Below are 48,137 nucleotides of genomic sequence, written 5' to 3' on the forward strand. Positions count from 1 at the left end.
TCCGTATTTCTCATTTCTGGAACGGTAATTTTATTTATCGGTCCGTATTTCTCATTTCTGGACCGGTAATTTTATTTATCGGTCCGTATTTCTCATTTCTGGAACGGTAATTTTATTTATCGGTCCGTATTTCTCATTTCTGGAACGGTAATTTTATTTATCGGTCCGTATTTCTCATTTCTGGACCGGTAATTTTATTTATCGGTCCGTATTTTCCGTTTCTGGACCCCTAATTTTATTTATCGGTCCGTATTTCCCGTTTCTGGACCGGTAATTTTATTTATCGGTCCATATTTTCTTATATAGAACAAAAAGAAGGCAACAGCCTCTGCTGTTGCCCTCTATCCTCTTTATGAATTCACTTGTTCTTCTGCTTCTATCCAAGGATTGTTTTTAATTAGTTTTGTAATTTGCTCTGTAAACAATTTAACACGTAATTTAATGTCATCTACATCAATATAATATGTGCCATCTTCTGTTTTACCGAAGTCAGCATCTTGTGTTGAAATTTGGACAGGAACTGCAATTCCTAATAAGTTTCTCATAATAATTCTCAAATGTGATAATGGCTCTGTACTTCTCATCCCACCACTATTACATATTAAGCCTACTGGTTTCATTTTAAATTGATCCATTGTTAAATGGTCTAAAGCATTTTTTAAAATACCAGAATATGAACCGTGGTAATTTGGCGTACCAATTATAATCGCATCTGCTTCTTCAGCTTTTTCGCGTAATTCATTTACATTAACTTTAATTCGTTCATCGTTTAAATGTTGACCTGATACGTCTAAGAACGGTATTGGTTTGTCATATAAATCAAACAAAGTTACCTCTGCACCTTGGTCTTCTAAGTTCCCACGAACAAATTGTGCAAGGGCGTGTGTATGTGAATATTGCTTAGCGCTACCTACAATAAGTAATACTTTCACTGTTGTCACCTCAAAATTTTAATGATATTAATTACGTATCATTATAGCATACTGAGAAACTAAGAATTTAATTTTCATTAAAAATCATTCTTATGGACGATGTATATTAACGGTCATAATTTTTCAATGCATGAATAATCGCTTTTCCTACACCACTATGCTCATTAGTATCCGTAACGTAATCAGCTAATTCTTTCACTTCAGGTGCTCCGTTTTCCATTGCAACAGCATACCCGGCTTTTTCTAACATTGAAACATCATTTAAGTTATCACCAATTGCCATCACATCTGACATTGGAATGTTTAATTGATTTGCTATTGCTTCTAATGCAATTCCCTTTTGCGCATCAGAATGTGTGATTTCAATATTCCCTCTTGAAGATGATGAAACTGCTAAACTTTGTGATTCTGAAATTTCAGCTTTAGCTCTATCAATTTTAGATAAATCACTCGCAAATGCTAAAATTTTCAATATGATTTCCCCTGGTCGACTTTCAATTTCATCGTAACTATCTACTGTTTTTAATGTTCCGTTATCAATTCTACTTTGAATATTGGCACGAATTTTTTTGACATCAGCTTTTTGACCAGCTTTTTCTGCTATATCAACATAAATTTCCAAGTCTTTTTCAGGATCTTCAGTATAAATACCAAAGTTCGTATAAACTTGATAATAAATATCTTCTTTGTTCAAAATTCCCGTAATTTTATTGATTAAAGGTCGTGTTAATTTAGAAGTATGGACGATATTAAATTCTTCATCTCTTACTTCTGCTCCATTTAAACAAATGTATGGTAATGATAAATCTGTTTTTTCAATTGGGCTATGTGCCTCGTAAAATGCTCTTCCAGTAGCAATAACTACCGAGATACCTTTTGATTGTGCAAATTTTATTGCTTCATAATTTTCATTTGAAACTTCATGTGCTGCATTCAACAAAGTGCCGTCCATATCTGTTGCGATTAACTTTATCATGAAAGTAACCTCTTTTCTTTATATTCAACATAAATTTTAACAAATAAAAGTAATAATCTCTATAAATCTGTATTATTCTGCTTAATTTGTTTTTTTAGGCTTCTTTTTTCTCTAAAAAACGTTCGTAACATCTCACCGCATTCTTGCTCAAGTATCCCTCTTTCAACTGTAGCACGGTGATTAAACCGAGTATCTTCTATTAAATTCATTAAGCTACCACTACAGCCGCCTTTAGGATCTGTTGCACCATAAACGACATGCGGTATTCTACTCATCACAATCGCGCCCGAACACATGACACAGGGCTCTAAAGTAGCATATAAAGTAGTTTCTTCTAGTCTCCACGATTTCAGATACTTGGCTGCCTCTTGTATTGCAATCATTTCAGCATGTGCAATTGGATCTTGATCATGCTCTCTTAAGTTATGACCTCTTCCAATCACTTCTCCTTTATATACAACAATTGCACCAATTGGTACTTCATCCATTTCCCAAGCTTTTTTTGCTTCTTCAATTGCAAGTTTCATATAATTTTCATGCACGCTATATTTCACTCCGTTTAATTTATGATAGAATAAGTATGTCTATTTTAACATCTAGGGAGATATATATGAAAAAAACCTTTATTGCAATCGAAGGACCTATTGGAGTCGGGAAAAGCTCCTTAACTAAAAAGCTTGCTAAAGCTTTAAATTATACCGAAGAATTTGAAATTGTTGACGAAAATCCTTTCTTAAGTGATTTTTATGATGATATTTCTAAATGGAGTTTTCAAACGGAGATGTTCTTCTTATGTCATCGTTACAAACAGCTAACAGATTTAAAGAATATTAAAGGAATCGTAAGTGATTATCATATTTTTAAAAATAAGATTTTTGCAAAAAACACTTTAAACGATAGTGAATTTGATAAATTCAGTCGAATTTATGATATTTTAACTGAAGATATTCGTATGCCTGATCAAATTATCTTTCTCGATGCCTCATTAGAAGTCCTACAACAACGTATTGCCCATCGTAATAGATCATATGAATCACAAATAGAAAATAATTACTTAGCACAACTAAAAAGTGATTATAATCAATTCTACGAAGAAGTGAAAAGTGAAATCGATGCTATTCAAATTGATACTTCTCATTTAGATTTCGTAAATAACACCGCAGATTATCAACAAATTTTAAAATTATTACAACCTTTGATTGGAGAGATTACACATGACAAATAAAGTCATACCAAGTGATGCTATTATCACAATTGCTGGTACTGTTGGTGTTGGAAAATCATCTTTAACACAAGCACTTAGCGAACGTTTAAACTTTAAGACTTCTTTTGAAAAAGTCGACAATAACCCATATTTAGAAAAATTTTATCATGATTTCGAACGATGGAGTTTCCACCTACAAATATACTTTTTAGCGGAACGTTTTAAAGAACAAAAAAGAATGTTTGAATATGGCGGAGGATTTATACAAGACCGCTCAATCTATGAAGATGTTGATATTTTCGCAAAAATGCATGAAGAACAAGGAACAATGACAAAAGAAGACTATGCAACTTATAGAGATCTATTTGAAGCAATGGTTATGACACCATACTTCCCTAAACCTGATGCATTAATTTATTTAGAATGCGACTACGAAGACGTTATACAACGCATCAAAAATAGAGGTCGCCAAATGGAAATCGAAACAGACGAAGCATACTGGAAAAAACTTTTCGCACGTTATGATAATTGGGTTAACAATTTCACAGAATGCCCTGTAGTACGTGTAAATATAAATGATTATGACTTATACGAAGATCCAGAATCAATCAATCACATTATCGACAAGATTGCACATGTTATAGAAACACACCGTTCAATCGATACACGAGTAAAATAAAAAAATGCTCTAAACCATTAATTATTTCAAATGGTTTGGAGCATTTTTTAAATTATATTATTTATTCCATTCCGCTTCTTTTTCATAAAACTCGTTAATATCTTTATAAATATAATCTGCACCTGTTAAATCTGCCTCATCTCCTGTACCACTAAGTACGCCAACAACTACTTTGAAATGAGCATTTTTGCCCATTTGTATATCAGTGGGTGTATCTCCTATTATTGCGATTTCATCAGGTGCTACGTCCCATTTTTCATAAAATTTTTCTACCATTTTAGGGTTTGGCTTTTGATAGCCATTTATAGATGCTGTAATTTTTTCATCAATCAAATGTTCTACTTTTGCGTCTTTAATAAATCGTTCTGTACCGTCTATATCATCACTTGTGATGATGCCAATATTATATTTTTTGTCTTTAAAAGCTGTTAAAGTTTCTATTAATCCTTCAATGACGATAGTCTCAGGTTTATATTCACTTATTAAGTCTTTGCTTATTTTTACCGTCCATTTTTCAATTTCTTTTTTATCTATAGTTGGTGCGTATTCAGAGAAGACATCTATAATATCTGACAATGTACCTGAAGCAAGTATGCCACTAGATAAAAATCTATCATTTACGTATCCTAGTTTTTCTTGTAAGGCTTGCTTATTATCAACTTGGTACTGTTCTACAAATCGATCTATCATAACTAATGAAATCTCTGACCATGTTTCATCAAATTTGAGTAATGTACCATCTTTATCGAACAATAACCATTTAATCATTATTTGTACTCCTTTAAAAAGAGCGGCACTACATTTAGTAGGCCGCTCTTTATTGTTTTTCAATTATACTATTTCGATATGACTTTCTTGTCCTACTACAACTCTCCAACCATTTTTATCTTCTTTTTTACCAGTTTGAATTGCTGTATATTCATCAAATAACGCTTGAGTAATTGGACCAATCTCATTATTATTGATTGTAATTTCTGCCTCTTCGTATTTTAAGAATCCTACTGGAGAAATAACTGCTGCAGTTCCTGTACCGAAAATTTCTGTTAAACGACCATCGTGATGTGCATTAATAATATCATCAATAGATAATCGTTTTTCTTCAGTTTCATAGCCCATTTCTTGAGCAAGTTCGAGTACAGTTTTACGCGTAATACCTGGTAAAATACTGCCGTTTAATTCCGGTGTTACTACTTTTCCATCAATAACGAAGAAAATATTCATGCTTCCTACTTCTTCGATATATTTTTGTTCTACACCATCTAACCACAATACTTGATCGAAACCTAATTCATTAGCACGTGTTTGTGCAATTAAACTAGCCGCATAGTTACCACCACATTTAGCAAAGCCAACGCCGCCTCTTACTGCACGTACAAATTCATCTTCTACATAAATGCTAGTAGGTTTCATTTGTTCATCACCATAATAAGCGCCTACTGGAGAAAGAATCACTAAAAATTCATAGTCTGTTGAAGAACGCACACCTAAGTAAGGTTCAGTAGCATATACAAATGGTCTAACATATAAAGATTGTCCTTCACCACTTGGGATCCATTCACGTTCTAAATCTATAAGTTGTAATAGACCATCTAATACTTTTTCTTCATCGATTTGAGGCATTTCAAGTCTTTTTAAAGATAAATTAATTCTCTTGAAATTTTGGTCTGGTCTGAATAGTGCAACATCATCACCATCTTTATAAGCTTTCATACCTTCAAATACTGTTTGTCCGTAATGAAGTCCTTGTGCACTTGGTGACAAAGTAATCGGCCCATATGGAATTATTTTAGGCTCTGACCAGCCTTCACCTTGTTTATATGACATAGACAGCATATAATCAGTAAAGATTTCACCAAAGACTAAATTTTGAAAGTCCGGTTTCTCTTTAAGCTGCTCACGCTTTTCTACGTAAAATGTTTCTGACATAATGATTCCCCCTAGGCTAATTAATAATTAATGTTAACAAGTATATCAGTCATAGAGGTGTTATTCAATGAATTTTTGGAAAATTTAAAAAATATACACATTAAAGTTAACTTTTGGCTAAGTTATCTTTTTCTTCAATTGCTTTAAGCATTAATTCAGTCATACTATCTAAATTATAACTTGGAGAAAATCCCCATTCTTCTTTAGCACAAGATGAATCGATAGCGTTTGGCCAACTCTCGGCAATTGCTTGACGATCTGGATCAACATCATATCCTAGTTCAAAGTTAGGCATTTTCTTTTGAATAGCTGTTTTAATTGTTTCTGGATCAACGCTCATTGCACTCACATTATATGCATTACGGTTAATCAATCGTTCACTGTCTGCTTCCATTAACTGAATGATTGCATCGATGGCATCGTCCATGAACATCATATCCATATACGTATCTTTCGCAATATAACTGTCGTATTTGCCTTCACGAATTGCTTTGAAGTAAATTTCAACTGCGTAATCTGTAGTACCTCCACCTGGTTCTTTTATATAAGAAATTAAACCAGGAAATCTCATACTTCTCGTATCAACACCAAATTTAGTGTAGTAATAATCACATAACAATTCACCCGCTACTTTATTAACACCATACATTGAAGTTGGTCTTTGAATTGTAACTTGAGGTGTCATATCTTTAGGTGTATTTGGACCAAACGCACCGATTGAACTTGGTGTAAAGAACTGCATATCAAATTCTCGAGCTACTTCAAGAGCATTTACTAGTCCACCCATATTCAGATTCCATGCGAATAATGGATTTTTTTCAGCAGTAGCTGAAAGAAGTGCTGCCATATGCATTAAAGTATCCGCTTCAAAATTCTTAACTAATGAATGGAATCTATCTTGATCGGTTACATCTAAAATTTCAAATGGACCATTATTTATTTCACTTTCACTTTCTGGTTGTCTTATATCTGTTGCTAAAACATTTTCATTACCATATTTCTTTCTTAATTTCATAACTAATTCTGTCCCGATTTGCCCTAGCGCCCCAGTGATCATGATTTTTTTCATTATAAAATCCTCCTGTATTGTTGAAACGTTCATTTGTACTCTTGAGAAAAACAAAAAACGCTTTCTTTAATGATATTTTACTATATTTCATCCAATTTGTATACTTCAGAAGTACATAGCAAGAATAAATAAGTTACTTAATACAAAAACCAATTGTATAAGAGATACTTAGGGACATTATTCTCAATACTGCCAATTAGCTAACACTTAACAACATACTCATTTCATAAATATGAGAAAAAGCAGTAGAAATTCAATTGATACAATGAATTTCTACTGCTTTTTTATAGTTATTCTATTTATAATAATCCTAATTCTTTACCAATTTTTTCATATGATTCAATTGCATCATCTAGTTGTTCTTTAGTATGTGCAGCTGTTGGCATATTTCTAACACGACCTGTACCTCTAGGAACTGTTGGGAATACGATTGCTTTTGCATATACACCTTCATCCATAAGTCGTTTACTAAATGTTTGTGCTTTTTTCTCTTCACCGATAATGACCGGTGTGATTGGTGTTTCAGAATGACCTATATCGAAACCTTTTGCTTTTAAGCCTTCTTTTAAATAATTAGCATTATCCCATAATTTATCATGTAATTCTGTTGAGGCCATTAATTTTTTAACGGATTCTGTAATTGCTTTAGTATCTCCAGGAGCTAAAGATGTTGAGAATAAAAATGGTCTTGAAGCGACTTTTAACCAATCAATTAAATCTTTAGTACCTGCCACATAACCGCCTACTACACCAATCGCTTTAGAAAGTGTACCAATTTGGAAATCAATTTTATCTTGTAAACCAAAATGCTTAACAGTTCCAGCACCTTTACCCATTACACCTGAACCATGTGCGTCATCAACATAAGTGATTAAACCAAATTCTTCAGCTATTTCAACGATTTCAGGTAATAAAGCTACGTCCCCATCCATTGAGAACACACCATCAGTGATGTACATGACTTTATTATATTGACCTGATTCAACCGCTTCTTTCGCTTTTGCTCTTAAGTCTTCCATGTCTGAGTGATTTACTCGAATGATTTTTGCTTTTGATAAACGACAACCATCAATAATTGAAGCATGATTTAATTCATCAGATAATATTGCATCATTTTTATTCATGACTGCTGAAATAGCTGCCATGTTACAGTTAAATCCTGATTGATAAGCAATAGCGCTTTCCGTACCTTTAAATTGTGCTAATGTTTCTTCTAACTCTCTATGCAAATCTAATGTTCCATTTATAGTACGTACTGCACCAGCACCTACACCATGTGAATCTATTGCATCTTTAGCTGCTTTTTTCAAGTCTTCGTCTGTAGCTAATCCAAGATAGTTATTTGATGATAAGTTGATATAATTTTTACCGCCAATTGTTATTTCAGCGCCATTTGCACCTTCAACGATATCAATTTCATTATACAAACCATTGTCTTTCAATTCATTTAAATTTGTTGTTAAGAATATATCTAATGTTTGTACCATATACACTTTCTCCTTTAGCACTTTTTATTTATCATAACACATCAAAATCAAAGAATTAAGCGTTATCATAGTAAATTGAATTGTTTAAATTTTCTATAAACTTTGCTACAATAGTCATACTATATTTTGATGGAATTGAAAGAAGGTTTATTAATGATAAATTGGAAAGAAAAAGTAGCAAATAAATTTGATCGTTTAGTCGAAATTAGACGATATATGCATAAGAACCCAGAACTTTCATTTCATGAGGAAAAAACTCATGATTTTCTTTTATCTGAATTAAAAAAGCTAGATAAATTGACGATTAGAGAGCGCGTTGGAGAGCGTGGAATTGTTGCAAAGCTAGAAGGTAATCAACCTGGTCAAACAATCGCATTCCGTGCTGATTTCGATGCTTTACCTATTCAAGACGAAAAAGACGTTCCATATAAATCTACTGTCGACGGTGTTATGCATGCTTGTGGACATGACGGTCATACAGCGACACTTTTAACATTTTGCGAATTACTTCATGAACATCAACATTTACTTAAAGGGAATGTTGTTTTTATTTTTCAATACGCTGAGGAGTTAAGTCCTGGTGGTGCAAGTCCTATGATAAATGATGGGGCGTTAGAAGGCGTTGATAAAGTGTACGGAAATCATTTTTGGAGCGGTCATGAAACATCTTCAATTAAGACAAAGCCTGCTGATATGATGGCTTCACCGGACTATTTTGATATTACGATTCAAGGTAAAGGTGGACACGGTGCTAAACCACATACATCGATTGATCCGATTGTAATTGTTGCTGAATACATTTCTAGTTTACAAAAAATTATATCTCGACATATTGATCCTATAGATAGAGGTGTCATAACAGTTGGTAAGATAGATGCAGGAAGTGCTTTTAATGTTATAAGTGATACAGCTACCATCGAAGGTACAGTTAGAACTTTCAAACCTGAAGTAAAAGACACGATTGAAGAAGAGCTAGAACGATTATTAAAAGGCATTTGTATTGCCAATAATGCTACTTATGAATTCAATTATCGCAGAGGATACCCTACTGTTGTTAACCATGAAGAACAATATAACGTTGTAAAAGAAGCAGCTGAGTCATTACATTTAACATACGAAGATATACCGCCAATGATGATTGGTGAAGACTTCTCATATTACCTTCTCAATCGCCCTGGCTGTTTCTTCTTAACTGGTAGTGGTACTGAGGATAAAGCTTCAACAGCACCTCATCATCATCCTATGTTTGATTTAGATGAAGATGCAATGAAAACAACAACTGAAATGTTCATAAAAGTCCTTGAGATTGAAGGTGTTCTATAAGATGAAAAATATATTACTACAAAAAGTTGATCATTATTATGATGAAATGATAGAAATTAGAAGACACTTACATATGAATCCTGAATTATCTTTTGAAGAAGTTAAAACGCCTGCCTATATCGCTAATTATTTAAGAAATCTAGGTATAGATGTTAGAGAAGGTGTTGGTGGACGAGGTGTAGTAGGCACACTTAATAAAGAGAAAGACGGTCCAACATTAGCTATAAGAGCCGACTTTGACGCTTTACCTATACAAGATGAAAAAGAAGTACCTTACAAATCAACAGTTGATGGCGTTATGCATGCTTGTGGACATGATGCACATACGGCTGTTCTCTTAATGACTGCAAAAATATTATCCGAGCATAAAGATGAAATAAATGGTCGTGTAGTGTTTATTCATCAACACGCTGAAGAAGTGGATCCTGGTGGTGCTATACAAATGATCGCTGACGGCTGTTTAACGGGTGTTGACGCTATCATTGGACAACATGTATCAAGTAGTTTAGATGTCGGTAAAATAGGCTACAAATACGGTACAACGACAGGTATCCCTGATGATTTTTGGATTACTTTAAAAGGACGAGGTGGACATGCAGCTCACCCAGATCAACTTATTGATCCACTAGCTGCAGGTATTCAATTATGTAATGATTTACAGTATATTGTTTCACGTAAAACAAGTGCATTATCACCTGCTGTATTATCCATAACGATGTTTAATGCTGGAGAAACCAACAACGTCATACCTGATACTTGTAAAATTGGAGGTACGATCAGAACATTCGACTCAGATACTCAAATAAGTGTAATTGAAGGATTTAAAAAAGTACTAGAAGGTATCGCTACTTCTACTGATGTCACTTACGATTTAAAATACAGTAAAGGTTACCCACCTGTTATAAATACTGAAAAAGAAACAGACCTAATATTAGAAGCTACTAAAGAAATAGCTAGTGTTCAAGAATTAGTTGAATTAGAAGCAAGTTTAGGTGGAGAAGACTTTTCTTATTATCAGCAACGTGTACCTGGTGCATTTTTCTATACAGGAACAAGAAATGAACATTTCAAAGCGGATTATCCACATCATCATCCGAAATTTGATATAGATGAGCAAGGACTAATCAACGCTGTTCGAATATTCTTATTAACTACATTTAAGTTTATGGAAAGGAATTATAATAATGAATTTAACGACTGAAGTTAATCAATATATGGATGAATTAATAGATATCAGAAGACATTTGCATCAAAATCCAGAACTATCTTTCCAAGAAGAAAATACAAAAAAATATATAGCTGATTACCTTGAGAATTTAGGTATAGAAGTTAAAAAAGATGTCGGTGGTAACGGGCTCCTAGGTTATATTAAAGGCGGTAATGCCGGACCTACGATTGCTTTAAGAGCTGACTTTGATGCTTTGCCAATTCAAGATGAGAAAGATGTACCTTATAAATCTACAGTGGATGGTGTTATGCATGCATGTGGTCATGATGCTCACACAGCAAGCTTATTAATTACAGCTAAAATCCTAAAACAACACGAAGCTGAAATTTATGGCAATGTCGTATTAATCCATCAACATGCCGAAGAATCACTTCCAGGAGGAGCAAAATCCATGGTAGCAGCTGGCGCACTTGATGGTGTAGATTATGTTTTTGGTACACATACAGCAAGTCATATAGAAGCAAATAAAGTTGGCTTTTGTTCAGGACCAGCATATGCAGCAGCTGATTCATTTGAAATAGATATTCAAGGTTCAGGTGGCCACGGAGCAATGCCTCAATTAGCTAAAGACCCTATCGTTGCTGCATCTTCACTTATCGTTCAAGCACAAAGCATTGTCTCTAGAACGATAGATCCATTAGAATCTGCTGTGGTAACATTTGGTACATTTAAAGGTGGTAATGCATTCAATGTTATAGCTGATACAGTACAACTTACTGGTACAATCAGAACATACTTACCTACTGTGAAAGATCAAATTAAAGAACGTTTAAACGGCATTTTAAACGGTATTGAATCAAGTTATGGCGTGAAGTGCCATTTGACTTATCATGATGGTTATCCTCCAGTTGTTAATCACGAAAAAGAAACAGAATGGGCTAAAAGTCTTGCATCAGAAATTGATACAATTGAAGAAGCATTCGATTTCCCACCTTCACTTGGAGGAGAAGATGTAGGTTATTTCTTACAACATGTACCTGGCACTTATTTCTTTACAGGTGTCGGAAACGAAGCACTTAAAGCTAATTATCCACATCACCATCCAAAATTCGATTTGGATGAGCAATCACTACAAAACAGTGTGAAGCTATTTTTATCAATAATTGAACATAGTTCGGACTTAGTAAAATAAATATTAAAAAACCTCCCAAACCGAAAGTTAATACTAACGGATTGGGAGGTTTATTTTGAGAAAGAGCATGATAGCTCTTTCTATTTTATTAGTTTAATCAATCGTGTTCAATATCGAAAATTAAGCTTCGATGATTGTAACAACGCCTGATCCAACTGTACGTCCACCTTCACGAATTGAGAAACGAGTACCGTCTTCAATAGCGATTGGTGAAATTAATTCAACGTCCATTTCAACGTTGTCGCCAGGCATAACCATTTCAATGCCTTCTGGTAAGTTTACTACACCAGTTACGTCAGTTGTACGGAAATAGAATTGTGGGCGGTAGTTAGTGAAGAATGGAGTATGACGTCCACCTTCTTCTTTTGATAATACATAAACTTCCGCTTTGAATTTAGTGTGAGGAGTGATTGAACCTGGTTTAGCTAATACTTGACCACGGTTAACGTCTTCACGAGCAACACCACGTAATAATGCACCGATGTTATCTCCAGCTTCAGCGAAGTCTAATAATTTACGGAACATTTCAACACCAGTTACAGTTGTTTTAGAAGATTCTTCAGTTAAACCGATGATTTCAATCTCTTCACCAACTTTGATTTGACCACGTTCAACACGGCCTGTAGCAACAGTACCACGACCAGTGATTGAGAATACGTCCTCAACTGGCATCATGAATGGTTTGTCAGAATCACGTTCTGGAGTTGGAATGAAAGTATCTACAGCTTCCATTAATTCCATGATTTTGTCTTCATAAGCTTCGTCGCCTTCTAAAGCTTTTAATGCTGAACCAGCGATTACAGGAACATCGTCGCCAGGGAAGTCATATTCAGATAATAAGTCACGAACTTCCATTTCAACTAATTCTAATAATTCTTCATCGTCAACCATGTCAACTTTGTTTAAGAATACTACTAATGCAGGAACACCTACGTTACGTGATAAAAGAATGTGTTCACGAGTTTGAGGCATTGGGCCGTCAGCAGCAGATACTACTAAGATACCGCCGTCCATTTGAGCAGCACCAGTGATCATGTTTTTAACATAGTCAGCGTGTCCTGGGCAGTCAACGTGAGCATAGTGACGTTTTTCAGTTTCATATTCGATGTGTGAAGTATTAATTGTAATACCACGTTCTTTTTCTTCTGGAGCGTTATCGATTTGGTCGTAAGAACGAGCTTCTCCGTCACCAGAACGTTTTGATAATACAGTTGCGATTGCAGCTGTTAAAGTAGTTTTACCATGGTCAACGTGACCGATAGTACCAATATTGGCATGTGTTTTTGAGCGATCAAATTTTTCTTTAGCCATTATGAAATCTCTCCTATTCATATTAAAATTATTTTTTATTTAAGCCTCATGATGGTTACTCACCATCATGAGGATACATATATTTACTTTATAAATCATTTTGATGAAAAAATCAATTTATTAAAGCGAATTTATTATTCACCTTTGTTTTTCTTGATAATTTCTTCTGAAATTGATTTAGGAACTTCTTCGTAGTGATCAAATACCATAGTATAAGTACCACGACCTTGAGTGTTAGAACGTAAGTTTGTAGCGTAACCGAACATTTCTGAAAGTGGAACAAATGCACGAACAACTTGAGCGTTACCGCGTGCTTCCATACCTTCAACACGTCCACGACGACTTGTTACGTCACCCATAATGTCACCCATGTACTCTTCAGGCATAACGATTTCAACTTTCATCATTGGCTCTAAGATTACTGGATCACATTTTTTAGCTGCTTCTCTAAGTGCTAATGATGCTGCTACTTTGAAGGCCATTTCTGATGAATCGACATCATGGTATGAACCGTCATAAAGTTTAGCTTTAACATCAACTAATGGATAACCAGCTAATACACCGTTTTCCATAGCATCTTTAAGACCAGCTTCAACTGATGGAATGTATTCACGAGGAACTACACCACCGACAACAGCGTTTTCGAATTCGAAACCGCCACCTTGTTCGTTAGGTGTGAATTCGATATGAACATCACCATATTGTCCACGTCCACCTGATTGACGAGAGAATTTACCTTGTACTTGAGCAGGTGTTTTGAACGTTTCACGGTAAGATACCATTGGCGCACCAACAGTACACTCAACTTTGAATTCACGTTTCATACGGTCTACTAAGATATCAAGATGTAATTCACCCATACCACCGATGATAACTTGTCCAGTTTCATGGTCAGTGTGTGCATGGAATGTTGGGTCTTCTTCTTGTAATTTAACTAACGCGTTAGTCATTTTATCTTGGTCAGCTTTAGATTTAGGTTCAACTGACAAGTGGATAACTGGTTCTGGGAATTCCATTGATTCTAAGATAATGTTATCCTTTTCATCACATAAAGTATCACCAGTTGCAGTATCTTTAAGACCTACAGCACCAGCAATGTCACCAGAATATACAGTAGAAATCTCTTCACGAGAGTTAGCGTGCATTTGTAGGATACGACCTACACGTTCACGTTTACCTTTAGTAGAGTTTCTTACGTATGAACCTGATTCCATTGTACCTGAATAAACACGGAAGAATGTTAATTTACCTACGAATGGGTCAGTCATTACTTTGAACGCTAATGCAGCAAAAGGTGCTGAGTCATCAGGTTTAGCAATTACTTCTTCTTCGTCATCGTCAGCTCTATGTCCAACAATTGGTTTAACATCTAATGGAGATGGTAGGTAATCAATAACTGAGTTCAACATTAATTGAACACCTTTGTTTTTGAATGCAGTACCACAAAGTACTGGGTAGAATTCAACGTCACAAGTAGCTTTACGGATAGCCGCTTTAAGCTCTTCGATTGAAATTTCTTCTCCACCTAAATATTTTTCCATTAATTCGTCATTTGATTCAGCTACAGCTTCAATTAAAGCTTCACGAGCTTCTTCAGCTTGTTGCTTATGAGATTCAGGAATTTCAACTTCTTCAATTTCAGTACCTAAATCGTTATTGTATTGGAAACATTTCATTTCTACTAAATCAATAATAGCGCTGAAATCATCTTCCGCACCGATTGGTAATTGAATTGGGTGAGCATTTGCTTGCAAACGATCATGTAATGTACCAACTGAATATTCAAAGTTCGCACCCATTTTATCCATTTTATTAATGAATACAATACGTGGTACTCCGTAAGTTGTAGCTTGACGCCAAACTGTTTCAGTTTGAGGTTCAACACCTGATTGTGCATCAAGTACAGTTACTGCACCATCAAGTACACGTAATGAACGTTCAACTTCAACAGTGAAGTCTACGTGTCCTGGTGTATCGATGATGTTTACACGGTGACCATCCCATTGTGCAGTAGTCGCAGCAGAAGTGATTGTAATACCACGCTCTTGCTCTTGTTCCATCCAGTCCATTTGTGAAGCACCTTCATGTGTTTCACCAATTTTATGGATACGGCCTGTGTAATAAAGAATACGTTCAGTAGTCGTTGTTTTACCAGCATCGATGTGTGCCATGATACCGATATTACGAGTGTTTTTCAAAGAAAAATCTCTTGCCATAGTATTCTTACTCCTTCCAAAATATTGGATATTTGGTTGTTGTTCGTATAGATACTTTGATACCCTAAGTGTTTAAAAAACTAGAGATGACCTTAAAAAAGGAATCTTTATGATTTTAACGCTTAGGGTCCTAAGTTCTATCTTACCAACGGTAATGAGCAAATGCTTTGTTAGCTTCTGCCATTTTGTGAGTATCTTCACGTTTCTTAACTGCGCCACCAGTATTGTTGGCAGCATCTAAGATTTCATTAGCTAAACGCTCTTCCATAGTTTTTTCACCACGAAGACGAGCATAGTTAACTAACCAACGTAAACCTAAAGTTGTACGACGCTCTGGACGTACTTCAACAGGTACTTGATAGTTTGAACCACCTACACGGCGAGCTTTAACTTCAAGTACAGGCATGATGTTGCTGATAGCTTCATCGAATACTTCGATTGCATCTTTACCTGAACGTTCTTGAACAAGTTCAAATGCTGAATAAAGAATTCTTTGAGCAGTACCACGTTTACCATCAAGCATGATTTTGTTGATTAATTTTGTTACTAATTTTGAGTTGTGAATTGGATCTGGTAATACATCTCTTTTTGCAACTGGACCTTTACGAGGCATAATCGTAATCCTCCTTCCTTATTATAAAGTTTATTTGATTTATCGTCATTTAAAAAACTGTTATTTACAGAAATTTAACGTTAGATTATTTTTTTGCAGCTTTTGGTTTTTTAGCACCATAAAGTGAACGGCTTTGCATACGACCGTCAACACCAGAAGTATCTAAAGCACCACGTACGATATGATAACGCACACCAGGTAAGTCTTTTACACGTCCACCACGAATAAGTACAACACTGTGTTCTTGTAAGTTATGGCCGATACCAGGGATATACGCGTTAACTTCGATGTTGTTTGATAAACGAACACGAGCATATTTACGTAAAGCTGAGTTAGGTTTTTTAGGTGTCATAGTTCCCACACGCGTACAAACACCACGTTTTTGTGGAGAGTATACAGTAGTCATTTTTTTCTTCATGCTATTGTAACCTCTGTTTAACGCTGGTGAGTTTGATTTTTGTGATTTACTAGTACGAGGTTTACGTACTAATTGGTTAATAGTAGGCATCTTTAATGTCCTCCTCTCTTCATTTCTTAATTCCACACATCCAGGTGGTTCATTTTAAGGCAAATAAAAATAGTAAGCACAGCTTACAAATTTATTTAAGCAATGCAACAACTGTCGCATTAACTTCTATTCCATAGTGCGATCCAAGTTCTTGTCTACTAGGACTATAACTTAACGGAACGCCTGTCTCAAATGCTAAAGTTAACACCCTAGACAAAATATGAATATTGACATCTTGAGCAATAATTACTTTACGTACCTCATGCTTCAATAATGCTTTAGTGGTTTGTTTTAAACCAATGACATAACTGTCTTGATTTAAGCTTAAGGCTTTTTCATTAGACATTTGATATCCTCCAAAGCGTCTGCTTTCATCAACCTTAACAATAATAACATCGTACAGTTTTAAAGTCAATATATTTCATGCCGTTTTTATAATAAAATATAAGCTGTTCTAGACACCTAGAACAGCCTATATATATTAGTCAGTAACGACTGGTTCTTCAGGTGAAACTTTCTTTTCAACTTTTTCAAAGTCAACACCAGTATATCTTCTCATACCTGTACCAGCAGGAATTAATTTACCGATGATAACATTTTCTTTAAGTCCAAGTAAGTTATCACGCTTACCTTTAATAGCAGCATCTGTAAGAACTCTTGTTGTTTCTTGGAATGAAGCTGCAGATAAGAAACTTTCTGTTTCTAGAGATGCTTTAGTAATACCAAGTAATACAGGTTTTGCAGTTGCTGGACGCTTACGCGTAGCAAATACTTCTCTGTTAGCATCAGTAAATGTATGAATATCAACTAATGCACCTGGTAATAATTTAGTATCCCCTGCTTCAATAATTCTAACTTTACGAAGCATTTGTCTAACCATAACTTCAACGTGTTTATCTGAAATTTCAACACCTTGCATACGGTAAACTTTTTGAACTTCTTTAAGTAGATATTTTTGAGTAGCATTTAAGCCTGCAACTGCTAATAATCCTTTAGGCTCAATTGAACCTTCAGTCATTACTTCACCACGTTCAACGTATTGTCCTTCTTCAACTTTAAGTCGAGAAGTACCAGGAGCGTTATAAGTACGGATTTCATTTTCGCCTTTAACTTTAATTTCTTGTTGACGATCTTTAACGATTGTTATTTCAGTTACTTCACCGTTAATTTCAGAAATTACCGCTTGACCTTTAGGATTACGCGCTTCAAATAACTCTTGAATACGAGGTAAACCTTGAGTAATATCGGCTCCTGCAACACCTCCGGTATGGAATGTACGCATTGTAAGCTGAGTACCTGGTTCACCGATTGATTGTGCAGCAATTGTACCAACTGCTTCACCAACTTCAACTTGTTCACCAGTTGCTAAGTTCTTACCATAACATTTTTCACATACACCATGACGTGTGTTACAAGTAAATGCTGAACGGATATGCATTTCAGTAATACCAGCATCAACGATTATTTTAGCAATTTCTGCTGTAATAAGTTCGTTCACTTTAATAATTACTTCGTCCGTTTCAGGATGACGTAACGTTTCTTTAGAGTAACGACCTTCTATACGTTCAATAAATGGTTCAATTAGTTCTGAACCTTCTCTTATATCAGAAACTAGTAATCCTCGGTCAGTACCACAATCTTCTTCTCTAACGATAACATCTTGTGCTACGTCAACTAGACGACGTGTTAAGTAACCTGAATCGGCAGTTTTCAGCGCTGTATCGGCAAGACCTTTACGAGCACCGTGAGTAGAGATGAAGTATTCAAGTACTGTTAAACCTTCACGGAATGAAGATTTAATAGGTAACTCGATAATTCTACCAGATGGATTGGCCATCAAACCACGCATACCAGCTAACTGAGTGAAGTTAGATGCGTTACCACGCGCTCCTGAGTCACTCATCATAAAGATTGGGTTTAAGCTATCTAATGACATCATTAATTTAGCTTGAATATCATCTTTCGCTCTAGTCCAAATCTCGATAACAGCTGCATAACGTTCGCTTTCAGTAATTAAACCACGGCTGAATTGTTTTTGTACTTTATCTACTTTAATTTCTGCTTCTCCGATAATTTCTTGTTTCTCAGGAAGAACCACAATATCAGAAACACCAACTGTAATACCAGCACGAGATGAGTATTTAAATCCTAAATCCTTCATCTTATCTAGCATCATTGAAGTATCTGTAATATGGAATTTATTGAAGATTTCAGCAATGATTTGACCTAAGAATTTTTTGTTGAATGGTTTAACAAGTTCAACATCTTCTAGGTATTCAATCAAGCCACCTTCTGGAATATCAGTAGGTGAAACAAAGTATTTATCTGGTGTTGATTTTTCTAAATTGAAATTAGTCGGTTCATTTATATAAGGGAATGATTCCGGCATAATTTCATTAAAGATAACTTTACCAACAGATGTAATTAATAATTTGCTATTTTGTTCTTCAGTAAATGTTGGGTTCTTTAATGATCTTGCATGAACAGCTATACGAGAATGTAAATGTACATAGCCATTTACATAAGCTTTAATAACTTCATCTGTTTCACTAAAGATATCTCCAGCTCCTATTGCACCTTTACGCTCTAGAGTTAAGTAATAGTTACCTAATACCATATCTTGAGAAGGTGTAACAACTGGTTTACCATCTTTAGGGTTTAAGATGTTTTGTGCCGCAAGCATTAACATACGAGCTTCTGCTTGTGCTTCTTTTGATAATGGAACATGGACAGCCATTTGGTCACCATCAAAGTCAGCGTTATAAGCTGTTGTAACAAGTGGATGAAGTCTAATCGCACGACCTTCTACCAATGTAGGTTCAAATGCTTGAATACCTAAACGGTGAAGTGTTGGCGCACGGTTTAGTAATACTGGATGTTCTTTAATAACATCTTCAAGTACGTCCCAAACTTCTTCTTCCATTCTTTCGATTTTACCTTTTGCATTTTTGATGTTAGTAGCGATTTCACGTTCAACAAGTTCTTTCATAATGAAAGGTTTGAACAATTCAAGCGCCATTTCTTTTGGTAAACCACATTGGTACATTTTAAGGCTTGGTCCTACTACGATAACCGAACGACCTGAATAGTCAACACGTTTACCTAGTAAGTTTTGACGGAAACGACCTTGTTTACCTTTTAACATGTGTGATAGTGATTTCAACGGACGGTTACCCGGACCTGTAACAGGACGACCACGACGACCATTGTCGATTAACGCATCTACAGCTTCTTGTAACATACGTTTTTCATTTTGTACGATAATACCAGGTGCACCTAAGTCTAATAAACGTTTCAAACGATTATTACGGTTGATGACACGACGGTATAAATCATTTAAATCACTTGTAGCAAAACGGCCACCATCTAATTGAACCATTGGACGAATTTCAGGTGGGATAATTGGTAACACATCTAAAATCATCCATGATGGATCATTACCAGAGTGACGGAATGATTCAACAACTTCTAAACGTTTGATTGCTCTAGTTAATCTTTGTCCAGTTGCTGATTCTAATTCTTCACGTAACACTTTCAGTTCTTTTTCTAAATCAATATCATTTAGTAAATCACGAATGGCTTCTGCACCCATTTTTGCTGTAAATTTACCAGGATATTTATCGTAGTATTCACGGAATTCACCTTCAGTTAATAATTGTTTCTTATCTAATCCAGTTGGACCTGGATCAATTACTGTATAAGAAGCAAAATATATAACTTCTTCAAGTGAACGTGGTGACATATCAAGTAATAGTCCCATACGACTAGGGATACCTTTGAAGTACCAAATATGAGAAACTGGTGCTGCTAATTCAATGTGCCCCATTCTTTCACGACGCACTTTTGATTTAGTAACTTCTACACCACATCTGTCACAAACCATGCCTTTATAACGTACTCTTTTATATTTACCACAACTACATTCCCAGTCCTTAGTTGGACCAAAAATTTTCTCACAGAATAAACCATCTCTTTCAGGTTTTAACGTACGGTAGTTAATTGTTTCTGGTTTCTTCACTTCACCAAATGACCAAGAACGAATCTTTTCAGGTGAAGCAAGTCCTATTTTCATGTAATGGAAATTATTTACATCAATCAAGGAGCCTACCTCCTTCAATTTAAATTAGTTGTGCCGGTTGATTGATAATGTATAACAAATGAAAAGCGCAAAGGTAATACCAAATGCGCTTTATTAACTTTTAATCAGTTACTTGTTGTCCTTCTATTGCTGCATCTTGTGAAACACCTAAATCAACTTTTTTGTCCATCATTTCTTCATCTTCTAAATCACGCATTTCGATTTCATTATCATGTTCGTCCATAACTTTAACGTCTAGACCTAAACTTTGTAATTCTTTCATTAATACGCGGAACGATTCAGGAACACCCGGTTTAGGGATGTTTTCACCTTTAACAATGGATTCATAAGTTTTAACACGACCTACAGTATCATCAGATTTATAAGTTAAAATCTCTTGTAAAGTATATGCAGCACCATATGCTTCAAGTGCCCATACCTCCATCTCACCAAAACGTTGTCCACCAAACTGAGCTTTACCGCCAAGTGGTTGTTGTGTAACTAGTGAGTATGGTCCAGTAGAACGTGCGTGTAATTTGTCATCTACCATGTGTGCAAGTTTAAGCATATACATAACACCTACAGATACACGGTTATCAAACGGTTCACCAGTACGACCATCGTAAAGTACAGTTTTACCATCACGAGCCATACCTGCTTCTTCAATAGTTGACCAAACATCATCATCGTTTGCACCATCAAATACTGGTGAAGCAACATGAATACCTAAATTCTTAGCTGCCATTCCAAGATGAAGTTCTAACACTTGTCCGATATTCATACGAGAAGGTACACCTAATGGGTTTAACATGATATCAATTGGTGTTCCGTCTGGTAAATAAGGCATATCTTCTTCAGGTAAGATACGAGAAATAACACCTTTGTTACCATGTCGACCACACATTTTATCTCCGACATGTATTTTACGTTTTTGAACGATGTATACACGTACTAATTGGTTAACACCAGGAGATAATGAATCATCGCCTTCTTCTCTATTGAACACTTTAACATCTAATACAATACCACCTGCACCATGAGGTACACGTAATGAAGTATCACGAACTTCACGAGCTTTTTCACCAAAGATTGCGTGTAATAATCTTTCTTCAGCAGTTAGTTCTGTTACACCTTTAGGCGTTACTTTACCAACTAGAATATCTCCGTCTTTAACTTCTGCACCAACATAGATAATACCTCGATCGTCTAAGTTTTTAAGTGCATTGTCAGAAACGTTTGGAATATCACGTGTAATTTCTTCAGGTCCTAATTTAGTATCACGAGCCTCTGATTCATATTCTTCAACGTGAATTGAAGTGTAAACGTCATCTTTAACTAAACGTTCACTCATTATTACAGCATCCTCGTAGTTATAACCATCCCAAGTCATGAAACCAACAACTACGTTACGACCAAGTGCCATTTCACCTAGTTCCATTGAAGGACCATCAGCTAAAATTTCACCTTTAGTAACGATATCGCCACTAGCAATAATTGGACGTTGGTTATAACAAGTACCAGAGTTACTACGTTTGAATTTAGATAATGGATAACGGTCTAATTCCGTTTCAATTTCTTTACCATTTTCTTCAACAATACGTCTAACAAGAATTTCTTTAGCTTCAACGTGTTCAACTCTACCTTTATATTTCGCAACAACAGCTGCACCGGAGTCACGAGCAGTTACGTGTTCCATACCAGTACCAACAAATGGTGCTTCTGGATTCATTAAAGGTACTGCTTGACGTTGCATGTTTGCACCCATAAGCGCACGGTTAGAGTCATCGTTTTCTAAGAAAGGAATACATGCTGTCGCAGCAGAAACAACTTGTTTAGGTGAAACGTCCATGTAATCCATACGTTCTTTCGGTTTCGTAGTATTATCCCCACGGAAACGACAAAGTACTTCATCATCAACGAATTTACCAGTTTCATCTAATACTGAGTTTGCTTGCGCAACAACATAACTATCTTCTTCGTCAGCTGTTAAATAGTCAATTCTGTCAGTAACTTGGTTTGTTTCTATATTAACCTTACGATAAGGTGTTTCAATAAATCCAAATTCATTTACTCTCGCATAACTTGATAAAGAGTTAATTAAACCAATGTTTGGTCCCTCAGGTGTCTCGATAGGACACATACGACCATAGTGAGAGTAGTGAACGTCACGTACTTCCATACCAGCACGTTCACGAGTTAAACCGCCGGGTCCAAGAGCTGATAGACGACGTTTATGCGTCAACTCGGCTAATGGGTTTGCTTGGTCCATGAATTGTGATAATTGAGAGCTACCAAAGAATTCTTTAATAGATGCAATTACTGGACGAATATTTATTAATTGTTGAGGTGTGATTGAATCAGTATCTTGAATTGACATACGTTCACGTACTACACGTTCCATACGTGATAAACCAATTCTGAATTGGTTTTGTAATAATTCGCCTACTGAACGTAAACGACGGTTACCTAAATGGTCAATATCATCTGTATAACCTACACCATGTAACAAGTTAAAGAAATATGATAATGAAGAAATTATATCTGCTGGCGTAATACACTTAACAGCTTCATCAGGGAATGCATTACCGATTACTGTTGTTGTACGTTTTTCTTCATCACCAGGGATATATATTTTAACAGCTTGTACTTCAACTGGTTCATCTAATACACCGCTATTTAACTCATATACATGAATATTAGCGTTAGATTCTAAAACGTCGATAATTTTATCTAAGTTACGACGGTCTAGTACAGTACCTTCTTCAGCTGCAATTTCACCTGTTTCAACATCAACAATAGGCTCAGCTAAAGTTTGATTGAATAAACGATGTTTAAGGTGTAATTTTTTGTTCATTTTATAACGACCAACGCTTGCTAAGTCATAACGTTTTGGGTCGAAGAAACGTGAATATAATAAACTTTTAGCGTTTTCTACTGTTGGTGGTTCTCCTGGACGTAAACGCTCATAGATTTCAAGCAATGCTTGATCCGTTGTTTCAGTATTATCTTTGTTCAAAGCATTTCTAAGGTATTCATTGTCACCAAGTAAATCAATGATTTCTTGATCTGATGAGAAGCCTAATGCACGGACTAATACTGTGATTGGTAATTTACGAGTTCTGTCTATTCTTACGTAAGGAACATCTTTTGCATCTGTTTCATACTCCAACCATGCACCACGGTTAGGAATTACAGTAGTTCCAAAACTCACTTTACCGTTTTTATCAACTTTTTCATTGAAATAAACGGAAGGTGAACGTACAAGTTGAGATACAATAACACGTTCTGCACCATTAATTACAAAAGTACCTGTGTCAGTCATTAATGGGAAATCACCCATAAATACTTCTTGGTCTTTTACTTCGCCTGTTTCTTTATTGATTAAACGGACTTTAACACGTAATGGCGCAGCGTATGTCGCATCACGGTTTTTAGACTCCTCTAAATCATACTTCGGTTCACCTAAACGGTAATCTACGAATTCTAAAGATAGGTTACCTGTAAAGTCATCAATTGGAGAAATGTCTCGGAACATTTCAAGTAAACCTTCTTTAAGAAACCATTCATATGATTTCGTTTGAATCTCGATTAAGTTAGGTAGTTCTAAAATCTCGGAAATTCTCGCATAACTTCTACGAACACGATGTCTTCCATACTGGATAAGTTGACCTGTCAACAGATTCACCCCTCAAATATTGTGAATATAACTTTGCGTCTTACAAAATAAATATAATAAGACAAAAAGAAAACGGAAAGTCAATGATTCCATTTTCTATTTCGTACGACTTATTCCTAACATTCAATTAAGGGCGACGCAAAAGTACACACTTATTGAATATAATTTTTAACATTCTATTACTATATCAGAACAAAACAGCAAAATCAAGCTTTTACACTTTTTAAAATGTAATAACCCTTGCTTTTTTCTATTGTTTCTGCATTACCATAAAGATCTTGCATTTTCTTCTTTGCAGAAGGCATGCCTTGTTTCTTTTGAATTACGACCCAAAGCTCTCCACCACTAGATAATACGTCATTACTTTGTTCAAGTATTTGATGCACAATTTCTTTTCCAGCTCTTATTGGAGGATTTGTTAATACACAATCGAATTTTAAATCTAAGACAGCATCTAAACAATTACTAACTTGTATATTTGCATTACTTATTTTATTAGATTTTTGGTTATCTTTCGCTAAATCTAATGCACGTTCATTAACATCCACTAACGTTATTTCGCTGTATGGAAGTACTTTTGCACACATTAAACCTATCGGACCATAACCACAACCTACATCCAATATTTTCTTTTTAGGACCAGGGGGATTTGCATTTAAAAAAGTAGAAATCAACAAATCAGATCCAAAATCTATTTTCCCTTTCGAAAATACACCATGATCCGTTTGAAGTGAGAGTTTGTTGTCGCGATAGAAATAATCGAAATTTTCTCGTTCCGACTTCACATTTGGATCATTATCAAAATAATGACTCATTACGCCACCTCTTTATCGCATTTAATGAGTAAAGAAAAACCCGTTATCATGATAATAACGGGTTTTTGATTTAATACAGAAATTATTTTACTTCTACAGATGCGCCAACTTCTTCTAATTTTTCTTTTAAAGCTTCAGCGTCTTCTTTAGATAAACCTTCTTTAACAACTTTAGGAGCGTTGTCTACGATTTCTTTAGCTTCTTTTAAGCCTAAACCAGTTACTTCTTTAACTGCTTTAACAACTTTAATTTTTGAATCTCCAGCTGAAGTTAATTCAACGTCAAATTCAGTTTGTTCAGCTGCTGCGTCTCCACCAGCTGCGCCAGCTGCTGCTACAGGAGCTGCTGCTGTTACACCAAATTCTTCTTCAATAGCTTTTACTAAGTCATTTAATTCTAATACTGACATTTCTTTAATTGCTTCGATAATTTTTTCATTAGACATGATATATATCCTCCATTAATTAATTTTATTTGTTGCTGAATTATTCAGCACTTTCTTCTTTTTGTTCTCCAACAGCTTTAACTGCATAAGCAAAGTTACGAACTGGAGCTTGTAATACAGATAGTAACATTGATACAAGACCATCTTTTGATGGTAATGAACCGATTGTGTTAACTTCTTCTGCAGTAACAACTTGTCCTTCAATAACACCTGCTTTGATTTCTAAAGCTTCGTTTTGTTTAGCGAAGTCAGCAAGAATTTTCGCTGGTTCAACTACTTCTTCATTTGAAAAAGCAATTGCGTTAGGACCAGTTAGTGATTCTTCTAAACCTTCGATTCCAGCAGCTTCAGCAGCACGACGAACTAAAGTATTTTTGTAAACTTTATATTCGATTCCAGCTTCACGTAATTGTTTACGTAATTCAGTAACTTGTGCAACTGTTAAACCACGGTAATCCACAACAATTGTTGAAACAGAATTTTTAAATTGTTCAGTAATTAAATCAACTTTTTGTTGTTTCACTTCAACGATTTTTGAGTTAGACATCTTTACACCTCCATATTATTTATCACGTGCTTTTATGATGAGGTATCTCAACAAAAAAGCACTTTTTACCCACGGCAAAAAGTGCTTGAAATTTATACGTTCAAGTCAATTTAGGCCTCGGTAGGATTAACTTTTAAGTCCAAAAATGAACTCCTACTGTCTTAGGTTAAATATTACACATCCAAAACTATAACGCGTTTTGGACGTGAAGTCAATATATTTATATTATAATTTAAAGCTAGAAGTATCAACTTTGATACCAGGGCCCATTGTTGTTGTAACAGCAACAGACTTGAAGTAAGTACCTTTAGATGATGCTGGTTTAGCTTTTGTTAATGTATCTTGAATTGTTTTGAAGTTATCAACTAATTGTTGTTCATCAAATGATACTTTACCAATAGAAGCATGAACAATACCAGATTTTTCAGCACGGTATTCTACTTTACCTGCTTTAATTTCTGCTACTGCTTTTTTGATATCCATAGTAACTGTACCAGTTTTAGGGTTTGGCATTAAACCTTTAGGTCCTAATACACGACCAAGTTTACCAACTTCACCCATCATATCAGGTGTAGCAACGATTACATCAAAGTCGAACCAACCTTGGTTGATTTTATTAATGTACTCTTCACCTACATAATCTGCTCCAGCTTCTTCTGCTTCTTTGATTTTATCGCCTTTAGCGAATACTAATACACGTTGAGTTTTACCAGTTCCGTGTGGTAATACTACAGCACCACGGATTTGTTGGTCATTTTTACGAGTATCAATACCTAAACGAAATGCAACTTCAACAGATGCATCAAAGTTAACAGTACTTGTTTCTTTTGCTAATTTGATTGCTTCTTCTACAGCGTAAGCTGAAGTACGATCAACTTTAGCAATTGCTTCTTGATACTTTTTACCTTTTTTAGCCATATTGTTTTTCCTCCTTTAGTGGTTTTAGCGGAATGTTACCTCCCACGTGCATTGCCATCAAGACAATGCAATAGCAGACAGCGAAATAGCCGCCTGCTTAAACTTCAATACTTAATTATTCTACGACAATACCCATGCTACGTGCAGTACCTTCAACGATACGCATAGCTGCTTCTTCAGATGCCGCGTTTAAGTCAGGCATTTTAGTGTTAGCAATTTCACGTACTTGATCTTGAGTTACTGTTGCAACTTTAGTTTTGTTAGGTTCACCTGAACCTTTTTCTACTTTAGCTGCTTTTTTAAGTAATACTGCTGCAGGTGGTGTCTTAGTGATGAAAGTAAATGAACGATCTTCAAATACTGTAATTTCAACTGGAATGATTAAACCTGCTTGCTCTTGTGTACGAGCGTTGAATTCTTTACAGAATCCCATAATATTCACACCGGCTTGACCTAATGCAGGACCAACTGGTGGTGCTGGGTTTGCTTTACCTGCAGGAATTTGCAATTTAACTACTTTAACTACTTTTTTAGCCACGATGTGCACCTCCTTGATATCGTGATGTGGTCATGGGGTAATGATATTTTACCCTCCCACTCTTCATTTCATAATGAAATGGTTGCGCATAGTCCGAGCGCGACCTTTAAATAATAACATTGAAAATTAGGAATTTCAAGTGTTTTTTTACAACTTTTCAATTTGGTCGAATTCTACTTCAACCGGCGTTTCTCTACCGAACATGTCAACAAGTACAGTTAGTTTATACTTTTCAACATCTATTTCTTTTATTTCGCCAACTTGGTTATTGAATGGACCGCTTGTTACACGAACTTGTTCTCCTAGTTCAACTTCAACATCGACTGTTTTTTCTGACATACCCATTTGTTTTAAAATGAATTTCGCTTCATCATGTAACAATGGATTAGGTTTAGAACCTGCACCAGCAGATCCAACAAATCCTGTAACACCTGGTGTGTTTCTAACAATATACCATGATTCATCAGTCATAATTAGTTCTACTAATACATAACCTGGAAATGTCTTCTTAATTTGTGTTTTGGCTTTACCATCTTTAATAGAAGTTTCTTCCTCTTCTGGAATTACAACTCTAAAGATTTGTTCTTGCATGTTCATTGTATCAACACGTTTTTCAAGGTTAGTTTTTACTTTGTTTTCATAACCTGAATAAGTGTGGACTGCGTACCATCGTTTAGCGCCTGTATCTTCTGACATTTTGCCACTCCTTACTATCTAATCAAATTAATTAATTCTGTAATTCCTAAATCTAGTGCATAGAAAAAGATTAAGAAAAAGATTACTGTGCACACTACTATTGTTGTATATTTAACAAGTTCTTTGCCTGTTGGCCAACTTGTTTTCTGCATTTCTGATTTTACGCCTTGAAAGAAGTTTTCTTTTTTAGCCATTGATTTTCCTCCTTTTAGATGGATTCTTTATGCAATGTATGCGTATTACAAGTTTTACAAAACTTTTTTAGCTCTAAACGGTTATCTGTATCTTTTTTTGGGACTGTATAATTCCTAGCTCCGCATTTTTCGCAATTTAAAGGGACTTTTCTCATCTTATCACCTAATTCATTCTAATCCTAGATTAATATACAAAACAAAACACCTAATTGTCAAACAGAGCTGAATTAATTTCAGCTCTATTGAACTTCTTTTTTAATCGGTATTGTGCGTTATATATATGTTTCACAGGTACATCGAGTTCTTTTGAGATTTCTTTTTTCGTTCTTCCTTGCAAAGTTAATTTTACTACGCTTTCTTCCATTTTAGTTAACTTTTTTCGTTCCATTAAATATATTAGTGTACTTTCTGTTAACAGCATCTCTTCAAATGACTGAGCTTTAGTATCATAAATACGCTCTACTAAACTATACGCTTCTTTTTTATTTTCATCTATACTGAGCGACTCTGTATGCAGTTTATACTTTTCGCTTTTCATTTTACGTATATAATCAATCTTAGCATTTTTAATAATAACGTTCACACAATGCACAAAAGAATCATCTTGTTGGCAATCAAAAGTCAGTACTTGTTTATATATTTTATATCTGATAACTTGCGCGATATCTTCTTTATCTTCATGAGTTAAACTTAAAGTATTCAACCTTTTAGTAATGTCTTTTTCAAAAACGTTTAACAACTGGCTAAACACTTCTGTATTCCCTTGTTGTATAGCATGAATCCATTTTAGAAGTTGCTTATCTGTAAATATGTCATTCATGATGTTCATTCCTTATCATAGGTGTTGACCATATTTTACAGAGCGCTATACTTTTTAATCAAACTTCAAAAAATAAAGTTTACTTGTGATTTCGTCGCCATTTTTCAAATTGTTCTAATACTTCATCTGGTAAGTCCAACCTGTTTCTAGGTGTTTTTGTTTCTATTTCGGATAACCGCTTCGTAATTACAGATTCTTGGTTAGCAATCGTTGACCACATTTCTCTTGAAGAAATTCTATATGCTCCTGAACCGAAAATAGCATGTTGCTCACTCATATCACTTGTTACGACGGTTATATGTGTAATGTGCTTACGATATAGTTCGTATGTTAATTTTTCAATGTAGCTGTCCGCAGTTTCTTTACCTTTTGTGTAAACAACTTTTACGCCGTGTTTAATTTCAATAGATTCTGTACCCTCTACTCCATAAGCATCAAAAACAACAATCATTTCACCATCATGTTGTGTATTGTAATTAATAAGTGTGATTAACAGTTTATCTCTTGCTTCTTCTAAAGAAACTTGAGCAATTGAAGATAATTCGTTTGACTGTCCTATTAAATTATAGCCATCGATAATTAAATAGATATCTTTCATTACGACTGACCTATAGGGTGCCTTTTTCGGTAAACTTCATACATTAATAGACTTGCTGCAACTGATGCATTAAGGCTGTTAACATGACCAACCATTGGTAATTTAATATAAAAATCACACTTTTCTTTAACTAATCGACTCATGCCTTCACCTTCACTACCAATAACAATCAATAGCGGCATTCCAGCATCCATTTGACGATAATCTGTTGCATTCTGTGCATCCGTACCTGCAACCCAATATCCTACTTCTTGAAGACGTTCAATTGTTTGTGGCAAATTCGTAACTCGAATCACTGGAACATGTTGAATAGCACCAGTTGATGCTTTAGCTACAGTTGCATTTAATTGAACTGACCTTCTTTTCGGTATGATAATTCCATCAATACCGATAGCATCAGCAGTTCTCATAATTGACCCTAAATTATGTGGATCTTCCAAACCATCTAACATTAATAGACAAGGTTGGTGGTCAATATCTTTCGTTTCTGAAATAAAATCTTCCAATTCCTTATAAGGATACGGTGCAATCTGTGCCGCAATACCTTGATGAGGAACATCTGTTAAATAATCAATTTTTGATTTAGGAACAGTCTGAACAACAATTTTTTCAGATTTTGCAAGTTTTAAAATCTCACCGATTTGTTTCTTATTGATGCCTTCTTGAATAAGCACTTTATTAATTGTGTGCCCTGAAGTTATCGCTTCTTTTACTGCATGTCTACCAACAATAACTGATTCATCCATTTGTACTCACCCTTTCTTCTGTAATTTCAATCATTTTATTAACTAATTCTTCTAGACGCTCTATTTCATCTATCAAAAACAAATATCCAATAACCGCTTCAATTGCCGAACTTTTTCTATAAGTTTGAATGTCGGTATTTTTAGCTTTAGTATGACTTTTCGCATTTCGACCACGTTGTATGATTTCTAACTCTTCTTCATTAAAGAATGATTCTTCTATCAATACATTAAGTACATATGCTTGTCCTTTTGCTGAAACATATTGTTTTGACAATTGATGGAGACGATTCGGCTTGCCTTTAATTTTAAGGATAATATGTTTTCTAACATAAGTGTCTAAAATAGAATCTCCCATATAAGCTAAAGATAAAGGATTTAACATTTTCACTGTTAATTTATCCACGTTTAAACCTCACACCTTGTGCTGTATCTTCAAGAATAATATTTTGTTCTTTTAAAGCATCTCTAATTTCATCAGCTCTTTGGAAGTTCTTAGCTTTTCTCGCTTCATTACGTTCTTCGATTAAAGCTTCGATTTCTTCGTCTAGTAGTTCATTTTGCTCTTTACCAACTAAAGGCACGCCCAATACATCGCTGAAAATTTGATAAACTTCTTTAAAATGTTGAATCGTTTGAGTTGATGTCGTATTTTCTAACAAGTATTTATTCGCCAATTTATTCAAATCATACCATGCAGTCATAGCATTAGCAGTGTTGAAATCATCATCCATATACGTTTCAAAATCTTTCAACGTTTGATTGATGCTTTCCATATATTGATTTGTTTCATCTTTATCTTGTAGTGCGAATTTTTCTCTGTCTACTAAAGATTTATAACTATTACGAATTCGCTCTAAACCTTTATTCGCTGCTTGAACAAGATCTAAATCATAGTTAATTGGGTTTCTATAATGTGCACCAACCATAAAGAATCTTAATACATCAGGATCAATTTCTTTAATGATGTCATGAACTAAAATAAAGTTTCCTAATGATTTACTCATTTTTTCGTTATTTATGTTTACAAATCCATTATGCATCCAATAATTAGCAAACGTCTTATCATTATGTGCTTCAGATTGTGCTATTTCATTCTCATGATGCGGGAATTGCAAGTCTGTTCCACCAGCATGAATATCAATCGTATCACCTAAATGAACTTGAGCCATTACAGAACATTCTATATGCCACCCTGGTCTACCTGCTCCCCATGGACTATCCCATTTAATTTCACCAGGTTTAGCTTGTTTCCATAGCGTGAAATCTAATTCGTCTTCTTTTTGTTCACCTGTTTCAATTCTTGCACCAACTTTTAAATCATCTATGGATTGATGACTTAACTTACCATATCCATCAAAACGTCGTGTACGATAATATACGTCTCCGCCACTTTCATATGCATATCCTTTTTCCACAAGTACATTTATAAAAGCAATGATATCGTCCATATGATCCATAACTCTAGGGTTAGCTGTGCCTCGTTTACAGTTTAGTGCGCCTGTATCTTCATAGAATGCTTCTATAAATCGATCTGCAATTTCAGGTACAGTTTCACCTAATTCATTGGCTGTCTTGATCAACTTATCATCAACATCAGTGAAATTAGATACGTATTGAACATCATACCCACGATATTCTAAATATCTTCTTACTACATCAAATGCAACTGTCGCTCTCGCATTTCCAATATGAATGTAGTTATAAACAGTTGGGCCACACACATACATTTTTACTTTTCCTTCTTCAATGGGAATAAATTCTTCCTTTTGCCTCGTTAACGTATTATATAACGTAATCATCAACAATCTCTCCATTCTTCGTCTTTTCAAGTTGACGTTCTAATTCTTTTAATTGTTCGTATATAGGGTCTGGTAACTTCGTATGATTAAAGTTTTTACCGACTTTCAATCCATCTTGTTTAACGATTCTACCTGGTATACCAACAACTGTTGAGTAATCCGGAACATCTTTCAACACGACTGAGTTCGCTCCAATGTTCACATTACTTCCTACTTCTATGTTGCCAAGTACTTTTGCTCCTGCAGCAATTAAGACATTATCACCTATATCAGGGTGTCTCTTACCTCGCTCTTTACCTGTCCCTCCAAGTGTCACACCTTGGTATATCGTCACATTATTTCCAATGTTACATGTTTCACCTATTACAATTCCCATACCATGGTCGATAAACAATCTACTACCTATAGTTGCTCCTGGATGAATTTCTACACCAGTAAAAAAACGAGATATTTGCGATATCGATCTTGCAATAAAATACATTTTTTTCTTAAAAAACCAATTCGCGATTAAATAACTCCATATAGCATGTAGTCCTGAGTAAGTCATAACGATTTCAAATGAAGATCTTGCTGCTGGGTCTTGATCGAATACCATTTGAATATCATCTTTGACTCTTTTAAACATTTAAATCCCCCCTCAGATAACAAAAAGGCGCCTCTAACAATAATTGCTAGAGGTGCCTTTTTGCACGGTTCCACTCTTTTTAGCATTAGAAAATGCTCACTCATTTAAATATCAATATATTATGCTTGTGTAATAAAGGTGCATTCGATTATATAATGTGGCACATTTTCAGCAACCATGTACTCTCTAATTTCACATTATCCAAACTACTTGTCCTTTAAGTCATTTTTATAATAGATTCTTATTCTAAAAAAATCAAACGAAACGTTTTAATCTTGCTAGTACTTTATCTCTACCTAATAATGCAATTGTATTAGGTAACTCTGGGCCATGTGTTTGACCTGAAACAGCAACACGAATCGGCATAAATAATTGCTTACCTTTTATTCCTGTTTCTTTTTGTACTGCTTTAATAGATTTTTTTATTTCAGCTGGTTCAAATGGCTCTAAAGTTTCAAGTTGTTTTGCAAGCTCAGCCATTACAGTTGGTACTTGTTCACCATCTAAGACTTCTTGCGCTTCCTCTGTGAAATCAAGATGTTCTCTGAAGAATAGTTCAGATAACGGAACAATTTCACCTGCATAGCTCATTTGTTGTTGATATAAACCTACTAAATCTCTTGCCCAAGTTAATTCAGCTTCTGAAGGACTTTCTGATAACATACCAGCTTTAACCATATGTGGAATTGTCATTTCGAATACTGTTTCAGAATCTTTTTCTTTCATGTATTGGTTATTAATCCACTCTAATTTTTTCTTATCAAAGAATGCAGGTGATTTAGAAAGACGTTTTTCGTCGAATATTTTAATAAATTCTTCTTTAGAGAAGATTTCTTCTTCACCTTCTGGAGACCATCCTAATAATCCAATAAAGTTAAAGATTGCTTCAGGTAAATAACCTAAATCTTTATATTGTTCAATAAACTGTAGAATTTGTCCATCACGTTTACTTAATTTTTTGCGGTCTTCATTAACGATTAACGTCATGTGTGCAAATTTTGGTGGTGCAAAGCCTAACGCTTCATATATCATCAGCTGTTTAGGTGTATTTGAAATATGATCATCACCACGAATAACGTGAGAAATTTCCATATAATAATCATCAATTGCAACAGCAAAGTTGTAAGTTGGTATACCATCTTTTTTAACGATTACCCAGTCACCAATACCATTTGAGTCAAAAGCAACTTCGCCTTTAACGATATCATCAAATTTGTATTCAGTATTTTGTGGTACTCTGAAACGAATACTTGGTTGTCTGCCTTCAGCTTCAAATGCTTCTTGTTCTTCTTTAGTTAAATGTGCGTGTTTCCCACCATATCGAGGCATTTCTCCTCTAGCGATTTGTTCTTCACGTTCAGCTTCTAATTCTTCTGAAGTCATATAACATTTATAAGCTTTATCTTCAGCTAATAGTTGCTCTATCAGTGGTTTATATATGTGCCCGCGTTCTGATTGACGATATGGACCGTATCCTCCATCTTTATCAACAGATTCATCCCAACCTAAACCTAACCATTCAAGATTAGAAAATTGTGACGCTTCTCCGTCTTCTAAATTTCTGGCTATGTCTGTATCTTCAATACGTATAACAAAGTCCCCATCATAATGTTTAGCAAATAAATAGTTAAATAATGCGGTTCTTGCGTTACCGATGTGTAAGTAACCAGTCGGACTTGGCGCGTATCTTACTCTTACTTTGTTACTCATCGTCTCACTCCTGTTTTATTCTTTACTTGTTAATAATACCACAGCTTGCGCTTGTATGCCTTCTTCTCTTCCTAGAAATCCTAATTTTTCATTAGTAGTCGCTTTCACATTTACATCTTCAATAGACACTTCAAATATTGAAGCAATGACATCTCGCATTCTATCAATGTGGGGTCTAAATTTTGGTTGTTCAGCTATAATTGTAGCATCTACATTTCCAAGTTTATATCCCTTTTTCAAAACTTGTTTATAAGCTTCTCTTAATAACAACTTTGAATCTGCATTTTTAAATGTTGGATCGGTATCAGGGAACAGTTTACCTATATCACCAAGACTTGCAGCACCGAGAATAGCATCCGTAATTGCATGAAGCAATACATCAGCATCACTATGTCCCTTTAATCCATGCGAATGTTCTAATTCAATACCACCTATAATAAGCGGACGTGTTTGGTCAAATTCATGAACATCGTAACCATAACCTATTCTATACATCACAAATACCTCGTCTTTCTAATATTGAATCTGCAATTATCAAGTCTTCGTGAGTTGTAATTTTGATATTATCGTAATCACCATTTGTAATATGTACTTTATAACCTGCTCTCTCTACCAATGAAGCATCATCAGTACCTACAAAATCATGTTCTTCAGCTAAATTATATGCTTTTAAAATGACATGCCTACTGAATGATTGTGGCGTTTGTACTTGCCACAAAGTCGATCGATCATATGTTTCTTCTACAACACCATCGATCACTTTCTTGATTGTGTCTTTAGCTTGTACAGCTAAAATAACAGCATTATTTTTTAAAGTTTCTTGATAAAGCTGCTTAACTTTCTCTTGTGTAATAAATGGTCGTGCACCATCATGAACCATAACAACTTCTGTATCGATTAACACTTTCAATACTTCATTGATGCTATGCTGTCTTTCTTTACCACCAGGGATAACACCAGCAACTTTATTAAAGTCTTTCAAATGTGCTTCCATTAAATGAACTTCTTCTGGATGTGCGGCGATAAAAATTTGTTCACATTCCTCTATTTCTTGGAAAACTGAAACCGTTCTTCTAATAATTGTTTCTCCATTGATTTCTAGGAATAATTTATTTATCTCAGCTCCCATTCTTTTACCTTGTCCAGCAGCTGGTATAATCGTTGTAAATCCCAAATTATGACACCTTCTTCGCAAATATGATTCTACCCGAGGAAGTTTGTAATAAACTCATCACTTCTACAGCAATTGTTTTGCCAATATATTCTCTACCTTTTTCAATGACAACCATTGTGCCATCATCTAAATACCCAACACCTTGATCATCTTCTTTACCAATCTTCGTAATCAATAAATCGAAGATATCTCCTTGATGTATGACTGGTTTAATAGCTTCAGACAAATCGTTAACATTAAGCACTTTTATACCTTGCACAGCACAGACTTTATTTAAATTATAATCTGTTGTAATAATACTAGCTTGATAACGTTTAGCCAAAGTAATTAATAAAGCATCAACATCTTTATGTGTTGAAGTCGGTTCAATAATTGAAATTGAAAAATCCGTCTCTTTAAGTGCATTAAGAATATCTAACCCACGTTGTCCTTTATCTCGCTTAACACTATCTTTAGCGTCAGCAATTACTTGCAATTCTTCAATAACGCCTTGTGGAACAAGTATTTCGCCATCTATGAAATGACATTTTACAACATCTAAAATACGACCATCTATAATAGCGCTTGTGTCTAAAATTTTTGCATATCTTGAAGTTGTTTGTCGCGTTAATGAATTTGATATACTTTCTGGAAATAATCGCAGTATTTCTTCACGTTTTTGCAACCCAATCTGAAAACCTAAATAACATAAAAAAGCAGCAATAATTATTGGTAAAATATGTTTCAAGACTGGTGCACCAATCATTTCTAATATGAATGAAACCATAACCGCAATCATTAAACCAATCATGACACCAACAGTAGCGAAAAATATTTCAAGAATACTCCTTTTTAATAAATACTTTTCTCCTTGATCGGCCATGTATACTATTTTGTCTATTAAAAATCCAAACAATAAGAAAACAGCGACTGCTCCAATTAAGCCATCAATGTATGGATTAGTTAATACTTGTTCAGGTTGAATACTAAATGCATTAATCAGTTCTGGAATTACCATGATACCAAGTGAGGAACCTATGACTAAGTAACATAATATAATTAATCCCTTTAAAATTTTCATACGGTAACCTCCTTATGGTTAATTATGCATTAAAAGCAATTTTCAATGCTTCTCTTGTAGTTGATACACCAATTACTTCAGTGCCTTCAGGAAATTCTAAACCTTTGATATTATTTTTCGGTATTATAATGCGTTTAAATCCTAATTTAGCCGCTTCTTGTACCCTTTGATCAATTCTTGCGACTCTTCTCACTTCACCAGTCAAACCGACTTCACCTACGAAACAATCGTCTCCTTTTGTTGGCTTGTCTTGGAAACTTGATGCTATTGCTATTATAATACTTAAGTCTACTGCAGGCTCACTTAGCTTTACGCCTCCAGCAATTTTAATATATGCGTCTTGTTGTTGTAATAAAAAGTTCTCTTTCTTTTCAAGTACTGCCATCAATAAACTTAATCTATTATGATCTATGCCAGTAGCCATTCTTCTAGGATTATGAAAAGTTGTAGGCGTGACAAGTGCTTGCACCTCAACTAATATAGGTCGCGTACCTTCCATTGTAGCAACAATCGTTGAACCTGATACGTGTTTCGTTCTTTCTTCTAAAAACATTTCTGAAGGGTTTGTTACTTCATTCAGACCAGTTTGTTTCATTTCAAAAATACCCATTTCGTTTGTTGAGCCAAAACGGTTTTTAACTGCTCTTAATATACGATATGCATGATGCGTATCACCTTCAAAGTATAAAACTGTATCAACCATATGTTCTAATAATCTTGGACCAGCTATTTGTCCATCTTTAGTTACATGTCCTACTATAAATGTTGCGATATTCATCTGTTTAGCAATATGCATTAAATTCTGTGTACATTCTCTAACTTGAGATACCGAACCTGGCGCTGAAGTTACTTCAGGATGATAAACTGTTTGAATAGAATCAATAATCAATAAGTCTGGTTTTACTTTTTGAACCATACTATGTATAATCTCTAAATTCGTTTCAGCATAAACATTTAATTCACCTGAATCTTCTACTAAACGTTCTGCTCTTAATTTAGTCTGTCTTACAGATTCTTCACCTGACACATATAGTACATTTTTTTGTTGAGATAATGCAGCACTAATTTGTAATAGTAATGTAGATTTCCCAATCCCAGGGTCACCACCTATTAATACAAGCGAACCTTCTACGACTCCTCCACCTAATACACGATTAAATTCATTAATTTTAGTCTTTATTCTAGGTGTGTTTTCTTCTTTAACATCTTTTAATTTTTCTATTTTCTGAGCCGGAACATCTGACTTAAATGTATTTTTAGGTCCTTTAGTTTCTTTATGTTCTATAGATTCTTCCATTTGATTCCATGTCCCACAATTTGGACATTTCCCCATCCATTTAGGAGATTGATATCCGCAGGCTAAACATTCAAATACTACTTTCTTTTTTGCCATCCATGTTACCTCCGTATTAATTGAATAGTTATATTTTAAACTTGACTGACTGTAAAAACAAATTAATATACTTTCAAACAAATTTAAAAGTCCGCAAACTATTGATATTAATAGTCTGCGGACTCATTATAATATTAAAAATATATTTTAATTTTTATGCTTTTGAAGTTTCTTCTTTTGCTTCATTTTCTTTATGGTCTGATAAATCAAATTTGAATTCGTCATCTCTATAATCCACAAGAACATCTTTACCAACTAAGTCTTGACCAGATAAAATCAACTCACTCAAGTTATCTTCTACATTTTTCTGAATAGCACGAGTTAATGGTCTTGCACCATATTCAGGGTCAAATCCTTCATCAGCAATTTTATCTTGTGCTGAATCTGAAAGTGTAATGTGAATACCTTGTTCAGATAAGCGTTTAGTTAAGTTACCTGCCATCTTAGCAACAATTTCTTTAAGATGTGATTTTTCTAGTTTGTGGAATACAATGATATCATCCACACGGTTTAAGAATTCTGGTCTGAATTGTTGTTTCAATTCATCCATCATTGTTTTTCTAATTGTTTCATAATCAGGACCACTTTCTTTTGCACCAAAGCCTACAAATTTAGCATTTTGTAGTTCTTGAGCACCAACGTTTGAAGTCATGATAATAACAGTATTTCTAAAGTCTACTTTACGACCTTTAGAGTCAGTTAAGTGACCGTCATCCAACACTTGTAATAAGATATTAAATACATCTGGATGAGCTTTTTCAATTTCATCAAATAATATCACTGAGTAAGGTTTACGTCTTACATTTTCAGTTAATTGGCCACCATCATCATGTCCAACATAACCTGGAGGAGAACCTACTAATCGACTGACAGAGTGTTTCTCCATAAACTCACTCATATCAACTCTTATCATTGCATCTTCTTCGCCAAACATTGCATCTGCTAATGTGCGGGCAAGTTCAGTTTTACCTACACCTGTTGGGCCTAAGAATATAAAGCTACCAATAGGTCTCTTAGGATCTTTCAATCCTGCTCTTGCACGTCTTACTGCTTTAGAAATAGATTCGACTGCATCATTTTGACCAATTACACGTCCATGAAGTATAGATTCCAAGTTTAATAATCGTTCTGATTCAGTTTCATTCAATTTCGTAATTGGAACACCTGTCCAGTTTGCTACTACTACAGCAATGTCTTCAGCAGTTACACAAGTGTTTTTCTCACCTTGTGCTTTTTTCCATTCGTTTTTCGTATCTTCTAACTGTTTTTCAAGTTTAGTTTGTTTATCTCTTAAGTTAGCAGCATTTTCAAACTCTTGAGAATGTACAGCTGCATCTTTTTCTTTCTTAACTGTTTCTAATTCTGACTCAAGTTCTTTAAGACTTGGTGGTGTCGTATAATTTCTAAGTCTCACTTTAGAACTTGCTTCATCAATTAAATCGATTGCTTTGTCTGGTAAAAATCTATCAGAAATATATCTATCACTCATATTAACAGCCGCTTCAATTGCTTCATCTGAAATATTGATACGGTGATGAGCTTCATAGCGATCTCTTAAACCTTTTAAGATTGAAATTGAATCCTCAGTATTTGGCTCATCAACTTTAACTGGTTGGAAACGTCTTTCTAAAGCTGCATCTTTTTCAATATATTTACGATACTCATCTAAAGTTGTAGCACCTATACATTGAAGTTCACCACGCGCTAATGCAGGTTTCAAGATATTCGATGCATCAATAGCACCTTCTGCACCACCAGCACCAATAAGTGTGTGTAACTCATCAATGAATAACACGATGTTACCAGCTTGATGAATTTCTTCCATTACTTTTTTCAATCTTTCTTCAAATTCACCACGATATTTAGTACCTGCAACTACTGTACCCATATCAAGTGACATTACTCTTTTACCTTTTAATGTTTCAGGCACTTCATTTTGTACGATAGCTTGTGCTAAACCTTCGACAATTGCTGTCTTACCTACACCAGGTTCCCCGATTAGGACTGGATTGTTCTTCGTTCTTCTACTTAACACTTCTATAACTCTTGTTATTTCGTCTGAACGTCCAATAACTGGGTCTAAAGTGCCATCTTCAGCAATAACTGTTAAATCTCTTGCTAAACTATCTAAAGTAGGTGTTGCTTGGTTTTTAGTCGTTTGTGCATTTTTAGATCCTTGCTCTGGACTACCTAAAGATTTTACAACTTGTGCTCTTGCTTTTGTGATATTCAAGTCTAAGTTAGCAAATACACGAGCTGCGACACCTTCATTTTCACGAATAAGTCCTAATAAAAGATGTTCTGTTCCTACAAATGTATGATTAAGCTTTCTTGCTTCATCCATAGACAATTCGATTACTTTTTTAGCTCTAGGTGTATAATGAATAGCACCTACTTGCTCTTGTCCTTGACCAATTAAATTTTCAACTTCTTTAGTTACTTTTTCTTCAGTAATTCCAAATGCATCTAATACTTTAGCTGCAATGCCTTCTGGTTCTTTCATTAAGCCTAATAATAAATGTTCTGTTCCTATATTTGAATGATTCAATCTCATTGCTTCTTCTTGTGCATGTGCTAATACGCGTTGTGCACGTTCTGTTAATCTACCAAATAGCATAAACTAACCTCCTATTTTTTTATATGTGTTCTCTTAAAAAGGTTGCTCGCTTTTCATCTATTGATTGTTTCGAGTCTTCACCTTCAAAGAATGGTGTTTGTATTGTAACCATTAAATTATCAAAATTAAAGTTATTGCTCTCGATATGACCTAAATCGATACCAAGTTTCATTTCACTTAACCTAAGTGACGCTTCTTCAACAGATATTAACCGAGCTGACTTTAAGATACCTTTGGCACGATGTACTCTATCTTTCGTTTCCATATAGTTAAATCTATCAAGTCTTTGTCGAATTTGTTCTTCCTCGCTAATAATCTGTTCAACAATTTGTGTTAAATCTTCAATGATTTCTTCCTCAGTCTTACCGAGTGTTAATTGATTTGATATTTGATATACATGACCTAAGGCACCAGTTCCTTCTCCATATATACCCCTAATTGTATAACCAAATCGATTTATTGCTTGGCCAATTCTTTTCATACGTTTCATAATGCTGAGTCCAGGTAAATGCAACATTACACTTGCTCTTAAGCCTGTCCCAATGTTAGTTGGACATGTTGTTAAAAATCCATGTTGCTCATCATATGAAATAGTTAAATGTTTGTCTAACTCATCATCTAATTTAGATGCTGTGTCATAAAGCTCATTTAACACAAGATTGTTGCCCATTACTTGTATCCTTACATGGTCTTCTTCATTAATCATGACACTTGTTGATTCATCTTCATTTAATAATACTGCACCAAATTTCTGTTTCATAAGTGCTGGGCTAATTAAATGTTTAAATACTAACTTACTTTGCTCAAGTTCACTTAAATCAGATAACTTTGTAAGTTTTAAATTTGATAATGCCTTACTAACTTTATCAATTACATGACTTCCTGTTTCGTCATCTTCATATTTGAGCGGATGAACTTCGTCTTGAAGGTTTCGAGCAAGTCTTATTCTGGAACTCATTACAATTGGCGTATCGTCTGTACCTTTCATCCAATCGCTAATATGTTCATTAACATGTTCTTCCATCTACTTGACCTCACCTTCTGCTTTCAAAGCTTTAATTTCATCTCTCACAATAGCAGCATCTTCAAAAGCTTGTTCTTCAATTAGACCTTGTAAGATTTTTTCTTTTTCAGCTATTTGTTGCTTAAGTTGAATTTTACTTCTTGATGAAACAGGTATTTTACCTGTATGTTCACCACTTCCTGCTTGAACTCTTCTAATAATTTGAGGTACATCATCTTTAAATGTTTCATAACAGTCATGACAACCGAACTTACCTACTTTAGCAATATCAGTTAACGTCATACCACAAGTAGGACAGTGCTTTTCTTCTTGTGGTTGAACTTGTTTAAAGTTAATACCGTGCTTCCCTACAAGATATTGTAAAAATTGATTCACTACAAATTCCTGATCTAAATTTTGGTCATTCATTTGATCATCTTGGAAATAAAAATGTTCTGAAGCACAGTTTTTACAAATCCACTGTTCAGTTTTATGTTTCTTACCAGCCGATGTTAATTGAATTGTTGCTTCTTCTTTACCACAAATTTCACAAAGCATACTGTCACTCCTTTTTAACTATAATGTATAACGGCAAGTATACGTTTCAATATATTTGCTCGAATGATGTCTCTATATGGTATTTCTATTTGTAATGTATCTCTATGAAGCGTTTGAACAATCATTTTTTTCTCTCTATCCGTAATTAAGTCATTTTGAAATAATCCGTCAACGATTCTAAATGCATTTGCTTGTGATATTTGATCACCTGTCAAATCTATTAAATGTCTAATAAATGCTGATTGATTATTCGTCTCGACTTTTGAAATACGAATATAACCTCCACCGCCTCTTTTACTTTCAATAGCGTAACCGTGCTCATTAGTAAATCTTGTTTTTATAACATAGTTTAACTGGGAAGGTACACAATCAAACTTTTCAGCAATATGCGCACGTTTTATTTCAACGACATCACCTTGAGCCTCTTCCAGCAATTGCTTTAAGTATTGCTCAATGATATCCGACATATTGTGCATTAATCATCACCTCTTTTGACCTTCTTTGACTATATTATATGTTTTGTACTTTATTATTTCAATTAATTTGTTTCTCTAAAAATATTCAAAAAAATATACCGCTTTCAAAAGAAATGAGTTATCATGTAAAGTAGGTTATCAAAGAGAGAATTTTAGGGGAAAGGTGTGTCAATTATGCATTATATTATCGGGATTATCGGTATCTTATTATTCCTATTTCTAGCATGGATTGTAAGTTCAGATAAAATGCGTGTCAGATGGCAGTATATAGGATTAATGATTGTAATCCAGTTTATATTTGCTTTCTTATTATTAAAAACAACAGGTGGATTAACTATCATAGGTGGCATTTCGAATGGATTTAGTTATATCATAGCAAAAGCTATGGAAGGGATAAATTTTGTGTTTGACGGTATGGCAAATATTGATCCAAAGTCCGACAAACCTGTTTCAGTTTATTTCCTTAATGTATTGATGCCAATCGTATTTGTTTCAGCACTTATCGGTATCTTACAATATATTAAAGTATTACCGCTTATCATTAAATATTTAGGATTAGTTATTTCTAAAATAAATGGTATGGGAAAATTAGAATCATATAATGCAGTTGCATCTGCGATTTTAGGTCAATCAGAAGTGTTTATTTCAATTAAGAAACAACTTCCTTTAATTCCTAAACATCGTATGTACACATTAACTGCTTCAGCTATGTCAACAGTTTCTGCATCCATTATCGGAGCGTACTTTACAATGGTTGAACCAAGATATGTTGTAACAGCAATTGTATTAAACTTATTTGGTGGATTTATTATGGCTTCAATCATTAATCCATATACAGTAGATCCTAAAGAAGATGACATTATGATTCAAGAATCAGAAGAAAAACAGTCCTTCTTCGAAATGTTAGGAGAATATATTTTAGACGGTTTCAAAGTAGCTGTTATCGTTGCAGCTATGTTAATCGGTTATGTAGCATTAATTGGTCTTTTAAATGGTGTTACATCTAATATCTTCTCATTTGTTTCTGGTGGTTCAGTTTCTTGGGACTTCCAAACTTTAATTGGATTTGTATTTGCACCATTTGCTTTCTTAGCAGGTATTCCATGGGCAGATGCAGTACAATCTGGTAGTATCATGGCAACAAAAGTTCTTTCAAACGAATTCGTAGCAATGGGTATTTTACCTGAGGCAGATATTTCTGAAAGAGCAAATGGTATCATTTCTGTATTCTTAGTTTCATTTGCAAACTTTGGATCAATTGGTATCATCGCTGGTGCTGTAAAATCATTAAATGATAAACAAGGGGATAACGTTGCACGCTTTGGTATAAAATTATTATACGGTGCTACGCTTGTATCATTCTTATCAGCAACAATCGCTGGATTCTTCTTATAATAAAGTAAGGAGGTTGGGACATAAATCCCAACACAAAATAAATAAGCATGTCACTGAACTGATTTTTTAAAGTTTACAGTGATATGCTTATTTTTTTATGGAGTTTACGATTTTGTTCGTGCATGCCCGTCTAGGATATAGTTCGAGTCTATAGTCTCTCAGGCGTTAGCACTCTACAAAAAATCGTTACCAATATCTATATTTTATACAATCTTACGATTTTGTTCGTGCATGCTTGCCTAGGGGTATGGCTCGAGCCTGTAGTCTCTCACTCATACTATTCCCTCAGGCGTCAGCACTTACAAAATCGCTAACAATATCTATTTATATAAAAATAAGAGCAGAAATTCAATTTTAATAATGAATTTCTGCTCTTTTTAAAGTTTTAGGATATTTATGTCTTAAGCTCTATTTTGTAATCAAATCTGCTTTTATAGATACTCTTATCAGCAACTTTGCCTAGTACTGCTTTTAACACTAACCTTATCAGCAACTTTGCCTAGTACTGCTTTTAACTCAACTCTTATATGCCCGAGGAAAGCATACGCAAAAAAATGCCAACAAAGTCTAAGAGTTACCAAAATGATTTTTATTTTAATGTGGTTGTTTTACTTGATACTGTTCAACAATTTCTTCTATGAAATATTTCATAATCTTATAATCATCTGTAAGTTCTGGGTGGAAAGATATACCTAAGTATTGATTTTGTCTGACGGCTACAATTCTATCTTCAACTGTAGATAATACTTCTACTCCTTCACGAGCTGATTGTATATGAGGAGCACGTATAAAGACAGCATTAACCGCTTCTTCTATACCTTCTACATCTAATTTCTGTTCAAAGCTATCCACCTGTCTACCAAAGGAATTTCTTTCAACAACTACATTTAATTTATTCAAATGACTTTCCTGACCTACTACTTCCTTCGCTAACAGTATAAGTCCTGCACATGTACCATACATTGGTAAGTCACTATTCCTGAGTGTTTCAGTGAAATGATATAAATCCATTAATCTTCGCATAGTCGTTGATTCTCCACCTGGTAATACAAGACCATCTATTTCATTTAATTGGTTTACAGTCTTAATTATAATACCTTCATGTCCAGCTTGTTCTATATGCTTAATATGCTCTCTTACTGCACCTTGTAAGCCTAAAACACCTATTCTCATATTACCATCCACGCTCTTGCATACGTTCTTCTAATGATAATTGATTGATATCTAAACCTTTCATAGCTGGCCCTAATTCTTTTGATAGTTCAGCAATCAATTTATAATCTTGATAATGTGTAGTTGCTTGAACGATAGCTTTTGCAAATTTTTCAGGTGCTTCTGATTTAAAAATACCTGAACCTACGAATACACCATCAGCTCCAAGCTCCATCATTAATGCCGCATCAGCTGGTGTTGCAACGCCTCCTGCAGCAAAGTTTACAACTGGTAGACGACCTAAGTCTTTAATTTCTTTTAAGATTTCATATGGTGCACCAATATTTTTCGCTTCAGTCATAATCTCATCATCACTCATGACCACTAATTTGCGCACTTCAGATTTAACTTGTCTCATATGACGAACAGCTTCTACAATATTACCTGTACCCGGTTCACCTTTCGTACGTAACATTGCTGCACCTTCACCAATTCTACGAGCAGCTTCACCTAAGTTACGGCAACCACATACAAATGGTACTGTAAAATCATCTTTTTTTAAGTGATACTCTTCGTCAGCAGGTGTTAACACTTCTGACTCATCTATGTAATCCACGCCCATTGATTCTAGAACGCGTGCTTCTGTTATATGACCGATTCTACCTTTTGCCATAACGGGAATTGAAACTGCATTCATTACTTCTTCTACTATACGTGGATCAGCCATTCTTGCTACGCCACCAGCAGCTCTAATATCAGATGGAACTCGTTCTAATGCCATTACAGCAACAGCACCAGCTTCTTCAGCTAACTTAGCTTGTTCAGCGTTCACCACATCCATGATCACGCCACCTTTTTGCATTTCTGCCATACCTCTTTTAACTTTATCTGAACCAGTAATCTTTGACATCTTAAAAATTCCTCCTTTTAAATCGCTTATTAGTAGGTTATACTAAATTCTGAACCGGTAAAAGAGTCAGATTTAACAAAAAATAAGTGGTCAGATTTGAGGTTAACAAAATGGAAATGCTTATGTTTAATATTAATAGAAATATTTCTCTTCCAATTTACCAACAACTTTATGAAAATATTAAACAAAATATTATAAATGATGTGATGAGACGTGATGAAAAACTACCTTCAAAAAGACAACTAAGTAACTATTTGTCTGTTAGTCAAACAACCATTGAACATGCATATCAACTTCTAAGCGATGAAGGTTATATTTACAGTAAAAATCGATCAGGCTATTATATAAATGATATTGTAAACTTGCCTGTAACTTATAGATCTAAAGTCCCAGACGAAAACGTGCAAGATGAAATAAGCTATCAATATAGTTTTAAACTAGGTGCAATAGATAAAGTGCATTTTCCAAATGATCTTTTTAGAAAATATGCGAAAGAAGCATTCGATGAACAACAAATTCATCTTTTAGACAGTGGTCATAAACAAGGAGATATTAATTTAAGAAAAGAAATTGGGCATTATATATTCCATAGTCGAGGTGTAAATTGTTCACCACAACAAATTATTGTAGGGTCATCTACCGAGCAACTATTATCTATCATCACTGATATTATTTCAGGCTCTAAATATATGATAGAAGATCCTCTCTATAAACAAGTAAGGAATTTGCTTAAAAGAAAACACGTTCCATTTGAATTTATACCCGTTACTGAGAATGGAATAGATATAGAACAAATTAAGAAGATCGATTATGATGTTGTCTACATTACACCAAGTCACCAATTTCCAACTGGTGTGATAATGGATTTAAAAAGACGAACGCAACTCATAAAATGGGCGTCAGAGAAATCCAATCGATACATAATTGAAGATGACTATGACTCAGAATTCAGATATAGTGGAAGACCCATACCAGCACTTCAAAGTTTAGATAACTCAGACAGTGTAATTTATGTTAGTACTTTCTCTAAATCAATCACACCTTCTTTACGTGTAGCATATGCCGTTCTTCCTAAAAGTTTGGTATCAGTATATCAAAAGAAAACGAATATAGAAGGCGGTACTGTACCAAGACATACTCAATATATATTAAGTAAGTTTATGAACGAAGGACACTTTGAGAGACATCTTAATCGCATGAGGAAGATATATAGAAATAAAAGAGACATTATTTTGGAAGAACTGAGACAACATCCAGAAACTTTTGTTATCTCAGGAGAGATGACCGGCATGCATTTTATTTTAACTGTCATAAATGGGTTAACATTAGAAGAATGTATCAATAAAACAAAAGACTTTGATATAGATATCAAACCCCTCTCTCACTATCATTTCAAAAAAACAGATAACACACCGAACTTTGTATTAGGTTTCGGAGGCATAAATATCGAGGATGCAAAAGATCATATTAATGCATTAATCACTTGTTTAACGTAAATTAAACATACTAAGATTAGCTATGAAGAAATCTATGACGATAGATTTTTTCATAGCTATTTTTTATAGTTATAGAGAGAGGTAGACTGTGCGG

The 48,137-nt window shown here is 34.6% G+C and carries 46 protein-coding genes and 1 other annotated feature; of the genes, 7 read left to right on the forward strand and 39 right to left on the reverse strand.

The window, feature by feature from the left end:
* Window positions 1-350 precede the first annotated feature (350 nt).
* The 3 genes from LQ609_RS10505 to tadA form a co-directional block, all read right to left on the reverse strand.
* On the reverse strand, window positions 351-932 hold the full coding sequence (locus LQ609_RS10505; protein WP_078357795.1) for an NADPH-dependent FMN reductase: 582 nt from the start codon (window positions 930-932) through the stop codon (window positions 351-353).
* A 106-nt stretch (window positions 933-1,038) separates the two neighbouring features.
* Complete coding sequence (locus tag LQ609_RS10510; RefSeq protein ID WP_078357794.1) at window positions 1,039-1,908, reverse strand: Cof-type HAD-IIB family hydrolase; 870 nt, start codon at window positions 1,906-1,908, stop codon at window positions 1,039-1,041.
* Window positions 1,909-1,967: 59 nt separating this feature from the next.
* The gene (tadA, locus tag LQ609_RS10515) at window positions 1,968-2,450 is read right to left on the reverse strand and encodes a tRNA adenosine(34) deaminase TadA (RefSeq protein ID WP_345773194.1); all 483 of its coding nucleotides are present in this window, start codon (window positions 2,448-2,450) and stop codon (window positions 1,968-1,970) included.
* Between the two features lie 68 nt (window positions 2,451-2,518).
* Here tadA and LQ609_RS10520 point away from each other — a divergent pair, with 68 nt between their 5' ends.
* Window positions 2,519-3,133, forward strand: coding sequence for a deoxynucleoside kinase (locus tag LQ609_RS10520; protein WP_239734714.1), 615 nt, complete (start codon window positions 2,519-2,521; stop codon window positions 3,131-3,133).
* Window positions 3,123-3,791, forward strand: a complete 669-nt coding sequence (locus LQ609_RS10525) for a deoxynucleoside kinase (protein ID WP_078357792.1) — start codon at window positions 3,123-3,125, stop codon at window positions 3,789-3,791. Before LQ609_RS10520 ends, LQ609_RS10525 begins: the two co-directional genes overlap by 11 nt.
* A 57-nt stretch (window positions 3,792-3,848) precedes the next feature.
* Here LQ609_RS10525 and LQ609_RS10530 read toward each other — a convergent pair whose 3' ends face one another.
* From LQ609_RS10530 to LQ609_RS10545, 4 genes are all read right to left on the reverse strand, one after another.
* Window positions 3,849-4,559 (reverse strand): HAD family hydrolase, encoded by a 711-nt coding sequence (locus LQ609_RS10530; RefSeq protein WP_078357791.1) that lies wholly within the window; start codon window positions 4,557-4,559, stop codon window positions 3,849-3,851.
* Between the two features lie 63 nt (window positions 4,560-4,622).
* A complete protein-coding gene (locus tag LQ609_RS10535) occupies window positions 4,623-5,717 on the reverse strand; it encodes a branched-chain amino acid aminotransferase (RefSeq protein ID WP_078357790.1) in 1,095 nt (364 codons plus the stop codon).
* Between the two features lie 106 nt (window positions 5,718-5,823).
* Window positions 5,824-6,786, reverse strand: a complete 963-nt coding sequence (locus LQ609_RS10540) for an L-threonine 3-dehydrogenase (RefSeq protein WP_078357789.1) — start codon at window positions 6,784-6,786, stop codon at window positions 5,824-5,826.
* Between the two features lie 299 nt (window positions 6,787-7,085).
* Window positions 7,086-8,273 (reverse strand): glycine C-acetyltransferase, encoded by a 1,188-nt coding sequence (locus tag LQ609_RS10545; protein WP_239734715.1) that lies wholly within the window; start codon window positions 8,271-8,273, stop codon window positions 7,086-7,088.
* A 153-nt stretch (window positions 8,274-8,426) separates the two neighbouring features.
* Here LQ609_RS10545 and LQ609_RS10550 point away from each other — a divergent pair, with 153 nt between their 5' ends.
* Genes LQ609_RS10550 through LQ609_RS10560 form a run of 3 tightly spaced genes read left to right on the forward strand, consistent with a single transcriptional unit; the run spans window position 8,427 to window position 11,956 of the window.
* Window positions 8,427-9,596, forward strand: coding sequence for an amidohydrolase (locus LQ609_RS10550; RefSeq protein ID WP_239734719.1), 1,170 nt, complete (start codon window positions 8,427-8,429; stop codon window positions 9,594-9,596).
* 1 nt (window position 9,597) lies between these two features.
* Complete coding sequence (locus tag LQ609_RS10555; protein ID WP_107509270.1) at window positions 9,598-10,797, forward strand: amidohydrolase; 1,200 nt, start codon at window positions 9,598-9,600, stop codon at window positions 10,795-10,797.
* Window positions 10,781-11,956 (forward strand): amidohydrolase, encoded by a 1,176-nt coding sequence (locus tag LQ609_RS10560; protein WP_239734716.1) that lies wholly within the window; start codon window positions 10,781-10,783, stop codon window positions 11,954-11,956. The genes LQ609_RS10555 and LQ609_RS10560 overlap by 17 nt, the downstream gene beginning before the upstream one ends.
* 120 nt (window positions 11,957-12,076) lie before the next feature.
* Here the strand turns inward: LQ609_RS10560 and tuf are convergent, their stop codons facing one another.
* From tuf to LQ609_RS10710, 30 genes are all read right to left on the reverse strand, one after another.
* Complete coding sequence (gene tuf / locus LQ609_RS10565) at window positions 12,077-13,267, reverse strand: elongation factor Tu (RefSeq protein ID WP_078357784.1); 1,191 nt, start codon at window positions 13,265-13,267, stop codon at window positions 12,077-12,079.
* A gap of 134 nt (window positions 13,268-13,401) precedes the next feature.
* A complete protein-coding gene (gene fusA / locus LQ609_RS10570; protein ID WP_078357783.1) occupies window positions 13,402-15,483 on the reverse strand; it encodes an elongation factor G in 2,082 nt (693 codons plus the stop codon).
* 142 nt (window positions 15,484-15,625) lie between these two features.
* Complete coding sequence (gene rpsG, locus LQ609_RS10575) at window positions 15,626-16,096, reverse strand: 30S ribosomal protein S7 (RefSeq protein WP_078357782.1); 471 nt, start codon at window positions 16,094-16,096, stop codon at window positions 15,626-15,628.
* Between the two features lie 85 nt (window positions 16,097-16,181).
* Window positions 16,182-16,604 carry a 30S ribosomal protein S12 gene (gene rpsL, locus LQ609_RS10580; RefSeq protein ID WP_078357781.1) on the reverse strand — a complete coding sequence of 141 codons (423 nt, stop codon included), beginning with the start codon at window positions 16,602-16,604 and terminating at the stop codon, window positions 16,182-16,184.
* A gap of 91 nt (window positions 16,605-16,695) precedes the next feature.
* A complete protein-coding gene (locus tag LQ609_RS10585; RefSeq protein ID WP_078357780.1) occupies window positions 16,696-16,950 on the reverse strand; it encodes a ribosomal L7Ae/L30e/S12e/Gadd45 family protein in 255 nt (84 codons plus the stop codon).
* 135 nt (window positions 16,951-17,085) lie between these two features.
* A complete protein-coding gene (rpoC, locus tag LQ609_RS10590; protein ID WP_208144266.1) occupies window positions 17,086-20,703 on the reverse strand; it encodes a DNA-directed RNA polymerase subunit beta' in 3,618 nt (1,205 codons plus the stop codon).
* A 100-nt stretch (window positions 20,704-20,803) separates the two neighbouring features.
* Complete coding sequence (gene rpoB, locus LQ609_RS10595; RefSeq protein WP_078357778.1) at window positions 20,804-24,358, reverse strand: DNA-directed RNA polymerase subunit beta; 3,555 nt, start codon at window positions 24,356-24,358, stop codon at window positions 20,804-20,806.
* A 206-nt stretch (window positions 24,359-24,564) separates the two neighbouring features.
* Entirely contained in the window at window positions 24,565-25,173 is a 609-nt protein-coding gene (locus tag LQ609_RS10600; RefSeq protein WP_078357777.1) for a class I SAM-dependent methyltransferase, read from the reverse strand.
* A gap of 82 nt (window positions 25,174-25,255) precedes the next feature.
* A complete protein-coding gene (gene rplL / locus LQ609_RS10605; protein ID WP_237687749.1) occupies window positions 25,256-25,618 on the reverse strand; it encodes a 50S ribosomal protein L7/L12 in 363 nt (120 codons plus the stop codon).
* A 40-nt stretch (window positions 25,619-25,658) separates the two neighbouring features.
* Entirely contained in the window at window positions 25,659-26,165 is a 507-nt protein-coding gene (gene rplJ, locus LQ609_RS10610; RefSeq protein WP_078357775.1) for a 50S ribosomal protein L10, read from the reverse strand.
* Between the two features lie 43 nt (window positions 26,166-26,208).
* Window positions 26,209-26,349: a sequence feature (ribosomal protein L10 leader region), on the reverse strand.
* A gap of 41 nt (window positions 26,350-26,390) precedes the next feature.
* The gene (gene rplA, locus LQ609_RS10615) at window positions 26,391-27,083 is read right to left on the reverse strand and encodes a 50S ribosomal protein L1 (protein ID WP_078357774.1); all 693 of its coding nucleotides are present in this window, start codon (window positions 27,081-27,083) and stop codon (window positions 26,391-26,393) included.
* Between the two features lie 115 nt (window positions 27,084-27,198).
* Window positions 27,199-27,621 (reverse strand): 50S ribosomal protein L11, encoded by a 423-nt coding sequence (gene rplK, locus LQ609_RS10620; protein ID WP_025904858.1) that lies wholly within the window; start codon window positions 27,619-27,621, stop codon window positions 27,199-27,201.
* 147 nt (window positions 27,622-27,768) lie between these two features.
* The gene (nusG, locus tag LQ609_RS10625; RefSeq protein WP_078357773.1) at window positions 27,769-28,317 is read right to left on the reverse strand and encodes a transcription termination/antitermination protein NusG; all 549 of its coding nucleotides are present in this window, start codon (window positions 28,315-28,317) and stop codon (window positions 27,769-27,771) included.
* A 14-nt stretch (window positions 28,318-28,331) separates the two neighbouring features.
* Window positions 28,332-28,511: a preprotein translocase subunit SecE gene (secE, locus tag LQ609_RS10630; RefSeq protein WP_025904856.1), complete on the reverse strand. Its 180-nt coding sequence runs from the start codon at window positions 28,509-28,511 to the stop codon at window positions 28,332-28,334.
* 14 nt (window positions 28,512-28,525) lie between these two features.
* Entirely contained in the window at window positions 28,526-28,666 is a 141-nt protein-coding gene (rpmG, locus tag LQ609_RS10635) for a 50S ribosomal protein L33 (RefSeq protein WP_078357772.1), read from the reverse strand.
* A 50-nt stretch (window positions 28,667-28,716) separates the two neighbouring features.
* Window positions 28,717-29,331: a sigma-70 family RNA polymerase sigma factor gene (locus LQ609_RS10640; protein WP_208144269.1), complete on the reverse strand. Its 615-nt coding sequence runs from the start codon at window positions 29,329-29,331 to the stop codon at window positions 28,717-28,719.
* Window positions 29,332-29,410: 79 nt separating this feature from the next.
* Entirely contained in the window at window positions 29,411-29,929 is a 519-nt protein-coding gene (locus LQ609_RS10645; RefSeq protein ID WP_078357770.1) for an NYN domain-containing protein, read from the reverse strand.
* Window positions 29,929-30,675 carry a 23S rRNA (guanosine(2251)-2'-O)-methyltransferase RlmB gene (gene rlmB, locus LQ609_RS10650; RefSeq protein WP_078357769.1) on the reverse strand — a complete coding sequence of 249 codons (747 nt, stop codon included), beginning with the start codon at window positions 30,673-30,675 and terminating at the stop codon, window positions 29,929-29,931. Before rlmB ends, LQ609_RS10645 begins: the two co-directional genes overlap by 1 nt.
* A complete protein-coding gene (locus tag LQ609_RS10655; RefSeq protein WP_237687753.1) occupies window positions 30,668-31,057 on the reverse strand; it encodes a Mini-ribonuclease 3 in 390 nt (129 codons plus the stop codon). The genes rlmB and LQ609_RS10655 overlap by 8 nt, the downstream gene beginning before the upstream one ends.
* Window positions 31,058-31,070: 13 nt before the next feature.
* A complete protein-coding gene (gene cysS / locus LQ609_RS10660; RefSeq protein WP_078357767.1) occupies window positions 31,071-32,474 on the reverse strand; it encodes a cysteine--tRNA ligase in 1,404 nt (467 codons plus the stop codon).
* The gene (gene cysE, locus LQ609_RS10665; RefSeq protein ID WP_078357766.1) at window positions 32,458-33,099 is read right to left on the reverse strand and encodes a serine O-acetyltransferase; all 642 of its coding nucleotides are present in this window, start codon (window positions 33,097-33,099) and stop codon (window positions 32,458-32,460) included. The genes cysS and cysE overlap by 17 nt, the downstream gene beginning before the upstream one ends.
* A 255-nt stretch (window positions 33,100-33,354) precedes the next feature.
* Window positions 33,355-34,809 (reverse strand): glutamate--tRNA ligase, encoded by a 1,455-nt coding sequence (gene gltX, locus LQ609_RS10670; protein WP_078357765.1) that lies wholly within the window; start codon window positions 34,807-34,809, stop codon window positions 33,355-33,357.
* A 15-nt stretch (window positions 34,810-34,824) separates the two neighbouring features.
* Window positions 34,825-35,304, reverse strand: coding sequence for a 2-C-methyl-D-erythritol 2,4-cyclodiphosphate synthase (gene ispF / locus LQ609_RS10675; protein ID WP_078357764.1), 480 nt, complete (start codon window positions 35,302-35,304; stop codon window positions 34,825-34,827).
* A complete protein-coding gene (gene ispD, locus LQ609_RS10680) occupies window positions 35,297-35,983 on the reverse strand; it encodes a 2-C-methyl-D-erythritol 4-phosphate cytidylyltransferase (RefSeq protein ID WP_078357763.1) in 687 nt (228 codons plus the stop codon). Before ispD ends, ispF begins: the two co-directional genes overlap by 8 nt.
* A gap of 1 nt (window position 35,984) precedes the next feature.
* The gene (locus tag LQ609_RS10685; protein WP_078357762.1) at window positions 35,985-37,043 is read right to left on the reverse strand and encodes a PIN/TRAM domain-containing protein; all 1,059 of its coding nucleotides are present in this window, start codon (window positions 37,041-37,043) and stop codon (window positions 35,985-35,987) included.
* A gap of 22 nt (window positions 37,044-37,065) precedes the next feature.
* Entirely contained in the window at window positions 37,066-38,436 is a 1,371-nt protein-coding gene (gene radA / locus LQ609_RS10690) for a DNA repair protein RadA (RefSeq protein ID WP_078357761.1), read from the reverse strand.
* Between the two features lie 154 nt (window positions 38,437-38,590).
* The gene (locus tag LQ609_RS10695; protein WP_107509267.1) at window positions 38,591-41,053 is read right to left on the reverse strand and encodes an ATP-dependent Clp protease ATP-binding subunit; all 2,463 of its coding nucleotides are present in this window, start codon (window positions 41,051-41,053) and stop codon (window positions 38,591-38,593) included.
* A gap of 19 nt (window positions 41,054-41,072) precedes the next feature.
* The gene (locus tag LQ609_RS10700) at window positions 41,073-42,077 is read right to left on the reverse strand and encodes a protein arginine kinase (protein WP_078357759.1); all 1,005 of its coding nucleotides are present in this window, start codon (window positions 42,075-42,077) and stop codon (window positions 41,073-41,075) included.
* A complete protein-coding gene (locus LQ609_RS10705; RefSeq protein ID WP_078357758.1) occupies window positions 42,078-42,614 on the reverse strand; it encodes an excinuclease ABC subunit B in 537 nt (178 codons plus the stop codon). It lies immediately after the preceding gene.
* Between the two features lie 14 nt (window positions 42,615-42,628).
* Window positions 42,629-43,090, reverse strand: coding sequence for a CtsR family transcriptional regulator (locus tag LQ609_RS10710; RefSeq protein ID WP_078357757.1), 462 nt, complete (start codon window positions 43,088-43,090; stop codon window positions 42,629-42,631).
* Window positions 43,091-43,264: 174 nt separating this feature from the next.
* On the opposite strand from LQ609_RS10710, the gene LQ609_RS10715 reads away from it, so the two are divergent.
* Complete coding sequence (locus LQ609_RS10715; RefSeq protein ID WP_078357756.1) at window positions 43,265-44,485, forward strand: NupC/NupG family nucleoside CNT transporter; 1,221 nt, start codon at window positions 43,265-43,267, stop codon at window positions 44,483-44,485.
* 594 nt (window positions 44,486-45,079) lie between these two features.
* On the opposite strand, the gene pdxT is transcribed toward LQ609_RS10715, so the two are convergent.
* Window positions 45,080-45,658 (reverse strand): pyridoxal 5'-phosphate synthase glutaminase subunit PdxT, encoded by a 579-nt coding sequence (gene pdxT, locus LQ609_RS10720; protein WP_078357755.1) that lies wholly within the window; start codon window positions 45,656-45,658, stop codon window positions 45,080-45,082.
* Window position 45,659: 1 nt separating this feature from the next.
* Complete coding sequence (pdxS, locus tag LQ609_RS10725) at window positions 45,660-46,547, reverse strand: pyridoxal 5'-phosphate synthase lyase subunit PdxS (protein WP_078357754.1); 888 nt, start codon at window positions 46,545-46,547, stop codon at window positions 45,660-45,662.
* Between the two features lie 110 nt (window positions 46,548-46,657).
* Between pdxS and pdxR the strand changes: the two genes are divergently transcribed.
* The gene (gene pdxR, locus LQ609_RS10730) at window positions 46,658-48,043 is read left to right on the forward strand and encodes a MocR-like pyridoxine biosynthesis transcription factor PdxR (protein ID WP_239734717.1); all 1,386 of its coding nucleotides are present in this window, start codon (window positions 46,658-46,660) and stop codon (window positions 48,041-48,043) included.
* Window positions 48,044-48,137: the final 94 nt, after the last annotated feature.

The organism is Mammaliicoccus sp. G-M28, assembly GCF_022386595.1.
Taxonomy (GTDB): domain Bacteria; phylum Bacillota; class Bacilli; order Staphylococcales; family Staphylococcaceae; genus Mammaliicoccus; species Mammaliicoccus fleurettii.

What these genes read in the sequence shown, in the direction of transcription:
- LQ609_RS10705 (WP_078357758.1), bottom strand. Translation starts at nt 42,614, where the DNA reads ATGCTTTGTGAAATTTGTGGTAAAGAAGAAGCAACAATTCAATTAACA.
- rpsL (WP_078357781.1), bottom strand. Translation starts at nt 16,604, where the DNA reads ATGCCTACTATTAACCAATTAGTACGTAAACCTCGTACTAGTAAATCA.
- tuf (WP_078357784.1), bottom strand. Translation starts at nt 13,267, where the DNA reads ATGGCTAAAGAAAAATTTGATCGCTCAAAAACACATGCCAATATTGGT.
- LQ609_RS10525 (WP_078357792.1), top strand. Translation starts at nt 3,123, where the DNA reads ATGACAAATAAAGTCATACCAAGTGATGCTATTATCACAATTGCTGGT.
- LQ609_RS10550 (WP_239734719.1), top strand. Translation starts at nt 8,427, where the DNA reads ATGATAAATTGGAAAGAAAAAGTAGCAAATAAATTTGATCGTTTAGTC.
- pdxR (WP_239734717.1), top strand. Translation starts at nt 46,658, where the DNA reads ATGGAAATGCTTATGTTTAATATTAATAGAAATATTTCTCTTCCAATT.
- LQ609_RS10700 (WP_078357759.1), bottom strand. Translation starts at nt 42,077, where the DNA reads ATGGAAGAACATGTTAATGAACATATTAGCGATTGGATGAAAGGTACA.
- LQ609_RS10640 (WP_208144269.1), bottom strand. Translation starts at nt 29,331, where the DNA reads ATGAATGACATATTTACAGATAAGCAACTTCTAAAATGGATTCATGCT.
- fusA (WP_078357783.1), bottom strand. Translation starts at nt 15,483, where the DNA reads ATGGCAAGAGATTTTTCTTTGAAAAACACTCGTAATATCGGTATCATG.
- LQ609_RS10545 (WP_239734715.1), bottom strand. Translation starts at nt 8,273, where the DNA reads ATGGTACAAACATTAGATATATTCTTAACAACAAATTTAAATGAATTG.
- secE (WP_025904856.1), bottom strand. Translation starts at nt 28,511, where the DNA reads ATGGCTAAAAAAGAAAACTTCTTTCAAGGCGTAAAATCAGAAATGCAG.
- rplA (WP_078357774.1), bottom strand. Translation starts at nt 27,083, where the DNA reads ATGGCTAAAAAAGGTAAAAAGTATCAAGAAGCAATTGCTAAAGTTGAT.
- LQ609_RS10530 (WP_078357791.1), bottom strand. Translation starts at nt 4,559, where the DNA reads ATGATTAAATGGTTATTGTTCGATAAAGATGGTACATTACTCAAATTT.
- LQ609_RS10540 (WP_078357789.1), bottom strand. Translation starts at nt 6,786, where the DNA reads ATGAAAAAAATCATGATCACTGGGGCGCTAGGGCAAATCGGGACAGAA.
- LQ609_RS10685 (WP_078357762.1), bottom strand. Translation starts at nt 37,043, where the DNA reads ATGAAAATTTTAAAGGGATTAATTATATTATGTTACTTAGTCATAGGT.
- cysE (WP_078357766.1), bottom strand. Translation starts at nt 33,099, where the DNA reads ATGTTTAAAAGAGTCAAAGATGATATTCAAATGGTATTCGATCAAGAC.
- radA (WP_078357761.1), bottom strand. Translation starts at nt 38,436, where the DNA reads ATGGCAAAAAAGAAAGTAGTATTTGAATGTTTAGCCTGCGGATATCAA.
- ispF (WP_078357764.1), bottom strand. Translation starts at nt 35,304, where the DNA reads ATGTATAGAATAGGTTATGGTTACGATGTTCATGAATTTGACCAAACA.
- rpsG (WP_078357782.1), bottom strand. Translation starts at nt 16,096, where the DNA reads ATGCCTCGTAAAGGTCCAGTTGCAAAAAGAGATGTATTACCAGATCCA.
- nusG (WP_078357773.1), bottom strand. Translation starts at nt 28,317, where the DNA reads ATGTCAGAAGATACAGGCGCTAAACGATGGTACGCAGTCCACACTTAT.
- rlmB (WP_078357769.1), bottom strand. Translation starts at nt 30,675, where the DNA reads ATGGATGAATCAGTTATTGTTGGTAGACATGCAGTAAAAGAAGCGATA.
- rplJ (WP_078357775.1), bottom strand. Translation starts at nt 26,165, where the DNA reads ATGTCTAACTCAAAAATCGTTGAAGTGAAACAACAAAAAGTTGATTTA.
- rpmG (WP_078357772.1), bottom strand. Translation starts at nt 28,666, where the DNA reads ATGAGAAAAGTCCCTTTAAATTGCGAAAAATGCGGAGCTAGGAATTAT.
- LQ609_RS10510 (WP_078357794.1), bottom strand. Translation starts at nt 1,908, where the DNA reads ATGATAAAGTTAATCGCAACAGATATGGACGGCACTTTGTTGAATGCA.
- LQ609_RS10715 (WP_078357756.1), top strand. Translation starts at nt 43,265, where the DNA reads ATGCATTATATTATCGGGATTATCGGTATCTTATTATTCCTATTTCTA.
- rplL (WP_237687749.1), bottom strand. Translation starts at nt 25,618, where the DNA reads ATGTCTAATGAAAAAATTATCGAAGCAATTAAAGAAATGTCAGTATTA.
- LQ609_RS10560 (WP_239734716.1), top strand. Translation starts at nt 10,781, where the DNA reads ATGAATTTAACGACTGAAGTTAATCAATATATGGATGAATTAATAGAT.
- LQ609_RS10555 (WP_107509270.1), top strand. Translation starts at nt 9,598, where the DNA reads ATGAAAAATATATTACTACAAAAAGTTGATCATTATTATGATGAAATG.
- LQ609_RS10695 (WP_107509267.1), bottom strand. Translation starts at nt 41,053, where the DNA reads ATGCTATTTGGTAGATTAACAGAACGTGCACAACGCGTATTAGCACAT.
- pdxT (WP_078357755.1), bottom strand. Translation starts at nt 45,658, where the DNA reads ATGAGAATAGGTGTTTTAGGCTTACAAGGTGCAGTAAGAGAGCATATT.
- LQ609_RS10710 (WP_078357757.1), bottom strand. Translation starts at nt 43,090, where the DNA reads ATGCACAATATGTCGGATATCATTGAGCAATACTTAAAGCAATTGCTG.
- LQ609_RS10600 (WP_078357777.1), bottom strand. Translation starts at nt 25,173, where the DNA reads ATGAGTCATTATTTTGATAATGATCCAAATGTGAAGTCGGAACGAGAA.
- gltX (WP_078357765.1), bottom strand. Translation starts at nt 34,809, where the DNA reads ATGAGTAACAAAGTAAGAGTAAGATACGCGCCAAGTCCGACTGGTTAC.
- LQ609_RS10520 (WP_239734714.1), top strand. Translation starts at nt 2,519, where the DNA reads ATGAAAAAAACCTTTATTGCAATCGAAGGACCTATTGGAGTCGGGAAA.
- LQ609_RS10655 (WP_237687753.1), bottom strand. Translation starts at nt 31,057, where the DNA reads ATGTTAAATCCTTTATCTTTAGCTTATATGGGAGATTCTATTTTAGAC.
- pdxS (WP_078357754.1), bottom strand. Translation starts at nt 46,547, where the DNA reads ATGTCAAAGATTACTGGTTCAGATAAAGTTAAAAGAGGTATGGCAGAA.
- cysS (WP_078357767.1), bottom strand. Translation starts at nt 32,474, where the DNA reads ATGATTACGTTATATAATACGTTAACGAGGCAAAAGGAAGAATTTATT.
- LQ609_RS10585 (WP_078357780.1), bottom strand. Translation starts at nt 16,950, where the DNA reads ATGTCTAATGAAAAAGCCTTAAGCTTAAATCAAGACAGTTATGTCATT.
- LQ609_RS10645 (WP_078357770.1), bottom strand. Translation starts at nt 29,929, where the DNA reads ATGAAAGATATCTATTTAATTATCGATGGCTATAATTTAATAGGACAG.
- LQ609_RS10535 (WP_078357790.1), bottom strand. Translation starts at nt 5,717, where the DNA reads ATGTCAGAAACATTTTACGTAGAAAAGCGTGAGCAGCTTAAAGAGAAA.